Below are 57,671 nucleotides of genomic sequence, written 5' to 3' on the forward strand. Positions count from 1 at the left end.
GAAGGACATGCTCAATGAATTCTGAATTTTGATATCTTTCGATATCGAATTGACTGTGCTGCAATAAATAAATTTATTGCCGTTGGTCACTCAGTTCAATTGAGACTCTAAATTTGTTTGCGTTACTCAGTATAAACTAAGCTTCGCTGTTAGAACTCAATCTGTACGAGTGCCCACACAGATGATTGCTTTATATTTTTAAAGAACTGCGTTCTTAGCTCATGGCTGAAGAACGTTGCGACGTTGTCGCTAGGGATGCGTATAATACATCCTTAAATTTTCGAGTCAACACTTAACTTTAAACTTTCTTTTTAGACCGTTTTAAACCGAAGTTTTACTTAACTCTCTGCCAGTTTGTTTAGCGCTTTTCATTGCTGCCCGCCGTGTCAGTGGATGCGCATTATAGGGATGCGAAGAATTAACGCAAGCACTTTTTGTAGAAAATTACTAAAAACTTACCTTTCGCGCAAAAAACAAGCTAAAGGCAGTAAAAAACACAGTTTACTGTACAAAATACAGTCAACTTTTCTCGAGAGGATCTTAAGTATTATCGAAATTAGGTAATACGCAAGTTTTTAAATAAAAAAGCGCCACGATTTTTAATGACGCTTTTATCAATCAATGATGGATTAGTACAAGATACTATATAGTTTACGACGATACTTAGACGCCAATGCATCGCCATCAGGTAAAGAGGCAATGATTTCTAGATAGCTTGGTTTTGCATCCGCGTAGTTAAGATCTTTTTTAAGCACATTAAATAATACCTCTAAAGCTTCTTCTTTACGACCCGCGTTATTGAGCGCATTGCTTAGCTCTACTTTTATCTCTAAATCATTTGGGTATTTTTCAACTTTAGCTTGCAGTGCTTTTATTTCTGGAGAGTCTGTTGCAGCTAATGCTTGTTCACACTTTGCTTGAATATTTGTGAAATACGCATCACGTTCATTCTCTGCCACTGAATCTAGTAATGCTTGTGCATCTTCTAATTTATGAATTTGAATACAAATATCAGCTAATACTAATTTTACACGCGTATGGCTCGGATCAAGCTCATAAGCCTGCTTCGCATAATTAAACGCATTATTTAAATCTTGATTAATTAACGCTTGCTTAGCTTGCTCCAGTAATAACTCGTGCTGGGCAGGTAAATGTTTTGCAAGCGCATCACGAATTTGCTGTTCTGTTTGAGCGCCCGGTAACATATCGACAGGTGCTGAATCTTTTAACATCACAAGCGTCGGTAATGCTTGCAAACCAATTTGCTGTGCAAGTTGCGCTGCAAGAGCCTGCTCAACATCACAGTCTAAGGTTGCTACTAATAAATGCTCACCGTATTCATGTGCGATTTTTTCTAAAATGACAGCTTGCTGATGACACTCTGGGTTTTGCGCAGAGTAGAAAGTTAGTAAAACTAATTTTTCGGCTGAGGTCTCACCCAGTACTTGCTGTAAATTCTGTGGAGTAACATTTACCATATTATTCATTTGATCAATTGCACTATATAAGTATTTAGGTTTTTATATGGTGACAAACATAACAATTACAAGCCCATTCAGTCGAGGTCATTATGAAATTATCAGTTATATCTGCTGCGTTATTACTTCTCACTCCCATAACACAAGCAACAACCTTAGATTTAAATCTTCAGAAAACCATGCCAGAGATTGAAAAGCTTTACCTAGATTTACATCAATCTCCAGAACTTTCTTATCATGAAAAACAAACAGGTAAAAAATTAGCAAAGCGACTTACTAAACTTGGCTTTGAGGTTACTGATAATGTAGGAGGCTATGGCGTAGTTGGTATTTATAAAAATGGTACTGGACCAACTGTGATGATCCGTACCGATACAGATGGCTTACCCATTGTTGAACAAACTGGTAAACCGTACGCTTCAAAAGTAACGGTTACAAACGACGAAGGCTCAACTGTAGGTGTAATGCATGGCTGTGGTCATGATATTCACATGAGTTCGTTTATTGGCACAGCCCAACAGTTAATGACACACAAAGATCAGTGGCAAGGTACATTAATGATGGTCGCACAACCCGCTGAAGAAGTAGGCGGTGGTGCAAAAGCAATGCTTAAAGAAGGACTTTTTACCAAGTACCCTACGCCTGACCACGTTATTGCTTTACATGTCAGTGCCAGTGTTCCAGCTGGTAAAATCAGCATGAAAAATGAGTACACAATGGCAAGTGTTGACTCAGTTGATATTACTGTAAAAGGAAAAGGCGGTCACGGTGCTTACCCACACACAACCATTGACCCTGTTGTGATTGCTTCACGTATTGTATTAGCACTACAAACGATCACTAGCAGAGAATTGTCACCATTAGAGCCATCAGTGATCACCGTTGGCTCAATTCACGGTGGCTCTAAACACAATGTCATTTCAGATGAAGTTAAACTGCAATTAACGCTTCGTAGTTATAACCCTGAAGTGCGATTACAACAAATCGCAGCAATTAAACGTATCTCTAAAGGGATTGCATTAAGTGCAGGACTTGATGAAAGCTTAGCGCCCGAAGTGTATGTGCATGAAGATGAGTCTATTCCATCTACTTATAATAATCCTGAGCAAACCAATCTAGTCCGTAATGCTATTTCTAACGCAATAGGCAAGAGCAATGTACTGGAAACTGACGCTGTGATGGCCGGCGAAGACTTTGGTTTATACGGACGTACAGATAAGAATATTCCAATTACTTTATTTTGGTTAGGTGGTGTTGAGCCTAGTCAGTATGATGCGGCGATGCAATCTGGTGCAACATTACCTTCTTTACACTCAAGTAAGTTTGCACCTGATTACAAAAAAGCACTTCCTACGGGTATTACAGCGATGAGTAATGCCGCGGTTGCCCTATTCAACAAACAGTAGTTTAGGTTGATTTAGCTCTGGGCTTAGCTTTTCTTTTAAAACGTCGCTTTTGCGGCGTTTTTGGTAATTGAGCAAAGACTTGACTGTCGCACTGTTTGGCTTGATCGACTAAAGCACGTAACTCAGTCAGTAATGGCGTTAAAAACTGCTGATAACTCATATTCTGTTCAGCTATATTCCCTAATGATGCTTCCCACTTAGCTGTTAAGTCAGGGCTAGCAAGCTGCTCTGGTAATGTACTTATGAGAGCTTTACCTGTTGCTGTAGCTAAAATGTTTTTACCTTGACGCTCTAAAAAGCGGCGCTTGAATAAAAGCTCAAGAATGCCTGCCCGTGTAGCCTCAGTCCCTAGACCATCCGTTTCTTTGAGGATCTTTTTAATTTCAGAGTCTTTCACATATCGGCTGATGCCTGTCATAGCACTTAGTAAGGTAGCATCAGTAAAGTGCGCTGGCGGTGTGGTCATTTTGTCTATCACTTCACCTTGATTACAGTGCAACTGCTGGCCTTTTTCAAGAGCAGGTAAGGTCTGCTCATCCTTCAACTCTGTTTTCCCCATTAATGTTTTAAAACCTAAGCTAATATCTTGCTTAGCAGCAGTTTTAAAAAGACCACCCGCAATTTCAACCGTTAATTTGGTTTCGTTAAACACATAGTCTGGATAAAACTGAATTAAATAATGACGACAGATCAACCGATAGATTTTTTGTTCGTCACTATTTAATGATGCTGAGCGTAGCTGCTTTTCGGTAGGAACAATCGCGTGGTGAGCTGCAACCTTGTTGTCATTAAAACATTTACTCTGCTTGCTCATATCAGCTTGCTTACAAGCTTCACTACTTTGCCCTTCATTTTTAGCAATTGCAGCAATAATACTCGTTGCATCTTTATGGTGTTCTTTTGGTAAATAGCGATTATCTGAACGAGGATACGTAATTAACTTATGGCGTTCGTACAAACTTTGACAGGTATCGAGCACCTTTTGTGCTGGCATTGAAAACGCTTTTGCTGCATCAATTTGTAAAGCAGATAAATTATAAGGCAATGGGGCTTGTTGTTTTTTTTGTTTTTGCTCAAGCTCAACCACCTTAGCTGGTTGATTAGTTATTCGTGACACAACATTTTCAGCAAGCCCTCTATGTAAGACTCTACCTTCTTCATCTTGATAGGGCTCGCATGCTTTACTTGGTTGCCACTTAGCAGAGAATGTTTGTTGCTGCTCTGTTTCAAGATGAGCCAAAACTTCATAAAAAGGTTTTGTTACAAAATTAGCGATTTCATTATCACGATTAACGACTAAACCTAAGATAGGCGTTTGTACACGCCCAACAGACAACACATTACCAAACCCTGCTTTTTGTCCAGCAAGCGTATAAGCTCGCGTTAAATTCATGCCAAATAACCAATCAGCACGTGAGCGAGCTAAGGCAGATACGCTCAAGGGAATAAAATCGCGATTCGACTTTAAATTATTCAGCGCTTTTTTAACTGCACTTAAGTTTAAGTCGCTTATTAAGAGCCGCTGGATTTGCTGTTTTTTAGCTTGGCTTAATTTGACCTGTTCAATTACTTCATCTACCAATAACTGGCCTTCACGGTCAGGATCACCGGCATGGACGATTATACTCGCTTGCTTAATCAGCTTTTTTAATACGGTGAGTTGTTTGCGTGTTTTTGCTTTAGGTTTTAACTGCCATTGTTCGGGCACGATAGGTAAGTGCTCAAATCGCCACTTTTTAAAACTTGCGTCGTAATCGTCAGGCTCAGCTTGTTCAAGCAAATGGCCAATACACCAAGAAACACAATCACCATTAGCAAGCTCAATATAGCCATCTTGCTTTTTTTGTGGTTTTGGCAATGCATCAGCAATGGCTCTTGCTAGAGACGGCTTTTCGGCAATGTAAAGTTTCATAATGCAACACTAAATACTGTTTTTATAAACAGTAGTCTAACACAGCATTTTTTACTTAGGAATGGTCTCGGCGAGCCTATTGCGACGGGTGAATAAGTAAATCATAGGCAAATAACATACAACTACGGTGCCTATATTAATAAGAGGGAGTAAGGTTTTATACATATATGTGCTATACGATAAATCCCATAAGTGAATATCAATTACGCGAAATAGTTGTAATATGGGTGCCATTACAACGACTAACTGCCCTAGTACGCTCTGCCAAAGATAAACCTTATCTTTTATACCAAGATAAGCAATGATGGCCATCCATGCTATGTCATTAAATGCCCATACAACGTAACGCCAAACAAAGATGTCATCAAACTCACTAAGGCTTGAATGGATAAGAGTGCCATATAGAAAAAAACTAGCGGTTATTACAGAAAACCTAAAGGCGAGCCAATCATTTCTGATATAAAAAACAAAAATAGCTGGGCTCAGAATGAACACCCAGCTATTACCCAATATAACAATAAAAGAGTTAAACCAATCCGGCACAAGTAGCGACCTTAATCAGTTTTCTGTTTTACCATCGTTACCATCACCGTTACCTGGCAGGTAGCAATATTTATCGAGCTTTTTCATTCTTATACCCATTACATTCTTTAACTAATTGTAACTGTAACTGATTTAGGGTCTTACATCAATAGGATCCGACTCTTGCGCCTTGCCTTGCATAATTGAGATTTCGACGCGACGGTTACGCTTTCTATCTTCATCGGTAACATTGGGAACAAGTGGCCTCGTTTCAGCATGACCCACTACGACCATTCTCGATTTATCGAAACCTGGGGCTTTTTCCATTTCACTTGCAACTGCAACTGCACGCTTTGAAGATAAATCCCAATTATTGGTATATAGCTCATTGGAAACCTGAAAATCATCAGTGTGACCAGATACCGTTATTTCGCCAGGCACGTCTTTTAGTAAGGTTGCAATATCTCGAATAATTGGTTTGAATTTAGGTTGTAAAAACGCACTCCCAGAAGGAAATGAGCCATTTTCCCGAATACGAATAATAATTTGCTGGCCCAAAGACTCTAGTTCAATCGCCCCATCAATAATCTGTTGTTCAAGTTGTTGCGCAATCTTCTTCACAAGCTCGTTGGTTTGTTCTTGATTCGCAGCGGAAATAGATTGATCCATCGCTTGTTCTTGCGCTGTACTTTGAGACTCACCGCCACGCTTATTACCACGCTGCTCTTGACGTCCACCTGCTGAGCTTTCATCACCGGCTTGGAATTCCAACATCTGCTGGGTCATTTCAACCGTTTGTTGTTGAATTGTTTCGATAGGCGTAGGCTCGGGTTTACCTGGCGTAAACTCCATGGCTATTACTGAAGTTCCTTTTGGGATGTCTTTTACTTCAATTTTGTTTTGCACACCAAAAGCAAACTTCATTGAGCCGGCAATTTGCTTAAACTTAAGAACATCCATTTCAGAAAAGGCAAGCAAGAGTACAAAGAAGCACATTAACAGTGACATTAAATCTGCGAAGGTTCCCATCCAAGCTGGTAAACCCGGAGGTGGACATTTGCACTCTTGATCAGACATGCTTACTCCTCAGTATCCACTTTTCGTTTAGACTCTGCTAAGTAGTTTTTCAAGATACCTTCTATTACTTTCGGGTTTTGACCGTCTTGAATACCTAGTACTGCGTCGAGAATTAAGCGTTGATTAAGAGCCTCTTCGTCTTTACGTAGCTCTAGTTTGACCTGAATTGGAATAGCAACCACGTTCGCTAAGAAAGCACCATATAATGTCGTTAACAGTGCAACGGCCATCGCAGGACCGATAGCTTTAGGATCATCCATATTTGATAACATGGCAACAAGGCCAATTAGCGTGCCTATCATACCCATTGCAGGAGCTATGTCGGCTAACGATTTAAATAGTCCCGCGCCATGTTCATGACGAGTTGCAGTAAGTGCGATATCTTTTTGCAAGGTAGCACGAACCACATCGGCGTCATGACCATCGACGAGCATATCAACGCCCTTGCGCATAAATCCATTAGGAATTTCAGCTTCTTCGAGTGCTAAAAAACCACCTTTACGTGCTGAATCAGCTAACTCTACAGCTTTCTCTATTAGCTCTTCTGGAGATTCTATTTTGAACATGAAAGCTTTCGCGGCAACTTTACCTATGCCCAAAAACTGACCCATAGTAAAGTTTGACAACACAATGAAAATAGAGCCGCCAAATACAATGACCACCGAAGGGGTGTTATAAAACATTGCAACTTGGCCATCACTACTTAACACCATCGACATAGCAATTAAGCCTATGGCACCAAGAATACCTATTATGGTTGCTAAATCCACATACCCCTCCAGAGGAACAATTGCACGATACCCTAAGGCATCAAATTTTTATTATTAACTGCTTATCGGCAAGCAATTGAAATACTTAAATCATTAAATGAATTAATTTTATTTTAATGTAAGTTTCTCAAGCTACAAGTTTATCTTGTGTCTAAAAGCGTAAAAATAGCATATTGGCGTTGCTTTATGCGTAAAAAAACACATCATTCTTTGACCTAGTTTAGCATTCCCCCTAAAATTGGCCTCACTTTCTATCAGCTAGTGAGGCCACTATGGCAGCGAAGAAACCAGAAAACTTGAGCTTTGAAGAAGCCTTGGATGAATTATCTAATATTGTTGTACAAATGGAACAGGGTGACTTGTCATTAGAGCAATCTCTTAAGCAGTTTGAACGTGGTATTGCATTAGCTAATGCCTCATCAGGTAAACTACAACAAGCAGAACAAAAAGTTGCCATACTTATGGGTAACGATAGCCAAGCTCCACTGAGCAATTTCGATTCAAATTTGGACTAATTTCAGTGCAATTAATAGACCAACTGCAAGATGCTCGCAATGATGTTGAAGCAACACTTAATCACTATTTTGATCAGCCTTTAGATACCGAACAAACAATAAAAGAAGCCACTCATTATGGCGTGTTAAATGGCGGCAAACGATTACGTCCTTACCTTGTTTATGCAACAGGTAGGATGATGGGGGCACAGAAAAAAGACCTCGATATTCTTGCAGCAGCCATTGAGTGTATCCATAGCTATTCACTAGTTCATGATGACTTACCAGCAATGGATGATGACGATCTGCGACGTGGCCGCCCTACTTGCCATATAGTTTATGGTGAAGCAAACGCTATTCTTGCAGGTGATGCACTACAAACACTTGCCTTTGACTTAATTGCCAATCATCCTTTTTCTGTACCGCCAGCGCAGCAAATAAAAATGATCGCCTCATTAAGCAAAGCCTCAGGTATTGAAGGTATGGTAGGTGGTCAAGCGCTTGACATTAGTGCGACGAATAATGAAATCAGTGTCGAACAATTAGAGCGTATTCACCAACTGAAGACAGGGGCACTGCTTAATTGTGCAATAACCCTAGGTGCATTGTGTGCCAATCAGTGTGACGAACACACATTAAAACAGCTTAATTTGTTTGGACAAGCGATAGGTCTGGCTTTTCAGGTACAAGACGATATCCTAGATGTCGAAGCAGATACAGAAACACTTGGCAAACCGCAAGGGTCAGATATTGCAGCAAATAAAGCAACCTACCCCGCTCTTTTAGGACTGGATGGTGCAAAGCAAAAAGCGCAAGATTTACTCGCGCAAGCACATCAAGCTTTAGAGGCGATTAATTTCGATACGAGTGAACTGGCAAGGCTTGCCAACTATATTGTTGAACGCAAATATTGATGCGTAAAACAACGACAAAATAACTAAAAAATCAGAGTCACAATAAGCTATAATGCACTCTGGTTAGCGAAGGATGTATATAAAATCATGACACTTGATAGTAGCAAGTATCCATTATTAAGTTTGGTTGACGAGCCAGCACAGCTGCGTGATTTAGCGCAAGATAAATTACCTGCGTTTAGTAAAGAGTTACGCGAGTACCTGCTTAACTCAGTCTCGCAAAGTAGTGGTCATTTAGCCTCAGGGTTAGGCACGGTTGAATTAACTGTCGCTCTGCATTATGTCTATAACACGCCCTCTGATCGACTCGTTTGGGATGTAGGCCATCAAGCCTACCCACATAAAATTTTAACGGGTCGCCGTGACCAGATGCATACTATTCGTCAAAAAGACGGCTTACACCCTTTCCCATTTCGCGAAGAAAGCCAGTACGACACGTTTAGTGTGGGTCACTCAAGTACATCAATTTCAGCCGCGCTAGGAATGGCCATTGCCGCTGAAAAAGAAGGTAAAGATCGAAAAACCGTAGCTGTTATTGGTGATGGTGCGATTACCGCAGGTATGGCATTCGAAGCGATGAACCACATGGGTGATGTAAACCCTAACGTATTAATTATCTTAAATGATAATGAAATGTCGATTTCTGAAAACGTGGGTGCACTGAACAATCATTTTGCACGAATCTTATCAGGTAGTTTTTATACCAACATCCGTGAAGGCAGCAAAAAGCTGCTATCAGGCTTGCCTCCAGTAAAAGAGCTTGCAAGTCGCATGGAAGAGCACTTAAAAGGTATGGTCATCCCTGGCACTTTCTTTGAAGAGCTGGGTTTAAATTATATCGGCCCGATTGATGGGCACGATGTAAATATGTTGGTTGATACCTTACGCAATATGCGTAATCTTAAAGGCCCACAATTACTGCACATAAAAACGCAAAAAGGGAAAGGTTATAAACCTGCTGAAGCGGACCCTATTGGCTACCATGGTGTACCAAAATTTGATCCGAGCATGTCAAAACTACCCAAATCAAAACCAGGAGCCGCAACATTCTCTAATGTGTTTGGTGACTGGCTTTGTGATATGGCAGCACAAGACGACAAGCTGATGGCGATTACCCCAGCAATGCGTGAAGGCTCAGGCATGGTACGCTTTTCGAAAGAATACCCCGAGCAATACTTTGACGTTGCTATAGCCGAGCAACATGCAGTAACACTGGCAGCAGGTTTAGCATGTGAAGGCTTAAAACCAGTTGTTGCCATTTACTCAAGCTTTTTACAACGTGCATATGATCAGCTCATTCATGATGTGGCACTACAAAACCTTCCTGTTTTATTTGCCATTGACCGTGCAGGTATTGTTGGCGCAGACGGGGAAACTCACCAAGGTGCCTACGACCTAAGCTTTATGCGCTGCATACCAAACATGATTATCATGGCACCTAGCGACACCAATGAGTGCCGACAAATGCTTTACACTGGTTACCAATGTAATCAGCCAGTGGCTGTTCGCTACCCGCGTGGCAGTGCGGGCAATTGTGACGTTGAAACGCAAATGAGCGCAATTGAAATAGGCCGTGCACGCACTATACGCAAAGGCAGTAAAGTGGCGATTTTATCGTTTGGTACATTACTAGAAAACGCTGAACTGGCGGCAAAAGAACTCAACGCCAGCTTACTTGATATGCGTTTTATTAAGCCGCTTGATACACACGCTATTGATGACTTACTAGCAGAGCACGATGTACTTGTGACATTAGAAGATAACGCCATTGCTGGCGGTGCTGGCTCTGCAGTAAATGAGTATTTAGCAGCCGCTAAAGCGAATGTGAAAATATTGAACTTAGGTATTCCTGATGAATTCATTAAGCATGGCACTCAACAAGAGATGCATGCAGAAATGGGATTAGATACCCAAGGAATAGTAACCAGTATCAACGCATTCATAGCCTGACATTAATTTACAAAAAGGAGCATAGAGCTCCTTTTTTTTATTTATAGAACAATCACATCCAAAAAAATTGAAAAATAATTAATTTTTCTGCATCCAATCATACCCCTTCTTCGTTTATTCAATGAGGTTAACCCGTGAGCAAGTAATATGCTTTTAAGCTGTGCTAAGCAAAACCGATGTCTGTTCACATTTGATGGAATATTAGAGAAGGTATGAACAAATGAAAGCGTTTAAAAACAACCTAGCAGTAGAGCAAATCGACACTCAATCTAAACTTATGAAATTAACAATTTCGGCCTTAGCACTCGCTGTTACGATTGGTATTGCAGGCTGTAGTGGCGATGATGGTAAAGACGGTGCAGCAGGTCAACAAGGTGTTGCAGGACAAGATGGTTCGGATGGAATGGATGGGCAAAATGGTGCGCCAGGCTTTGCGGCAGCCACCTTTATTCTAGCTAACAATGGCGCTGATAACGCAGGCACAGTCAACTTGATTGACCAAAATGCGGCTAAATTAAGTACGTTTAATAGCGGCGCCAACGAAGGTGTTGCATTCGATAGCCTAGGTAATTTAGTGCAAGCAGCGGATTCTGGTAATGGCTCGTTAAGCACCGTATGTCAGGTGCTCAGTCGTAGCGATGACAGCTACAACAGCAGTATTGATCGTATGATAAGCGGTACTAACACAACCCTTGTCAACCCTAAGGGTATTCATGTATCTCATAAGCATGGCTTGGTGCTGATTGCTGATTTTAATGCGATGCAAGTCACTGTATTCGGTAAAGAAGCTGCAGGTGATGTGGCCCCACTTGCAACAACAATCACAGATGCAAAACCATGGGACTTAACCTACGACGATGACAACGATCGTTTATACGTTGCACTAACCAATGGTGATGTAGCAGTTTATGACAATTACGTCAGTGGTGGCTTTGTCGCAACACCAGCCCGAACAATTACACCTAGCGATGACAGTGGTGCTAAAGTTTCAGTCAACATTCATGGCATCGCGCTTGATATGCAAACTAACACCTTAGTACTCTCTGATGTAGGCAGTGCATCAGATGCAACAGATGGTGCAATTTTTGTTATTTCTGATGCATCACAAGCCAGTGGCATGGTCGCGGTAGATCGTCATATTGCAGGGCCTATGTCTATGCTAGGTAACCCAGTTGATATAAGCCTCACAGGAAGTGACTTAAGAGTCGCTGAAAAATCAAATGACGCAGTTCTGGTCTTTAGTAACATATTTGCAGGCCCAAGCGGTGATATTTCACCAGACTTAGTCACTGCGACCACAAAACCAGAATCAATTACAGAAACCATCATGCATAACGATATGCAAGATAGCTCAGATAGTATCATGGTAAATATGCCACTACTTGGTGTTGCAGTCAGCAGTAACCCTGGAACCGCAGGCCCTACTACAGGGCAAATTAGTCGTCTAAATGCTCCTTTAACAGCCGAGCTTGCGACTTATAATGCAAGCCAAACCATTGAAAGTGTTGCATTCGACAAATCAGGAACCAGCTATGCCACATTTGATAATGCAAGCACCTCAATTGGCGGCGTTGCAATTTCAACTAAAGTGGCGACTTCTCGTGATGGCGAAAGTTTTTCAATGGCTCAAGACAGATTAATTACCGGCGCAAATACCGGTATTATTTCACCGAAGGGGCTTGATGTAGCATCTGATGCTGGCATGGTATTTGTTGCAGAATTCAATCCAACTACACCTGGGGTGCTGATATTTTCAAGCTGCGCAACAGGTGATGTAAGCCCACTCATGACACTGACTCCTAGTGCTAGTGCGCGCCCTTGGGATGTTGACTATGACCCTGCAACAGATAAAGCGTTTGTTGCACTGACCAATGGGACGGTTGCAGTATTCGATGAAGTTAAAAGCAAATGGCTAGCGGGCATGACAACTATTTCCGGTGAAGATCGCTTAATTACTCCTGCATCGGGTGGTACTGCATTTGCGGCGCCAACAAACATTCATGGCATAGACTACGACCCAACCAGTAACTCGTTAATTATCTCTGATGTAGGCAGTGCTGCGGATGCAACAGACGGTAAAATTTACGTGATAAATAATGCATCAATGGCAAGTGGTTTAACCAACGTTAGCGTTAACATCGCAGGCCCCGCTAGTCAGCTTGGTAACCCTGTAGATATTATGTACACAGGCAGCCATCTCTATGTTGCTGAGAAATCAAACGGTCTAGTAATGCGTTTCGACAATATTTTAAATAGCCCCGGAGGCGATATAGCTGCAGATGTCAGCTACTCATTTACAGCGCCTGAGTCGGTGGCTATTTTACCAGCTTGGCTTAACCACTAAACCATCAATAGGCGTTTAGGTAACAAGCGCCTTGGTTGGCCTCCAATGCCTTATCTAGCCCTAGATAAGGCATTTTTATTTAGCGCATCCAGATTTTAATATCTGCTAGACCATTAGCCTGAAGAGCGCTGAGTTGCTGATCAACATTTTGAGTTTGTTCAAACTCAAATGCGTCAAGCTGCTCATCAAACGTTATATTAGCCACCCCGTCGCCACCACGCTTTTTAACTTGATGTAGCGCGATATCTGCAAGGTTCACTGATGTTTCCCAACCAATAACTTGCCCACCTAGCAAAGGAAGCGGATAAAAAGACCATCCAAGAGAAGCAGTAATGGTTGTTGACTCTCCATTTGGAAGCCTGAATGCATTACCCGCAATAGCCTCACACAGTTCAGCTGCATAACTATCTATACCAGAACGTTTAAAATCACGCAGTAAAAGTAAGAACTCATCACCACTCCAACGTGCAACATAATCAGAGCCTTGGGTACGACTATTCAACAGTGTAGCCATTTGCTGTAAGCAACTATCACCAGCCAGCGGTCCATAGGCGTCATTGATACGGCTAAAATTATCAAAGTTAATAATCATCAATACTAAGGATTTACCCTGCGCTTGCAGTGATTGCGAGTTACGCTGGAAGTGCTCAATATCCTTAGGAAGTTGATCAAATAAGAAGCGACGACTACGAAGCCCGGTAAGCTCATCTGAGTGACTAACTAATTTAAGCTGTGAGTTCACTTGATTAAGCTTATCGTTCGCTTCACGAAGCTCTACGGTGCGTTCTGTTACTAAGCTTTCAAGGGCTAACTGCTTGCGTTTTTCTTGCGCTCTAAACACCCAAAAGACAAGATAAAATAATAAAATAAAACTGCTTGTAATGAGCAATCTAAAATAAATAGTTTCATCAAATCGTTGCGGGACAACAAACGCATATTCTGTTCTGCGCGCTTTCTGCCAGTCTTCACCGCGGCGTTTAGCTTCTAGATGAAATAAAAAAGAACCCGGTGGTAAGTTAGTGTAGATTGCTTCGCGACGTGTGTTTGCATAGCGCCAGTGACTATCTAACCCACTTAATCGGTAACGGAATTCAATACTTGAAGGAGCATAATAATCGATAGCAGTGTACTTAATGGTGACATCTCGCTCATCAATTTGTAATTCAGGTTTAGCACCGAGCGAGGCCGTACTCATTTGGCGAAGAGGTGTGGTAATGTTTTCAATACGTGGCTTAAGCGCTTTAACACCAAATAGTTCAACACTTTTAGGTATTTCAACGACCCCTTGTAGACTTGGATACCAAATCGAATTACCAGTGTCTGCCACCGCATCATGACCAAGACCTGCACAACATTGGCTAGCTTTACCATCAAGCTGGCGGTCAAATGACGAAATAACCTGCTCAACTTTCAAGCTCTCAATGTCAGTACTAAACTGCTCAACAGGCATACGGTATACGCCTTTCATGGTACTGACCCAAATACGCTTTAGTTGTTTGTCGTAGACAAGACTGAAAATAGAGCCATAGGGTAAACCGTCAGTAGCATCTAGCTGACGCCACTGCCCTTGTGTACTGCGATAAAATAAACCATCATTCAAAGAGCCAATTAAAATACCCACACCGTCGATATTTAAAATACTGGTCACATACGCACTCTCTAAACTGGTCTGATCGCCAATTTTCTCAATACCTCGGTCGGTAAAGTAGTAAGCACCTTTACTTGTGCCTATTAAGCCAAAGTTTTGCTCATCCAGTACATAGGTTATAAATTTACTGCTTAAAAAAGCGTTGTAAGCGAATGGCGTTAACCCCCCATAACTTAAGCGATACATGCCTCGACCCGTGCCAAGCCAAAAACCACCTTTGTTTGAACGGCTAATTGCAAATACGGGGTTATCACGAAGAGCTCGACCAGGTACCGTATATAGACGCTGGTTTTCATAATAAAAAACGCCTCGACCAGTGGCAATATAGAGGCGGTCGCCATCAAATTGTAAGTCATGCACCGCAGCCCGACCAAATTGATTGCTGGGTATTTGATTTACAAAATTTTTATTGTAATCGAAGTAACCAACACCACTACGGTTAGCAACCCATAACTTACCGTCAGGCGCTTGGCTAATCGCCATCACCGCTTCGGTCATATTTGAAATAGCAGAGTGGCGCTCTATTCGCCCTTCGTGAGCAAGCCATAAACCTTCACTAAAGCTTGCCAGCCAAATATTATTTTGATTATCACGAAATATGTCAGCAAACCAAATGCTCTGATCTAACTGACTAGGCTCAACCCACTGCCAGTCACCTGAGTTATCTCTAAATAATAAACGACCATAGGTGGAAATCCACAGCGCACCATCTGAATCGCTCATAAACTTATAAACAGCTGAGTTACTCGCGTTAGGGAGTGGGAATGGACGCAGCTCATCATCTAAATCAAGAAAGTATGCACCCAGCTCCGATGCCAAATATAAGTTCCCCTCAAGCCAAGCCATATCATGGATAATGGTCTGCGCTAGGCGCTCGGGTAATGACACTTTTGCGGTAAGTTCTAAACGTAGTTTTGCAAAGTCAGATGAAGTATTGGTTAAACGTAATAAGTGACGCTCATTGACCAACCATATACCTTCTGGTGATAGCGCCATTTGACTGACTGAACCGACAATTTGTGTAATTGGTGTGGCATTGGATACAGGCACGACCAAGGCTGAATTTTGATTTAATGTAACCTGATTACGTGCTACGAAATAAAGGCCATTGGCTGCAATCCAAATACTGCCTTTTGAGTCTTCAAGAATATCGCGAACAGGCCCTTTTACGTTAAAGGTTTGCGACATCATAGTTTTAGGATCAAGTGTTACCAAACCATTTTTGGTACCAACCCAAAGTAACCCAGTGCTATCTACCAATAGCTTATTAATACCGTTACTAGGTAGAAAATCGCTATTTTGTGTATTGAAGTTAGTAAAGGTGTTTCCATCAAAGCGGCTTAGGCCAAACTGTGTGCCTAGCCACATATAGCCTTGCTCATCTTGAGCAATACTTTTTAAAGATTGTGAGGGCAAGCCATTTTGGATATTCCACTGTTTAACGACGTAGTCGGTAATAGACGCAAATGCAGACGTGCTGCAAAGCATCAACAAACAGAGAATTATAAATCGCATCATATACTTGCCACCAAGTAACACCTAACTCATCGTTTAAAAAGGTAAATAGCCTGCTTTAAACAAGGCTTGAACACAAATTAATGAAAATATACCTGCTAAAATATCATCAGCCATGATGCCCAAGCCACCGTGTAAACGTCTATCTAAAATTCGGATAGGACCTGGTTTAGCAATATCAAAAAAGCGGAACAATAAAAAACCAACCAATAGTGACTGCCAACTTAATACGGCACCCATCATGGTGATATAATAACCAGCAACTTCATCCCAAACAATGGCTGGATGATCATGTACCCCTAAGTCATCGGCTGTTTTACCACAGGCCCAAATACCAAACACGCTGATCACAATTGCAAACACAATCTGTAACCACAGCGGAAAATACATAGTGGTGAAAATAAATGGCAAGGCAGCAAAGGTACCAAAGGTGCCTGGTGCTTTAGGTGCAAGGCCTAAACCAAAACCCAAACCAAAAAACTGGTGTGGGCGTTTTAAGTTGAATAAACGGTTATTACTCAAACCGGCTCCTTCGTAAAGTGCTGAAAGCCCTTACCTTGATAGTTAAATTTTTCACCATCAAGTAATAGCTCAATCTCGCCCTCGCCACTTTTAATTTGCCCAACACAACTCGCTTCAACACCGTACTGGCGTAGTTTCATATCTACCATGCTTTTATTACTTTCAGGCACAGTAAACAACAACTCGTAGTCGTCACCGTAATTTAGAATGTAATCAAATTGCTCTCTACGTGGGATCGACGAATTTAATGCATCTGACACAGGCACTTTATCAACATTAATCACAGCACTAACTTGCGATAGCGCTAAAATATGGCCTAAATCTGCCAGTAAGCCATCAGAAATATCAATGGCCGATGAGGCTGCACCGCGTAGAACTTGCCCTGCAGCCACACGGGGGGTCGGGTAATCGAGGCGATTATTTAAATAACTTAAATGTTCAGGGGCAATATCAAGGCCTTGCTTACGGGCTTCAATGGCTACGCCAGCATCCCCTAATGGACCAGTTACATAAATCCAATCACCCACTTTAGCGCCACTACGACGCAACGCTTTGCCTTCAGGTACAATGCCTTTAGCACAAATGGTAATCGTTAAAGGGCCTTGTGTAGTGTCACCGCCAATGATCTGCACATTGAAGTACTCCGCAATCTCATGCATGCCTTCGGTGAACTGTTCAAGCCACTCTATATTAGCTTCTGGCAATGTTAAACCAACCGAAACCCACGTAGGTTCAGCGCCCATAGCAGCCAAATCACTTAAATTAACGGCTAAAGCACGGTGCCCAAGAGCACGTGGTGATATATCATCAAAAAAGTGTACACCCGCAACTAAGGTGTCTGTTGTTACTGCCAGTTGGCAGTTTTCAGGCACGGTCACTAACGCACAATCGTCACCAATTCCAAGGTTTACATCACGACGAATAATGCCGCGACCTTTAAAGTAACGATTGATTAATTCAAATTCCTTCATACACAAAAAAGCCGGCCCAAGCCGGCTCTCCTTTACGGGGTTGATTACTTGCGCAGCTCTTTCACTGCTTTATCAAGTACACCGTTAACAAATTTATGGCTGTCTTCAGCACCAAACATCTTCGCAAGCTCAATGCCTTCATTGATTGCTACTTTGTAAGGTACGTCTTCACGGAATTTCAGCTCGTAGCCAGACAGACGTAAAATTGCTTTTTCGACCATGTCTAACTCATCAGCTGGGCGTGCTAAATGTGGTGCAACGATTTCATCTAATTGCTTACAGTTAACAACAACACCGCGTGCTAGGTCTTTGAAATATTCGACGTCGATTTTAGTCACATCATTTTCAATTAACATTTGCTGTTCAATATCAGCAATTGGGTTACCGCTTAACTGCCAAGAGTATACGGCTTGAAGTGCTAAGATACGTGCTTTACGTCTTGCTGCTGGTTTCACAGAGATTCCTTAAACTTAAATTTTGTCTAACACATTAACCATTTCAAGCGCACCTAAAGCAGCTTCGCCGCCTTTATTACCCATTTTGGTACCTGCGCGCTCAATTGCTTGCTCAATGCTTTCAGTGGTTAATACGCCAAATGCAACCGGGATATCGTACTCAAGAGATACTTGCGCAAGACCTTTGTTTGATTCGCCAGCGACTAAATCAAAGTGTGGTGTACCACCTCTGATCACTACGCCTAGAGCGATGATTGCATCGTGTTCTTTCTTTGCTGCAACGCGTTTCGCTGCTAAAGGTAATTCAACGGCACCTGGTACGTAAACAACAGTAATGTCGTCGTCAGATACGCCACCTGTGCGTTTAAGCTCATCAACAGCACCTGCTAATAGGCTACTACCAATAAAGTCATTAAAACGAGAAATGACAATGGCAAATTTTTTGCCTGGTGCGTATTTGTTACCTTCAATAATTTTCATTTAATAACCCTAAAAAATAAGTTTAAGCGGTTGCGATTGCGCAAAAATTACGGCGCATAATACCACAAAAATATAAAAGTAGCCTAGTTAATTAAGACTGCGGCTCAACGTAGTCAACCACCTCTAAGTGGAAACCAGATAACGCATGGTACTTTTTCGGACGGCTCATTAAACGCATCTTTTCAATACCTAAATCAGCTAGGATCTGAGAGCCGACCCCCACCGTACGCGATGTACCTTGGAATTTACGATGACTGACATTTTCACCCGCATCTTCAGCGGCAAATGCTTTTACTGTTGCTTCAAGCTCTTCGGTTGACTCTTGTTTACTTAAAATCACTAATACACCATCATGTTTAGCAATATAAGCCATTGCATCAGATAAACCCCAACTACGGTCAGCATTGCGATCTGAGAGCAAAATATCATTAAACGTACTTTGTAAGTGAACACGTACTAACGTTGGCTCATCTTTAGATACGTCACCTTTTTGTAAAACATAATGAAGTTGACCATCAATAGTGTCTTTGTAGGTCACTAAATCAAACTCACCGTGATCGGTTGGCAGTTTACATTTAGCAACGCGCTCAATGGTGGTTTCGTTTAGGTTTCTGTACTCGATTAAATCCGCAATGGTGCCAATCTTTAAGTCATGCTCTTTCGCAAATACTTCAAGATCAGGGCGACGTGCCATGGTGCCATCTGCATTTAAAATTTCAACAATCACTGATGAAGGCTCAAGACCCGCTAAACGCGCTAAATCACAACCTGCTTCAGTATGACCTGCACGTGTTAACACGCCACCTGGCTGCGCCATAATCGGAAAAATATGCCCTGGTTGAACGATATCGCTAGGCACGGCACCTTTAGCAATAGCCGCTTGCACTGTGCGTGCACGGTCGGCCGCCGAAATGCCGGTTGTTACACCTTTCGCCGCTTCAATCGACATAGTGAAATTAGTTGAAAAGGCAGCACCGTTATTTTTGACCATAAGTGGTAATTCTAACTGCTGACAACGCTCTTGTGTCATGGTTAAACAAATTAAACCACGGCCGTGTGTTGCCATAAAGTTGATGGCATCAGCACTAATATGTTCTGCTGCGATGATTAAATCGCCTTCATTTTCTCTGTCTTCATCGTCCATTAAAATAACCATTTTACCGGCTTTAATGTCATCGATAATTTCTTGCGCGCTGTGTAAATTCATAATGTGCCCATGAGAGTATGATTAATTTGACCTATCCGTGCTTATTTAATAAAGCCAGCTTGTGCTAGCAAGCTCATTGATATGTCTGAACGGGAAGGTTGTTCAGCCCCTTTTATTAGGCGCTCTAAGTAGCGAGCAATCTGGTCAACTTCTAAGTTCACCTGAGTACCCACCTGAAATTCTGCAATCGTTGTTTGCTCAGCGGTGTGTGGAACAATCGTCAACTTAAAGCGATTTTGCTCGACTTCGTTAACCGTTAAGCTAATACCATCAATACATACCGAACCTTTGTACGGAATGTATTTCATTAAATCGCTGTTGGTACTTAGCCAATACTCTGTTGCACGAGCATTAGGACTAATATTTTCTACTGTCGCTATACCATCAACATGGCCTGATACCAAGTGCCCACCTAAGCGAGAAAGTGGTTGCATGGCTTTTTCGAGATTAACTGTTTGGCCTTTTTTGTAATGTGCAAATCCAGTTAAGCTGATTGTTTCGTTTGATAAGTCAGCACTAAAACCATCGCTATGTTTAGCGACAACCGTTAAACATACACCGTTGGTGGCAATACTGTCACCGAGCTTGACGTCTTTCATATCCAAATTAGTGCTTTGGATACGAATAGCTAGATCACCTTGCTTTTGTGTTAGTTCAACAATTTTACCTGTTGCTTCAATTATTCCAGTAAACATAGTGCTACTCTTTATTTTCAATATATGTGGCTTGCTTTGCTTTTTTCGCGGTTATACGGATGTCGTCACCAATCATCACTGTATCAGTAAAGGTCAGCTCAGTGATATCACTCATCAAAGTGACTTCTGCAAAGTTTAGTAAGCTTTTGCCCATATCACCTATTAACTTAGGGGCAATATAAACAATGTATTCGTCAATTAAATCCTGCTCTGCGAACACCCCAGCAAGGGTTGCACCCGCTTCGAGCCAAATATGATTAAATTGTAGTTCAGCAAGACGCTTTAAAACCGCCGATAAATCAACTTTATTATTAACTGCTGGCACTACTTCGTGTTTAACAAAGTGAGGCCATTTATGCTGATTATCAAGCGACGTGGTAAAAATAATCACCGGACTTTCAATACTAAATAAAGCGAGTTCTGGGGTTAACCTATTTTGTGAGTCAATAATGACTCGGGTCGGCTGGCGCAAAGGCAGCGAGGTTGGCATGGTAAATGGAAGCTCTTCAATGCGAACATTCAGTTTTGCATTATCGGTCATAACCGTATCTGCGCCAGTGAGTATCGCGCAGCTTTGGGCACGAAACGCTTGCACGTCTTGGCGTGCTTTAGAGCCTGTTATCCATTTACTTTGGCCGTTATTTAGCGCAGTTTTACCATCTAAACTACACGCCATTTTACAAGTCACATATGGCAATCCTGATTCCATACGCTTTAAAAAACCTTTATTTAAATCGCGCGCTTGTTGTTCAAGTAAACCAGATGCAACGCTAATACCGGCGTCGGCTAAAATCTGTAGGCCGCGACCACTCACCGCAGGGTTTGGGTCAACCATAGCGGCAATCACCTTGCTAACACCCGCTGCTTTTAAACCTTCGGCACAAGGTGGAGTGCGTCCATAATGACTACAAGGCTCTAAAGTCACATAGGCAGTGGCGCCTTTCGCGTTGTCGCCAGCTACAGCCAAGGCATTCACTTCAGCATGGCCCTGCCCTGCGAGTTGATGAAACCCTTCACCGACTATTTCGCCATCTTTAACCAAAACACAGCCAACATTCGGGTTTGGCGTCGTAGTAAAACGACCTTGCTTAGCAAGCTCAATGGCACGCGTCATGTAAGCAGTATCAAGCTCTGTAAACGACATGATTAATCACCTAAACGAGCGATTTCTTCACCAAACTCGCGAATATCTTCAAATGAACGATAAACCGATGCAAAGCGCACATAGGCTACTTTGTCGAGTTTCTTTAGTGACTCCATGATGCACTCGCCAATTAAATGGCTAGAGATTTCACGCTCACCCGTAGCACGAAGTTGAGATTTAATGATATTAACGACTTCGTCGACCTGCTCAGTGCTAACAGGGCGTTTCTCTAAAGCGCGATGCAAGCCATTGAGTAACTTGTCTTCATTGAATGGTTCGCGGCTACCATCTTGCTTGATGACTCTTGGCATCACAAGTTCAGCGCCTTCAAAGGTGGTAAAGCGCTCATGGCATTCGTTACATTCACGTCGACGTCTCACTTGGTGACCACCGCCAACAAGTCGAGAATCAATTACTTTGGTATCTTTTGCGGTGCAAAAAGGGCAATGCATAGGGTTCAACTTCCGTTTATAAAAAACAAAAAAAGGCCGCTTAGTAAGCGGCCTTTATAATAGCAAAAAACAACGCTATTGTTATCTTAATTACGGTTTAACCAGTAATTAAGCGTAAACTGGTAATTTTTTACAGATAGCTTTCACTTTCTCTTTTACTTCTGCTTGTACAGACTCATCGTTGATGTTGTCTAGTACGTCACAGATCCAGCCCGCAAGCTCTTTTGACTCAGCTTCTTTGAAGCCACGGCGAGTAATAGCCGGAGAACCAATACGAAGACCAGACGTTACAAACGGTGAACGTGGGTCGTTTGGTACTGAGTTTTTGTTAACTGTGATGTTTGCATTACCTAGTGCAGCGTCAGCATCTTTACCTGTGATATCTTTATCGATTAGGTCAAGAAGGAATAAGTGGTTGTCTGTTTTACCAGAAACAACTTTGTAGCCACGCTCTTGAAGAACTTCAACCATAGCTTGAGCGTTCTTAACAACTTGTGCTTGGTACGTTTTAAACTCTGGTTGTAATGCTTCTTTGAAAGCAACCGCTTTAGCAGCGATGATGTGACATAAAGGACCACCTTGACCACCAGGGAATACAGCGCTGTTTAGCTTTTTGTAAATCTCTTCATCACCACATGCAGAAACGATTAGACCGCCACGAGGACCCGCTAATGTTTTGTGAGTTGTTGTAGTAACAACGTGTGCGTGAGGGATTGGGCTTGGGTATACACCCGCTGCGATAAGACCAGCAACGTGAGCCATATCTACGAATAAGTATGCACCTACTTTGTCAGCGATTTCACGGAACTTAGCCCAATCAACAACGCCAGAGTATGCAGAGAAACCAGCGATGATCATTTTTGGCTTGTGCTCTAATGCAAGTGCTTCAACTTGAGCATAATCAATTTCGCCAGTCTCTTCATTTAGGCCGTATTGAATTGCATTGTACGTTTTACCAGAAAAGTTAACGTGTGAGCCGTGAGTTAAGTGGCCACCATGAGCTAAGCTCATACCTAGTACAGTATCGTGTGGCTGAAGAAGCGCTTGGAAAACAGCTGCGTTTGCTTGTGAACCTGCGTGAGGTTGAACGTTAGCGTAGTCAGTGCCGAATAATTCGTTTGCACGGTCAATAGCTAGTTGCTCAACAACGTCAACGTGCTCACAACCGCCATAGTAACGTTTGCCTGGGTAGCCTTCAGCATATTTGTTCGTTAGCTGAGAACCCTGTGCTTCAAGCACGCGTGGGCTACAGTAGTTTTCAGACGCGATCAGTTCGATGTGCTCTTCTTGACGAGCCGTCTCTTTATTGATGGCTGCAAATAACTCTGGATCGAAATCCGAAATATTCATGCTACGTTCTAACATGGGGTCTCCTAAGGCAACGTGTATGGTGTTTTTTTGAAGGCTATATTGTACGCTTAAAACGCACTTTTGCCTATCGTGTAAAGATGAACATATTTAAACAGGGATTGAATTTATTTCACAGTGTTTTAATAATGATATTTTTTTATTGATACATAAAAAAAATTTATAAATTTAAAATATTACATATATTTTTAAAATGTCACTAAATTAAAAAAGCGGCCGCTGACACTTGTATTTCCGCTTACACCAACTAATCTTATAGTATTAGTTAGTATCAAGGATGATAGCGAGACATGTTAGCCAAACCAATTTACGAAGTTGTCCCTTATGTGTACTTCTTTCTCGGGGTGAGTTGTATTACGTTAGCCAAAGATAGTGTGCCAACTTTAATCGGTATAATACTGTTTTTAATGGGCGCTAATGTGTGGCGTATGCGCTCTGAGGCCAGAAGAACTGATCACTCAAGCCAAAGAATAAAACAAACGAAATCTCACTATTACTATGAATTTAAACCATTTATTTTATTCATTTCAGCGTTCACTTTAATTCAGTGGACACAAAATGAAATAATCTCAATTATCAGTGTGTTACTGTGTATCGCCTCTTTGGTAATTCTCATTATGCGAGTTTTAAACCGTCATAGCCATTCACTACTTCATTAAAATAAGCAATATAAAAAAGAGCGACTTAGCCGCTCTTTTTTATAGATATTACGCGAGTTTACTTAGTAGCTCAGTGCGAAGCAATTGATAATCAAACTTGATATCTTCAGCTAAACATTGCTTTGCTAATGCATCAGCAAGTGGTTTCGGCATTGACAGTTCAATGTCTAAAATTTCTTCAACACTTTCTTTAAATTTAGCAGGGTGTGCTGTCGCTAAAAAGATACCTGCGCTGCCGTCTGCTAGATTTTCTTTCAAGCCTTGATAAGCAATTGCAGTATGAGGCTCTGCAATGTAACCCGTTTGATGAATTTTTTTCATCACCTCTTTTGTTTCTTCTTCACCTACACAGCTTGAGTAAAAATCATCATAGCTAAACCATTTGTTATCCAACATAAACTGAACACGTGGCCAGTTATTCGGTTTACTCACATCCATTGCGTTCGATAACGACTCAAGCGTGTCATTAGGCGACCACTCTTTGTTTTGTAAAAAACGTGGCACAGTATCATTTTGGTTAGTTGTAGCGCTTAATTTAGCAACCGGCATACCAAGCACTGCTCCAATCATAGCAGCGCACACATTACCAAAGTTACCACTTGGTACTGAGATATGTGCTTTACTACGCTGCTCTTTAGGTAATTGAGCAATGGCTTCAAAGTAATAGCATACCTGTGCAACTAAACGACTGATGTTGATTGAGTTAGCAGAGTTTAGACCTAGCTTTTGTTTAACTTCATCGTCTAAAAACGCTTGTTTTACCATGCTTTGACAATCATCAAAGCTACCATCAACAGCATAGCAGTGAATGTTATTACCTAACGTTGTGAATAGCTTTTGCTGCGCCAGTGATATTTTCCCTTTCGGGTATAAGATCACGACATCAATATTTGGCTTGTTGTAAAAGGCATGGGCAACCGCAGCTCCTGTATCGCCTGATGTAGCCGTTAAAATCGTGACTTTTTCGCCTTGGTTAAATTGCGCAAGACATTCAGCCATAAAACGGCCACCAAAGTCTTTAAACGCAAGCGTTGGACCATGAAATAGCTCTAAGCAATAAATGTCTTTTTCTACTTCAACTAATTTCACATCAAAGTTAAAGGCATTTTGCACCATCTGAGCAACGGTATCTGCTGGCAGCTCATCACCAATTAGGTGCGATAAAATCTTGCTGCTACGGCTAACAAAGTCTAAATCAAGTAACGCATCAATGTCTTGAATTGGCGTTAGGCTTTCTGGGAAGAACACCCCTTGGTTACGCCCTAAACCTGTTTTTACCGCTTCAACAAACGACACCTGTTGTGTTTCATCTTTTAAATTATGTAATTGCATGTTTATTCCTTAAATTCTCTAAAGCTGTCGTGTGCCAAGCTGATCTAGTTGACAGATGTGGCAAAAGCCCTGCTCATTGATGTAATTATCATTCAGCCACGCTGCGCACTGCTTAGCAGCTGCAAGGCTCTTACACACGGTAAATAATGTTGGACCCGCCCCCGAAATACTGACAATCTCTGCGCCAAGCTCTGGTAAGGCACTTTTAGCTTCTGCAAAGCCTTGTATGAGTGGAGCACGATGTGGCTCGGCTATTTCATCACTCATAATGGAGAGCGCTGCATCAAAGCGACCAGTTAGCAATAAGCTACTAAACGCAGAAAGTCGCTGTGCAAACTCAACACTATCGTGCATTGATAATTGCTTTGGCAGTACTGATCGCGCTTTTGCGGTATTCAGTGAAAAACCTGGAAAAGCCGCTACGTAATACCATTGATTATCAACAGGTAACGAAATTGACTTGTTCGGAATAAGTTCACCAGTTAATTGCAAACCACCTAAATAACATGGCGTGATGTTATCGTAATGACGGCCGCCACTAACAATGGCTTCAAAATCAGCCATCAACTCGATGAGTTGCTCTTGAGATAAATTTGTTTCAGCAAATTTATCAAGGGCTGCAAACGCAGCCACCACAGAACACGCACTTGAACCTAAACCAGAACCAATTGGTAAGTTCTTTTTAAGCTCAAGTTTTACCGCTGGCATAGTCGGCGCAACGTGTTCTTTAAAATGAATTAAACATTGATAAGCCAAGTTTTCTTCAGCATTAGCAGGCAGTTTATGAGCATAGTCGCCTGAACATACAAAGGTATCTTGCTCAGCGGCACTCACCTCGACAACATCACCTAATAAGGTGCCATCGATAGGTGCCAGCGCAGCACCTAACGCATCAAAACCGACAGCAAAATTCCCGATTGAAGCGGGTGCATATACACGGATCATGACCTGCTCCTAGCGCGTTAACGTTTTTAAGATATCAGCAAATACGCCTGCGGCCGTTACTTCAGCACCTGCGCCATAACCACGAATCACAAACGGGCGTGGTTGATAATATTGACTTAAGATTGCCAGTGCATTTTCACCGTCACGGATATCGTATAAAGCATGGCTACTATCTACGGCTTCAATGCCTACTTTACATTGACCGTTTTCAATAGTGCCCACATAACGAAGTACTTTACCTTCACTTGCTGCACTTTGAATGCGGTCGTTAAACTGCGCATCAAGTGATGGTAGTTTTGCCATAAAGACCGCTACAGAATCACCTTCTGCAAACCCTTTTGGTAAAACAGATTCAACTTCAATATCGCTTAGTTCTAACTCAAGACCTGATTCACGAGCAATGATCAGTAGTTTTCGGGCAACATCGGTACCTGATAAATCATCACGCGGATCTGGCTCTGTAAATCCACTTTCTTTTGCTTTTAACGTTGCTTCGCTAAGTGATAAACCATCTTGTAGCGCACCAAACATATACGATAATGAACCCGATAAGATACCGCTGAACTTAATAAGTTCATCACCCGCACCAAATAGCGATTTCAGGTTATCAAGAACCGGTAAGCCAGCACCTACGTTTGTTTCGTATAAAAATTTACGATTATTCTTTTGTGTCGCAGCAACTAAATCTTGGTAGTAAGCATACGAGCTAGTATTGGCTTTTTTATTCGCCGCAACGACATGGAAGCCTGCATTTAAGAAATCAACATATTGCGCAGCAAGTTTATCGGCTGAGCTACAATCTACGATCACAGGGTTGATTAAGTGATTTTGTTTAACAAATTGCTCCACCAGATTTAAATCAAATGCTTGCTCTGAGCTGGCTAGCTTGTCTTGCCAGCCATCAAAAGCAATGCCTTCGCTATCTAGGTAAAGCTGTCTTGAGTTAGCAACACCGTATAGGTTCAGCTTAATATTACGTTTTTCAAGCCATGCTTGTTGGCGCTCTAACTGCTGAATAAGCTCTTGACCAACTAAGCCACAGCCAAGTAAAAACACATCGATTGAAGGAATATGCGTAAAGAAGTTTTCATGGCACACTTTTACAGCATCGTTGCACAGCTCACCATCGATAACCGCTGAAATGGCGCTTTCAGTTGAATCTTGTGCAATAGCAACAATGTTAACTTGCGCTTGAGCTAGTGAAGCAAAAAACTTAGCAGCTAAACCTTTATGAGCACGCATGTTATCACCCACTAAAGTGACAATAGCAAGATTACGCTGTACTTGTACTGGCTCAATTAAACCAGCTTGTGATTCTAATTCGAAGGCTGTTTGTAATGCTTCAAGAGCAAGTGATAGGTCACTCTCATGCACACAGAAACTGATGCTAAATTCACATGAAGATTGAGTGATTAAAACAATTGAAACATTGTCATGTGCCAATGCATTAAATACTTTTGACGCCATGCCCACTTTACCTTTCATACCTGGGCCTGACACCGTTAACATAGCGAGGTTTTGTAAACTTGATAATGCTTTAACTGGATCGCTCGACACGCTGTCGTTACTGATCACTGAACCTTCTGCACGTGGGTTATGAGTATTTTTTATCTCGCACGGCACACCTGCTTTAGCACAAGGTAAAATCGTTTTCGGGTGCAATACTTTCGCACCAAAGTAAGAAAGCTCCATTGCTTCTTTATATGAAAGCGAATCAACCTTAGAGGCTTTTTTGATATAGCGCGGGTCAGCATTGTACACACCGTCTACATCAGTCCAGATTTGACACACATCAGCTTCTAAACACGCTGCCGCAATAGCAGCTGAGTAATCGGAACCATTACGACCAAGTGTTGTAAGCTCCCCTTGCTCATTAGATGCTGTGAAACCTGGCATGATATAAATAGTACTTGGCGCCGCTTTCAATGCTTCTTGAAAACGTACTTTACTTGCTGCTAAGTCAGCTTCAGCATCAATGTAACCACCTACAGAAGCTATACACGCCGTCGCTTCGAGGTAGCGAGCATTGCTCTCTTTAAGCATACATTCCATCAAGGCAACACTAACGCGCTCACCAAAACTGATTACATAAGCACGTACTTGGTCTGGGCAGCATTTTAAAAGTGCAACACCATCTAGCTTATTCTTAAGCTCATTCAAGTCTGGCCAATTTGCTACCTGACCAAAATCAGCTTCGACAGCAGCTTTTAATTGTTCACAGCGCACAACCAATGCTTGCCATAACTCACTAAAATCTTGCCCATGTTCTGCTGCACTTGCTAACGCTACCAGAGAATCTGTCATACCACCTGGTGCTGATAGCACTAACAACATTTCATCACGTAATTCTTCTTTGACTAACTGAGCTACCTGTTGCAAACACGCGTAGTCAGCCAAGGACGACCCGCCAAATTTTAATACTCGCATTATTTATGTTTCCTCATCCCATAAACGAAAAAAAGCCTGTGTTCTAGTGAACACAGGCCTTTATATTTGTTGCACCGACCTATGCCACTATCCCGTAAGGATGATGGTTGTAATAATAATGGTCGTTGCGTGATTAAATGTTTTCATAGCCTTTAGACTGCCCTATTACTAGCTAGGCTGTCAACCCTTTACTTAAAGATAAATTATGCATTTAGGTTATAAGAAACACTAATGAATACCAAATTTATGCAAGGTCGCTTTTAAGCGGGCAATATCTATCGGCTTGTCGATAAAGTCGATAGCACCTAGCTTTGCAACTCGTTGTTTCATTTCAACTTGAATATCAGCCGAAATAACTAAGACAAAACACTCTATTTTTTCAGCTTTAATGGTTTCGAGTACAGTTACGCCATCGACTTCTGGCATAGTTAAATCCAAGCACAGCAAATCAAAGCTCTGCTCTCGTAAAAAAGTAAGTGCTTCTTTACCATTCTTGGCTTGATGGATATCAGCACTGATGCAATCACCTAGGCACCTAACAACTTGTTTCCTAGCAACATTTGAGTCATCGCAGACAAGTACTGTGAAATTAGAACTATTCATGAGATAAAAATCTTTGCTGTAGCAAATACAACATTAAAAAAGGCTAAAGTTAAAGATGAAGTAAATTTATAACACACTTTTTAAAGTGCAGTAAGGCTAAGTTTTTTCAATATTTAGTAACAATTTATAAATGTTTCTTCAAAAAAGGATATATTTATTTATTTTTAATCATTTATTAGCTAACTTTAGAACTAGCTGAATGTATTACAATTGTCACCAAGGAGCTATGGATATTCCATGCTACAAAAAAGCCTGTCAAAAAAATTATTAACCAGCGTACTCTCGGTCTACTTTTTATTAACGTTTGTAGTTACGTGTGGGCAGGTCATTGCTGAATACGTTAATACTAAAGACTATATACGTGACGAATTAACCACCTTGCAAAAAACATTTAGTCGAAGCTTAACCCGCGCCATTTGGGAGTTAAACACCAAACAAACAATTACCACGGCCGAGGGATTACTCGCCATTCCAATGATTGAAGGTATTATTGTTCGTGATGATAGCGGTGAAATATTATCCCAACTTGGGCGCTCACTAGATATACACGAATTATACAGTCAACAACTAGTGCAAGAAGAAGCCATTATCGAGGACACCCCTTCGGGCTTATTTGGTTATACTTTCCCACTTATTTTTGAGTTTTCAGGCAGAGCAACCCAAGTCGGTGATGTCACCTTATTTTCAAGCCGCGAAGTTGTCTTTAGCCGTATTATGATTTCAATTTATTTCTTGATTGGTAATGCGATGATCAAAACCACGTTTTTGATCATTTTATTTTTAATCGCCTTTAGAAAACAACTTACCGAGCCACTTGCACAACTCACCGAACAAATTGAAGACCTAGAGCTCAATGACTTAGAAGGTCGTCACATCGAAATCGAAACTAGTGAGCATAACGAACTAAAAGTGATGGAAGAGTCATTCAACCGCTTAATAGATAAAGTGGTGTTGTATAGAGAAGAGCTCGAACATACACAAAAAGAACTGCTCATCAGCAACGAAAAACTTGACCAACAAAACCTGCAATTAGAGCAAGAAGTTGCACGCAAAACATCCAACTTAAGCCAAGCTATGATGGACTTGCAACAGCAAAAATATGAGTTAGAAAAACAAAAACTAACCCTCACAGAAGAAATCGATTTACGTAAACAAACCGAACAAGAGTTAATTACCAAGCAAACAGAATTACAACGTTACCTTGATGAGCTAAACATGGCACAAGAGCGCCTTGTCGGCTCAGAGAAAATGGCCGCATTAGGTGGCTTAGTCGCGGGTATTACGCACGATGTAAACACACCGATTGGTATTGGTGTAACTGCAACCTCATTTTTACAAGAGCGGTTGGATCAAATAGAAGCCGCTTACAAAGACAAAACCTTGTCGCCAAAAGCGCTTGAAGAATTTATTAATGATGCCAAACAAAGCACAAGCTTACTCACCAGTAACCTTGACCGCGCTTCAGAGTTGGTTGCAAGTTTTAAACAAATTGCAGTAGACCAAGCTAGCGAAGCGGTGCGAACCATTAACTTTAAAGAATATTTAGGGGAAGTTATTCGCTCACTACATCCTAAATTAAAGAAAACATCGCATCATATTAATCTTGATTGTCCTGAAGATTTAACCCTTAACTTACCGGCTGGCGCTATTAGTCAAATTTTCACCAATCTTATTATGAACTCGCTGATCCACGGCTTCGAGGGCATCGAAAATGGCCTTATTGATATCATTATCAAAGACGAAGAAGATGAAGTGATCATCGACTTTAAAGATAACGGTAATGGCGTTACCAAAGAGCAGTTAGAAAAACTTTTTGACCCATTCTTTACCACCAAACGCGACCAAGGCGGCAGTGGCCTAGGGACACATATCACCTTTAACCTAGTGAAACAAACGCTTAGTGGTGATATTGAAGTCAATAGTGAACCTGGTAAAGGCTTGCACTATCACATAAGCTTTCCAAAAAACATGCCGAAACCGCTTTCAATGTTCAACTCGTAAGCAAAACGCCGTGATGCCGAAATCATTCATTTCGGCATCACTTTTTTATTGTTATGATTGGGCAAATTTATTGAAAGGATTAGCCTAATTATGTGGTTTAGTAACCTTATCTGTTACCGCTTTAAACAAGACGTCTCATATAACCAAGAAGATTTCGACAAAGCCCTAGAGCAAGACCTATTTCGTTCATGTACAGGCCAAGAGCTATCAACGTTTGGTTGGACAAAAGCATTTGGCAAACATGGCCAAACACTTTCTCACTTCTCTCAAGACAGTATTTTAGTGTGCGCTAAGCGTGAAGAAAAAGTACTACCGGCGGCCGTAATCAACGAACTTGTAATTGAAAAAGTAGAACAAATTGAAGCCGAAGAAAATCGTCCTGTTAAGAAAAAAGAAAAAGACGAATTAAAAGAAAATATCCTACATACGCTGCTTCCTCAAGCATTTAAAAAATCGAGCCTACAGTTTGCCTTTATCGATCAAAAAAATGGCTGGGTAATCGTAAACAGCGCAAGCTTTAACAAAGCAGAAGAGCTGCTAGCCCTACTTCGTAAATCACTTGGCACACTGCCTGTTGTTCCTGCATTTGCAAATTACGACCTTGATGTATTTTTAACAGATTGGCTAACTAAGTTCAGTGCACCTGACGGGTTTGCTATCGGCAATGATGCCGAGCTTGAAGAAGCTGATGACAGCGGTGCTCAGGTAAAACTTAAAGGTCATGACCTTTCATGTGATGAAGTTAAGTCGCATCTAGAAAATGGTAAGCGTGTAACTAAGCTGGCGCTAGATTGGCAAGAGCGCGTTAAGTTTATGCTGCAAAATGATGGTTCTATCAAACGCATGAACTACTCAGAAACATTAAAAGAAGAAAACGCTGACATTCCTAAAGAAGATATGGCAGTCAAGCTCGATGCAGACTTTATCCTCGCATCAGAAGAGATCAAGCAAATGTTAGAAGAGCTAACACAAGGGCTTGGTGACGCTGACGATTTATAACTGAGCGTGACACAAAAAAGTGCGATAAATATCGCACTTTTCAATTACTTCATACTGAGTAAATAAAAATTATACCCTATGTGGCTTTAGTCGGTAAAAACAGCCTTAACCTCATTGAGCATATTGTGGTACTCATCAGTATTGAACATATCCAGAGACGCGATGACCCCTTTATCAACATACATTTGCAACGCAGCCGATTTATCTGAAACTTGTAAAATTCCCTCCAGAATCGCACCAATACGGATAAAATCTACGTAACAAATATGCTCAGGGCGGTAATTAGGATTTGCCCAGCTTTCAGCAACTTCAACAAACTCATCAGTGAAGCCCCATGCTCGCATGATAGCACCGCCGACCTTCCCCCCTAGCTTTTGAATAGCGTGGGCAAGAAAACTAGGATTTGCAAATACTTCGGGGTGTTTTTCAGCTTCAGTAAGAATGGGTAGCACGCCAATGTTATAAACCAACGAAGCGAGTGTAATGGTATCTCGATTCAATGAAGTGTGCTTATTCATATGTAAAAAGAAGTCCATTAAGGTAATTGAATGGCAGGCAACTTTAAGCGTCTTTTGCCATGCTTTATCCATATAACCTTTAATTAACTCATTATGTGAAACAAAAAGCTGTTCCATGGCCATTGCCGTAGCAATATTCTTAATTTGCCTTAAACCAATACGTGTTACCGCTTGATGTAAATTTGTGACCTTCACTGAGCGTCCCATAAATGCACTGTTGGCCACTTTAATCATTCTTGCCGATAAAGCAGGATCATGTGCAATGACATCCGCCATCTGCATTAAATTTACATTCGGATCGTCCGCCGCTTGTCTCACTTTGACAGCAACTTCCGGTAAGGTAGGTAACACTAACGTGTCATTATTTATTCTGTCGACCAAAATGGTCAGTAAAGCATTCTCTGTTGACATATACGTGCCATCCTCTTGAATTAGTCACTTGCAAATAACGTAAACTAATGACTGACATTCTTAGATTAATTATAGTTTTAGTATTATCTAAGTTAGCGCTAAAGTTAAGAAAAACACAGAAATTATATTTTTTTATTTTTAAGTCACTACCTGATAAATAAATATTGCTTCTAGCGCAGTAAACTTGCCATATATATGTCAGATTTGCTTTAATGCGAAGACATTCTGTTTTAAACGTAATGATTCTCTCTTTCTAACGGGCAAAAAAATGACATTAAATAAAATTAGCCAAGCACTTATCTTATCAGGTGCTGTTTTTCTTGGCGCATGCTCTAATGAGCAAGCAACCACTTCTCAAACTAAGCCTACAGCACAACAAACAAAGCAAATTACTGAAGAAAATAATCCTCAACTTATCAATGCTGACAAGAGTCGTTTAGATATTTATACAGACTTTACACTTACATCAGACTTAAGCCACTTAAGTGACAATCAAAAACAAATGGTTGGTAAGCTAATTGATGCATCAAAAATCATGGATCAACTATTTTGGCATCAAGCATTTGGTGAGAACAAAGACGCATTTTTAGCAAAAATTAATGATGAAAAAGTTCAGAAATTTGCAGATATCAACTACGGCCCTTGGGATCGTTTAAATGGCGATAAAGTATTTTTATCTGGCTACGAAGAAAAGCCACTAGGCGCAGGTTTTTACCCAAGCGATATCACTAAAGAAGAATTAAATAGCGCAAATGTTGAAGACAAAACAGGCCTTTATTCTGTAATTAAGCGTGATGAAAATGGCAAACTTTATAGCGTTGCATACTCTGTAGAATATGCACAAGAGCTTGAAAAAGCAGCGAACTTACTACGTGAAGCAAGTAAACTTGCTGACGACAAAGAATTTGCAAACTACTTAAGCATGCGTGCCGATGCCCTAGTAAGTGATGATTTCCAACCATCTGACTTTGCGTGGATGGATATGAAAAATAACCCAATTGATGTTGTTATAGGTCCTATCGAAACTTACGAAGATCAGCTATTTGGTTATCGCGCCGCCTATGAATCTTATGTACTTATTAAAGACCTTGCTTGGAGCGAGCGCTTAGCTAAGTTTGCTGCTTTTCTACCTGAGTTACAAAAAGGCTTACCTGTTGCAGACAAGTACAAGCAAGAAGTACCAGGCTCAGATGCAGACCTAAATGCTTATGATGTTGTGTACTATGCTGGCCACTCAAATGCAGGTAGTAAAACAATTGCCATCAACCTGCCAAATGACGAGCAAGTTCAATTAGAAAAAGGCACACGTCGCTTACAGCTGAAAAATGCAATGCGCGCTAAGTTCGATAAAATCTTAGTGCCAATTTCAGAGCAGTTAATCGTTCCAGAGCAACGTAAGCACATCACCTTTGATGCATTTTTTGCTAACACCATGTTCCACGAAGTAGCCCATGGTTTAGGCATTAAAAACACCCTTACAGGTAAAGGGACAGTTCGCCAATCACTACAAGAGCATGCCAGTGCCCTTGAAGAAGGTAAAGCAGATATCCTAGGGCTTTACATGGTTGAACAGCTACTTAAAAAAGGCGAAATCACTGACGGAACATTAGAAGATTATTACATCACCTTCATGGCTGGTATCTTCCGCTCAGTGCGTTTTGGTGCATCAAGTGCCCACGGTAAAGCAAATATGATCCGCTTTAACTTCTTTGCTGAAGAAGGTGCGTTTTCTAAAAATGCGGACGGCTTATACAGCGTTAACATGGAGAAAATGAGTCAAGCAATGGAAAAACTTTCGCGCTTAATCTTAACGATTCAAGGTGACGGTGATTACCAAAAAGTTGATCAGTTAATCGCAACTCATGGTGAGATTAAAGCTGAGCTTGCTAAAGATTTAGAAAAGCTAAGCCAAGCAAATATCCCTGTTGATGTAACCTTCAAGCAAGGTAAAGACGTATTAGGTTTAAACTAAACCAGTTATTTTGAAATAAAAAACGCTGCCAGTGGCAGCGTTTTTTATTATTTAAAGCTTATTAATGAGCAACAAAACTGAGTCCATACTTGTTGTTTAACTTTACGATATCGCCACTTATCAACATGTTATGAAACTCTCGGTTAAACTCATCAATAAAACGACCTAACTCTCGTTGTTTAGAAAAACCAAAATAGCCTTGATTAACAGTTAGCAAGGGCGAAAGCATAATAACGTCTTCAGCAATCCCTAATCTTTCGATTACAGGCTTTGCCGCACGCGGATGAGCCAGAAGCAAATCAACTCTATCGTACATTAACTGTAAAAAGCTTGCTTGCACACTCGCCACCTCAGAGAGTGACAAACTCGATTCATAACGCTTAAACTCTTGACCGTAATCCCAACCTCGAATTACACCTATTACGTCTTTTTTTAAACTAGCGAAGTTGCCAAGCCAAGTAACTGAGTTACTCGGTTTAGTATAAAATACAATAGGATCTTCATAGAAAGGCAGTTCACTGTACAGGATATATTGTTCGCGCAGCAGCGACTTGTAGGGCCCAATAATCGCATCAGCCTTCCCCTGCTCAACCATTTTCAACGCTCGCTTCAATGGCATCACATCGATAATCACGCTATGCCCTAAACGCCGACATATTTCATGAACAATATCAGCACCGAGTCCGGTAGCATCACCTTGGGGGTTAGGCTCCAAAATTGCGGGGAAATGGCTCCCTACAAAGTAATAGCTTTTAGCAAAACATGAAAAGGAGCTAAAAATAAAAAGTACTGAAAGCATTAATCTTTTCACTTTTTGCTCCCTCCTTTTAGTATTCTGAAAAATAAATTTTACTCTAGCACGAATATTAAAAATGCGCTTTAAGTGCTGAGATTTGCTTATCGCTATAAGGTATAGCAGGTAACTTTCCCCATACAGGTGCGGGCCATGCGGCATCGCTTTTAAAACGCGCAATATGATGAATATGTAATTGCGGTACCATATTACCCAGTGCAGCAACATTCAGCTTATCAGGGCTAAATACCTGTTGAAGCAGCTTACTTAACTTAGCAGATTCTTGAAGTAACATAATTTGTTGCTGTTCAGACAGGTCAATGATCTCTTTAACACCCGCCTCTCTTGGCACTAAAATAAACCACGGATATTGGCTGTCATTCATCAGCAATACTTTACACAGTGGCCAATCAGCAAGTTCGATACAGTCGCGCTGTAATTCTTTGGCCAGAGAAAACGGCGTGTGGGTATTTTCCATCAAAAAATCCTTAAATCTAAGTTGTACCCCTGCTACTTTATAGCATTTAGTTGCAGTTGCCTAAGCTTACCATTAACATCGTGGCAGTTTTTATTCGAGCAAAGGTACCCTTGTGCTAAAAAAAATTAAATATCTCTCACTTGCCCTGCCAATGGTTGCAACGGTATTTAGTGTAAACGCAGAACAACTCACCCTAGAACGTATTTTTGATGATCCAAGCCTAGCTGGTAAAGCGCCTGTACAATTAAAGTTTTCACCTGATGGAAGTCGAGTTACTTACCTACAAGGTAAAACAGATGACTATAACCGCTACGATTTATGGGAATACAATCTAAAAGATAACAAAAATCGTCTACTGGTTGACTCCGCAGCATTATTTTCAGGCCCAGAAAATTTATCTGATGAAGAAAAAGCACGTCGTGAACGTCAGCGTATTTTTGGTAAAGGCATTTTAGAATACAAATGGTCAAAAGATGGAAAGGCACTCCTTTTTCCACTTAATGGTGATCTTTACTACTACGAACTTGCCTCAGCTAAAAGCCGCAAGTTAACGGACACTGACGCATTTGAAACCGATGCACGTTTCTCACCAAAAGGCCATTATGTATCCTTTATCCGTGAGCAAAATCTTTACGCGCTTAATTTAAAAACGGGTAAAGAAATCCAATTAAGTAACGATGGCGGTGGCGTAATTAAAAACGGCATGGCTGAATTTGTTGCGCAAGAAGAAATGGGCCGTATGACGGGCTACTGGTGGTCAGGTGATGAAGCAAAAATTGCCTATACCCGTGTTGATGAAAGCCCTGTAAAAGAAGCTATTCGTAACGAAATTTACGCAGATGAAGTAAAGCTTTTTAATCAACGCTATCCGTTCACTGGCACTGATAATGTTGAAATAAAACTTGGCGTAGTAAATATCAACAATCAAAAAACTGATTGGATTGACTTAGGTGAAGATAAAGACATCTACATCGCTCGAGCTAAGTGGTTAAAAGATAACAAAACCTTGTCATATCAGTGGCAAGACCGTTCACAACACAATTTAGAGCTGCGTTTTTATAATAGCGATAGTAAAAAACAAAAAGTCGCATTAACAGAAACCAGCAAAACTTGGATAAACCTACACTTTGATCTTGAGTTCTTAAATGATAAAAAGCATTTTGTTTGGGCATCTGAACGCGATGGTTTTAAACACCTATATTTATACCGCACAAATGGTGAAATGATCCGCCAAATCACCCAAGGTGAATGGGTTGTTGACAGCTTAAAAGGGATTGATGAGAAAAAAGGCATCGTTTATTTTGCAGGTCGTAAAGACACAGCACTTGAGAGCCACCTTTACAGCGTACCGCTATTCAAAAAAGGCGAAATTAAGCGCGTAACTGAGCTAGGTGCTTACCATAATGTGGTGATTGCTAAAGATAACAAAACTTTTATCGATAACAGCTCATCAGTGAATAAGCCAGGCTCTGCAGCATTACGTAAAATCAATGGTGATTTCATCACTTGGCTTGAAGAAAACAAGTTAGATAAGTCACACCCATTAACGCCTTACCTAGCTGATTTAATCACCCCAGAATACGGCACGTTAACGGCTGAAGACGGGCAAATCATGCATTACCGTTTATTCAAGCCAACTAATTACCAAGACGGTAAAAAGCACCCGGTTATAGTTAACGTGTATGGCGGCCCTCATGCTCAGCGCGTAACGAACAGCTGGCGCAGCAAAAACTTATACTTCCAGTACATGGCGCAACAAGGCTATGTTATTTTCCAACTTGATAACCGTGGCTCATACAACCGTGGTAAAAAGTTTGAAGATGTGATTTATAAGCACTTAGGTGTGGCTGAAGTTGCTGATCAAATTAAAGGTGTCGAGTTCTTACGTACCCTTGATTACGTTGACCCTGAGCGTATTGGTATTTATGGCCACAGCTACGGCGGTTACATGGCACTTATGACCATGTTTAAAGCGGGCGACTACTTTAAAGCCGGTGTTTCTGGTGCGCCAGTAACTGATTGGGCACTTTACGATACGCACTACACTGAACGTTATGTCGGTCACCCTGCAACTAACGCGAAAGGTTACGAAGCAAGTGCCGTATTCCCCTATGCTGAAGGCTTAAAAGGCCCGTTGATGATTTATCACGGTATGGCTGATGATAACGTATTATTCACTCACGCCACTAAGTTGTTCAAACAACTGCAAGATCAAGAAAAGCAGTTCGAAATGATGACTTACCCTGGCTCAAAACACAGTTTACGTGGCAAGAGCGTGCAAACGCACTTACACCAAACCATCACAAGTTTCTTCAACCGACACTTTAACGTTGAGTAATTTGGTTTAATTTCGATAACTTAGACTAAAGGCTGATTGTAAAATCAGCCTTTTTTTTGTCTCAATATATTCTACTAGTTAACTAGATTTTCGACCTATTTTAGCTACGCTTAATACATTGCTCCTATGAGCATGACGAAGGAACATACATGAATTATTTACGCCGCTTTACTATTTTACAACGTCTTGCCATGCTGGTGAGCGTAGTAGTGATTGGTCTTATCTTTTTAAGCATATCAAGCTTAACGCAACAATATGAATCTTTAGAACAAGAACAATACATCAAAACCCAAAACCTAGTTGAATCAGCTCATAGTATTATTGAACATAACTATGCACTTTTTACAGAAGGCAAGCTCAGCGAAGAACAAGCAAAACAAGCTGCTTTGCAAACTATTTCTGCACTACGTTACGACAACAACAATTATTTTTGGATCAATGACTACCAACCAGTTATGGTGATGCATCCATTTAAACCAGAACTAAATGGTAAATCGCTTGCAGGCAGTAAAGATCCTGATGGCGTACTGTTATTTGTCGATATGGTCAATATTGTCAAAAAGCAAGGTGAAGGATTTATCCCTTACAAGTGGCCAAAGCCTGGGAAAGATCAACCCGTCGATAAAATTGCCTATGTTAAAGGGTTTGCTAAGTGGCAATGGATTGTTGGCTCGGGTGTCTATATCGATACCATTGAAGAAGCATTCGCTTCACTACGAAACCACGTCATTATCACTGCCGTGATCATTATCGCCTTGTTAACGGCGCTCAGTTACCTCATTGCAAATAGCATTTTACGGCCAACGCAGCTCGCTGCAGACATGATGAAAGACATCTCTCAAGGAGAAGGTGACTTAACTCAGCAACTTGATGAAAATGGTAATGATGAAGTATCACGGTTATCGCGCTACTTTAATCTTTACACAGCTAAAATGCGTGAATCGCTCAAGCATGTTGCACATAATGCCCAGCAAGTGAACCAATACGCTCACAATGTCGATGATGCCAGTAAGACCAACCTGTCATTTATAGAGCTTCAAAATGACAGTTCAACTCAAGTGGCTACAGCAATGGAGCAAATGACGCATCAAATCCACGATGTCAGTCAAAATGCCGAACAAGCCGAGCATGCAGCCAATGAAGCATCCCACAACGCTGAAAATGGCAAGCAAGTACTGAATAAAACCATCACGGCGATAGAGACATTGTCACATAATATTGAGCAAGTCAGTCAAGCGACCGCAGACCTTGCTGCCGAAAGTAACAATATAGGCTCTGTACTTGATGTGATTCGCAGTATCGCCGAGCAAACCAACCTACTGGCGTTGAACGCAGCTATAGAAGCAGCTCGTGCTGGTGAACAAGGCCGCGGCTTTGCTGTTGTCGCTGATGAAGTGCGTACCCTTGCCAGCCGCACAGGCAAGAGCACTGATGAGATTCAAGCCATGATCAGTAAATTACAAACCGGTGCCCAAGCCGCTGTTGATGCAGTTTCAGCAAGTCAGCAGCTTTCGAGCGATACCGTGCTACAAGCTGGTGAAGCGAACACATCGCTAACAGAAATTGAGCGTTTAGTGAGTGTAATTAAAGACATGAACAGCCAAATAGCACGCGCCACAGAGCAACAAACAAGCGCAGCAGATGAGGTAAATTTACGAATAAATGAACTTTCACAGTCAACAGAGCAATCCCTATCAAATACTCAAGGGTTATCAAATGACAGTGAAAACTTAAAGCAAAGCTCCCAAGCATTAAGCGATGTTGTAAACCGCTTTAAGCTCGACTAACGACAAAAAACCCGCATGACGCGGGTTTTTTCTTAATCTAATAACTTACAAACAATAACGTGCAAATAAGCTGCTAACTGTTGCAGCTGTTGGCTTACCATGCTGCCAATCGCCACCTTCTACGCCGCTACCTGCGATATCCATATGCACATAAGGTAATGGTTGCGCTGATTCAGTGCCATGTTTATCTAAGCCACCAACAATCGCTAAGAATGCCATTGGGAACTGATGACCACGAGCAGTTACAGCTGACGCAGCGTTATTACTTGAAAGTACATCGTCAGCTAACGTGCGAGGGCGAATGAAGTCATAATCTTCACGGCGGCTGCGAGATACTTCTGCACCATCGGCCCATAAGTCACCTAAATCAGCAAGCTTACGTGAAATATTAGCTTGGCGTGCAGGGCCATTTTCAACATAAGCACTGTAAGGCCCCATTGCTCGTGCTGCATGGCCTGTTAAAGTCGCCACGGTGAATAACTCTGGGTTTACTTCGTTTAACGCACGGTCTTTCATTTCGCTTAGTAAGTCACCCATTGCTAAACGACCTTCAGCATCTGTGTTACCGATTCGAACACGAACACCTTCACGACTCGTAATAATTTCGTCTGGAACAAAACAATCAGAACCGATCGAATTACGAACCACAGCGAGGTAAGCAATCACTTTTACGCCTTTTGGAGCAAAGTCAGCGACTGATTTCATAAAGCCAGCAACCGAAGCTGCACCGCCCTTATCGCGGCTCATACCTGCCATAAAGCCACCCACTTTAAGGTCTGCACCACCGGTATCGTAAACTAAACCCTTACCAACAAACATCAAGGTACGCTCAACGTCGCCTTCAGGTGCATATTCTAGTTTCACAACGCGTGGGTGATGGCGCTCAACAGCGTAAGAAGCACGTGCTACCGTGCTCATCATTGGGTAATCTTTGTCGATAGTGTTGATATCTGAAATCACCTCAACAGACACCTTGCTGCCTGCAAATAACTCAACGCAGTAATCTGCAAAACGTGGTGGTGCCATGCGCTCAGGCTCAGTACCACATAAATCACGCGCAGCATATTGACCCGCAGCAATCGCATTCACAGCTTTCGTTGTTTGCTCATTTGCGCCAATAAGGCTAATTTGACTGATAGGCTCAATGGATTGCCCATGAAATTCTCGCGCTTCAAGCGGTTGCCACAATGCCTGACATGCACCTAAAAAAGCCACCTCAAGTGCATGTTGATAACGCCCATCTTGGCTTGCTTGTGGTAAATACAAAGCTGGTTTAGTGCTACCTGATGCTTTGGCTTCTAATATACCTTGCTTTGCAGCATCAAAATAACGACGTACATCGTCATAGTCGCGATTAAGTGGACCTGTTGGTGCTAAAATTACACGTTTAGAATCAATCACAAGTAACGTTACTTGCTTACCAATACGTGCATCAACAGCTTGATGTGTAGTAATTGCTTGGCTTAAGTTTTGATCAGCTAAAGAAGAAAAGTCATCACTGATAATAATTAATGCATCGTGATCTGCATCAGCAATCTGAGGTGCTGACATTGCATGAGGGTATGCCATAAAAAAGGTCCTGCTGTTAGAAACATAGGACCGTATTATCATTGATTTGGTCAGCTATTGCCAGCCAAGCAAATTAAGCTGCTTTATGGCTGGCAAGCTAAGTTTACTGCTCTGTAACTTGCTTATTATCGTTACGATGCTTAACGATCACAGACCACGCTTCTAACATCACCAAAACGCTAATTACTAGCACTAAAACATCAAGGGTAACTAACAGCCAGTTACCTTGCTGATAGTATTCACCCAGTTTTATTACGCCAGCGAAAAACGCCATCACTAGCACAAAGCTCATCGGGATCAGTGTATATTTTGCAGGGCGGTTCGCTTTAATTAACATCACAGAAATAACCAGTAACGTTAAGCTTGCAAGGATCTGGTTAGTAGAACCAAATAAAGGCCAAATAATCATACCGCCACTGCCATCAGCGCCACCAGCACCAAAAGCGAGCAGTAAGCAACACAGTACGGCAATTAAGGTTGCAATCACACCATTGCGAATAATACTGATGTTATAAATATCACCCCACTCTTGGATAATATAACGCTGTAGACGCACACCCGAATCCATCGTTGTACCAGCGAATAACACAACCATCACGGCAAGTAATGTTGAAGCTATCTCATTTGATAAGCCCCAGCCACTTTCAATTAAGTTAGCACCGCCATTAATAAATGCACTGACACTACCAGCCCCTAAATGACTGTAAATTTCATGCCACTCTTCAGGCGAAACAGCAAGCGCAACACCACTTACCGCAACTAAGGTAATCAACGCTAGCATGCCTTCGCCCACGGCACCTAAATAACCAACGAAACGGCCATCGGTTTCTTTATTTAGCTGTTTAGAGCTCGTGCCTGATGACACGATACCGTGGAAACCAGACACCGCACCACAGGCAATAGTAACAAATAGCAGCGGAATAATACTTGGCGTATCCACCGCAGTTTGGGTATTAAATGCAGGCGCTGTGATATCTGGCATAGAAATAAATACCGCACCATATAGCAGGACTAAACCAACCAGTAGTTGCATACCATTAATAAAGTCGCGTGGTTGCAGCAGCATCCATACAGGTAGAAGTGAAGCGATAGCAGCATAAATGAATAAAATAATAATCCAGTTCGCATTTGCGCTTAAACCAAACATTTCGTCAGGTAAAGCAATTGGCATTCCGCTTCCTAGATAAATGGTGTAATAAAGTATCCCCACACCAACAAAGCAAAGTGGGATTAAAGACACTTTACGTCTTAATAACTGACCAATAACTAAAGCAACAACAATGGCAGCCCAAGCAGGAAAAACAGCATTTGGTTGTGACACAAATGACTTGGCAATAACCACGCCAAATACAGCGTTGACCATTAGCAGTACTAAAAATACCACAATCATAAATAACGCACGGGTACGTTTACCTATCACCGTCTCAGACAGTGCCCCCATTGACTTGCCTTTATTGCGGGCACTGGCCCACAAAGCGCCCATGTCATGCACACCAGCGAAGAAAATAGTACCAAATACAACCCAAAGTACAGCAGGTACCCAGCCCCAGTATACAGCAATCGCTGGGCCGACTATCGGCGCAGCACCTGCCACTGAAGTAAAATGATGGCCCCACAACACAACCTTGTTTGTAGGCACATAGTCAACACCATCTTCAAGTTCATGAGCGGGTGTGACAAAATTATCATCCATTTTGAAAATCTTCTCGGCGATGAATTTCGAATAGAAAAACCATCCGAACAACATACCGATTATTCCGAGCAGCACGATCACGACCGATTGCATAGTCATCTCTCTTATTTAGTTATAATGTTGTCTTAAGGAGGTGTATAGAAAGATTTAGCACCCCATTAGACACTATCAAACTTTCAACCACCAAGGTGTTAACCTTTAGTCTAATATACTGAGCTGAAAATGCTCATGAGCTTGACTCTTTATTCCAACACCTATTCCCAATAAACGCACTGGTTGGTCTTTGCCACGTTCATACGCTTTACTTAATAACTCTGAAAATATACTTTCATCTAATTGATGATGACTTTGATCGGCACTGGTTACTACAAAGTTCGCAAACTTCACTTTTACCGATAGTTTATTTATTCGGTTATGTAATTGCTGTTTATCAAGGCGGCGTGTTAATTCATCCATTAAAGAAGGTAACTGGCCTAAACACTCGTCTAAATTATTTTTGTTGTATTCATAGGTATGCTCAACACTCAGTGATTTACGTACCCGCTCTGTGGATACCTTACCAATGTATTCACCCGCACACTTTTGATATAAAGAAACGCCAAAATTTCCAACATGCTGCTGCATCCAATTAACCCCTTTTGCGCGAACATCAGCTCCTGTATAGAGTCCTTTAAGTTGCAGCTTTTCCAATGTCACCTTACCTACACCAGGAATTTTACCCAGCGGCAATTTTGCTAAAAAGTCATCGACTTGCTCAGGTAACACGACAAACTGCCCATTAGGTTTGTTTTCATCGCTGGCAATTTTGGCAATAAACTTAACGGGCGCAACACCAGCAGATGCAGTCAGGCCTGTCGTATCATAGATTTCTTGACGGATTTGCTGAGCCATAAGCGTAGCACTGCCTTTACAGGCGGTGCTGTTAGTTACATCAAGATAAGCCTCATCAAGTGATAAGGGCTCTATTAGGTCGGTATATTTAGCGAAAATAGCGCGTATTTGCGTGGAGATGTCTTTGTAGACCTGCATTCGCCCAGGCACAATGACCAGATCCGGACACAATTGTTTAGCGTGGTAGTTAGACATTGCCGAACGCACACCGTATTGGCGGGCAATATAGTTAGCTGTAGAAAGCACCCCACGACGACTATTACCGCCAATTGCTAACGGCACACTTGCCAATGCAGGGTTATCACGCATCTCAACGGCAGCATAAAAGCAATCCATATCAATGTGAATGAATTTTTTCATTAGGCACATAACAACTGTTTATTTATACAGTTATTATTATTTAATCTGCCTAATTGTGCAAGCTATGAGGTTTGACTTGAGTGCTCAGACGGTTTTTTACGGTTAAATAATCGATAGCCAAATAACCAAAATGCGCCTTCAAGTAAAAAACCAATCACAATTAAAGCGATAAAACCTGACATTGTGCCCATACTATAGCAGAGTAAAGCAAGTGCTAGTACGATGAACAAGGCTATCCACTTTATTATCCTCACTGTTATTTGCTGCATAATAAAATCCTTTATTGTGTATTCTATATGAGCCACACTTTACGTAAGCGTGAACCATTAAAGTTAGCACAATTTGCCGGAATTTCTAATTTCCTTGAGCTAAAAGCAGCATATTGCTAACCTAAGTTTTCTCACAATTAATGAAGATTTACTATGCAATCGTTTATAGAACAACATCCTATCAGAACAAAAATTAATGTCGCTTGGGGTGAAATGGATGCCCTGCAACATGTCAATAATGTGGTCTATTTTCGTTATTTCGAAACAGCTCGAATCGATTTTTTTACCCAACTAGGTTTTCTTAAAGATTTACAAGTAACAGGTATAGGCCCTGTGATCAGCGAAAACAATGCCCGCTATAAACGCCCTGTGACATTCCCTGATACAGTTCATGTTGGCGTAAAGATTAGTGACATTGAACAAGATCGTTTTATGATGCATTACACTGTATTTAGTGAAAGCCAAGACGCTGTCACCACCATTGGCTCATCACAAGTCGTTATGTTTAATTTTAAAACGGGTAAAAAAGCCCAGTTAAGCGATGAGCTATTAACTGCACTCAAAGCCCATTCTCACGATTAACAAGGAACTAATATGCTTTATAGTCCACTTGGCCGAAGTGGTATTGATGTTTCTCGTGTCTGCCTAGGTAGCATGACATGGGGCATGCAAAATAACCAAGCTGATGCCGATGAACAAATTGCTTACGCGTTAGATAAAGGCGTTAACTTTATCGATACTGCCGAAATGTATGCCGTTCCTCCTTCACCTGACACATACGGAAAAACAGAAGAAATTATTGGAAATTGGTTAGCTCGTAACAAAAGCAAGCGCGATAACCTTGTCATCGCAACGAAAATTGCAGGCAATGGGTTATCTTGGGTACGTGATGGCGGCGACATTAGTCGTCAAGCTGTGATTGACGCTGTTGATGCGTCACTGAAACGCTTACAAACTGATGTTATCGATTTATACCAACTTCACTGGCCAAATCGTACTTCGCCACATTTTGGCAAGCAGTGGCCTGGTATAGTCCGCTTTTCAGATGCCGACACCGAGCAAAATATAGCAGGTATGCTCGATATTCTTGAAGGTCTGAATGACTGTGTAAAGGCTGGTAAAATTAAACACTGTGGTTTATCAGACGATACGCCTTGGGGCATTAGCCAATACCTGCGTTTAAGTGAGCAGCATAACCTTCCGCGCATGGTTTCTATTCAAAATGAGTTTAGCCTACTGCATGCCAAAGATTGGCCTTATTTAATAGAGCAATGTATTCACGAAGGTGTCGCTTATCTGCCTTGGTCAGCTCTTGGTGGCGGCATGCTGAGCGGTAAATATTTAAATGGTAATCGCCCAGAAGGGAGTCGCTGGACTTTGGTACAGCGTAATGGACTATTTAGAGACACAGCGCAATCACAGCAAGCGATTGCAAATTATGTCGATATTGCAAAAACTTACAATATAACGCCAGCACAACTTGCTCTTGCGTGGTGTAACCAAGTTGATGGTGTTAGTTCGACCATTATTGGGGCAACCTCTATGGCCCAATTGCAAGACAACATAGCAGCTTTTTCAATTGAGCTATCAGAACAAGCTCTTACCGATATTAACGATGTATTCAAACAATACCCGCAACCTTTCTGAGCTTTAAAACTTCTGACTGAATAAGTATTAACACCCAAAAGCAATACTTATTCAGTAATTTATTTAACAACCCATTATATTTTCAATACTTTAGTGTATAGTTAACATAAGTAATTATGAGTGGGTTCTCAATGAGTAAGCATATGAAGTTAAAATTTTATACTGTTTTAAGCTTGTTTTTAGCGCCGTTAGCTCATGCCTCAGAAACATTATCAATTACTTGGCTCGAAAATGACAGCAAGCCGTTTTATCTAGAGAAAAACGACAAAAACCAACAGGGTGGTTTGTGTAATGAAATTACAGATATGCTTATTGAAGCGCTGCCTAACATTAGTCACAGTAAAGTATTACTACCGCAAAAAAGAGCAGGAAAGTACCTCGATGAAGGTCATATGGCGTGTTACTCCTGCATGATTCATCGGGAGCAGAAAACTAAGCGTGCGACTTATTCAATCCCAACCACGGTTTACCCTCCTTTCACAGTACTTAGTACCCATGAGCAAGCAAAAAAAATAACCCAAGCTCATGGTAACCCTGTTTCTTTGATTTCATTACTGACTGACTCTGGATTTATATTTGGTCAAAACGACGCGCGTAAATTCGGGAGCAAATTTGAAAAAATAGCTAAAAATACCAAGTTATACGAAAGCGCAGCGCTTAGTAGCACTGGTAGTCATCCGAGTTACGCGATTCTTACGCAACTTCAGCATGGTTATATTGATTACACAATTGATTACCCGTTTGTTGCTGATTATTACAATCAAAAAAATCAGCAACACATAGAAAAGCTAAGCATTGGTAACCCAAAGCAAAGTATGATGCTTGGCGCGATTGGCTGTTCAACAAGTGCTCCAAATAATTACGCCGAAAAAGTACTCGCTGAAATCAATCACGCATTAAAAACAAAAGTATTACCCAGTGAGCGCTACCAACAGAGTCAACGAGTATGGTTAGAGCAAAACTTTGCAGATTTTTCGTCACAGTATGAGCGCTTGATACTAAACCCAATCAAACAGCCTGCCACTGGTGAGACAACACCTCAGTCTGTTCATCCATAAGCAGCACTTGAAAAGTTGAACCTGATTCAACCTCCCCTACTCCTTCAGGTGTACCAGTCATAATGATATCGCCGTCTTCGAGATCCATAAATTCACTGATTTCAGATAAGATTTTCTCGGCATTATGAAGCATTAATTGTGTGTCACCATGCTGAGCAGGCTTACCATCTATCAGTAAACTAAACTGATAATGCTTGGTATCATTACATGGTACGAAGTCACTAAAAAGAGCGGCACCATTAAATGCCTTAGCGCGCTCCCAAGGTAACCCCTTATCTTTTAAATTTGATTGTAAACAGCGCTTTGTTAGGTCAAGCCCAAGCCCTACACCCGCAAGCTGTTTATCTTTAACTAAAAAGCACAACTCAGTCTCGTAGTGTAACTGTTCAGCACCGTGAGTAGCACAAAGCATATCTGACAAAGCACTATTGGGTTTTATAAATAACACCATACTGGTTGGCGTTTCATTATTAAGTTCTGCGATATGAGCTGCATAATTTCGACCAACACAAACCACTTTACTTGGTGTGACTAACTCATTTACAAATTTAACTGCTCGCATGATGGTCTCCTAGATTGTGCTTTTCGGTGAGCAACCTTTTCAATTATTGCTAAAAATAGATACATTTCATACTACAACAATAAAATTATAGCTAAAATAATATCTATAATAACATGAACATACATATTAATTGCGTTCATAAAAGTTATTTTTATTGACGATTGTTTTACTTTCTAATAACTTATTGTAAGCGGTTACATTTATAAAAATCGGGTTCGGCGATTTTTTTTGCAATAAAATGTAAGCGCTTACATTAGACAACAAACACAAAAATAAAACCAAATCTGGAGATTTGCATGAACCACACACAATTCAAGAGAAAGCAGCTTGCCATTAGCCTGTCTGTGGCAATGGGTTTAAGCGCGCTAGTTCCTCACTCAGCTGTCGCCGAAGAACAATCCGACAAAGCAAGTGATATTGAAGTTATACAAGTATCGGGGATCCGCGGTAGCCTTGTAAAATCAATGGACATTAAACGTCAATCTGCAGGTGTTGTTGATGCAATCACTTCAGAAGACATTGGTAAGTTCCCCGACACGAACCTAGCCGAGTCACTGCAACGTATCACCGGTGTCTCTATCGACCGAAGTAACGGTGAAGGAAGCAAAATTACCGTGCGTGGTTTTGGTCCTGAATTTAACCTAGTGACCCTAAACAATCGTCAAATGCCAACAACGGGCGGACGTTCATTCGATTTTGGTGACATCGCAACAGAAAGTGTAAGCGGTGTTGAAGTATATAAAACGGCGCGTGCCGACATCCCTAGCGGCGGCATTGGCGCAACAGTTAATATCACGACTGCAAAGCCACTTTCAAATCCTGGTTTACATGCTTCTATCGGTGCAAAAGCCGTTCACGATACATCGAATGAAACTGGTGATGATGTAACACCAGAATTATCAGGTATCTACAGTAATACGTTTAATGATGACAAATTCGGTATTTTAATCTCAGGTTCAGTGCAAGAACGCGATAACCGCGAGCAATCAATGGCGGTTGATAACTGGATCCCAAATGTCGATCTCTCTACCTCGCCAAACTTAAATGTAACAGACAACAATCAACGTGCAGACGGTACAACTTGGTACCCACAAAATGCGGGCTACGCTTTCTCTGATAACTCGCGTAAACGTACCAATGGCCAACTTGTACTGCAATACGCGCCGAGTGATCGCGTAACGACAACCCTTGATTACACTTATTCAAAACTAGAATTTGAAAAAGACGGCCGTAGTTTTGGTGTATGGTTTAACAACGGTGGTAATGTTAGTTCTGCAACGATTAACGAAAATGGGACGTATACTAAGGTTAGCGAGTTCGGCGGAGATTACTCAACAAACCTAAACCGTGGTGCAACAACCAACGAAAATAAATCTCTTGGTTTAAATATTGATTGGCAAGTAACCGACACTTTAAATATTGAGTTTGATGCCCATAACTCATCGGCAGAAACAGCGGGGGTTGGTTTAGGTCATGATGCCTTTATGATCATTGGTAATACCTCATGCTCGTGGTGTGAAAACCCAACTGTTAATATCGATGAAAAAATGGCTGATTTTAGCCAAGGCGAAATTCCACTAATTGATATGACATTAACCAATGGCCAAGCAGAGCTTCTACCTAGTGATATGGGAACGCTATTTGCTGGGGTTAATAAAGATACGAACACAAATGATCTTGATCAGTACCAGTTAAAAGGGACTTGGTTAAACGAAAATAATAGCGCCCTTACAAGTATCAATTTTGGTGTTTCACATACCAAAATTGACTTTAGAACCACACAAGCTTATTCAGAGCAACTTGCTGCTGGTTGGTGGTTAAACTCAGCTGATTGGTACAATGATGACATGTTTACTCGTGTTGATAGTTCAGGTTTATTAGACGGCTTCTCAGGCGGCGGTAACGATAAGCTATTAAACTACTACTACGATGCTGATTTTGATGAAATCGTTGCCATTGCCCAAAGCATTGACTGTGACCATCCAGATGGAGGCATTGGCGCATGTAGCTGGCCTGCTGAATTAAATGGAATGGTACAAGCAGGGCCGATTGATAATGATCATCGAGTAAGCGAAAAAACCTTATCATTCTACACTCAAGCAAACTTTGAAACTGAGTTTAACAATATGTATGTCACCATGGCGGTCGGTTTACGCTATGAAAAAACAGATGTTAGCTCGCAAAGCCTAGAAAAACCTGCAACAGGTATTACCTGGGTTAATGGTAATGAGTGGTCATATAACTTTGGTGAGCAGGCTTTCGCAAGTGGTGAAGGCAGCACCAGTGAATTTTTACCAAACTTAGATATTAATGTTGAAGTGACAGAAGATGTAATGGCGCGCTTTTCGTATAGCCGAACACTCGCCCGCCCTCCGGTTGATTCACTGCGTTCAACAACCTCATTTTTAGGTAACCCAAAAGTAGGTCAACGTAAAGTGGCTGTGGGTAACCCTGACTTGAAACCATTCGTAGCTGACAACATAGATTTATCACTTGAATATTATTATGGCGAAGGCAGCTACCTATCTGCAGGTTACTATCGTAAACAAGTTGAGAATTTCATTGTTAACATTACAACCCAAGAGACCATGGGAGATATTCGTGACCCATTCCTTGGCGAGCGTGCTGATCAAGCCCGTGAAGACTTAGCTGCAGAAGGAGTAACACCTTCTGACCAAGCTATTCACGATAAAATCAATGAAAATCAAGGAACTGAGCAAGGAACAGGTATTACAGGCATTGGCACTGATCCACTCACAATCTTTGATGTTTCTCGCGACACCAATGTGGAAACAGGTAACCTTTGGGGTTGGGAGCTGGCAGCACAACATATGTTTGGTGATTCGGGCTTTGGTATTGCCGCCAACGCAACTTTCGTATTCGGTGATGTTGAAGCAGACCGAGATGCTATTGGCTATCAATTTGCTCTGCCTGGCTTAAGTGATTCAGCTAACTTCTCTGCTATTTATGATTTAGACGGTTTATCAGCTCGTATTTCTTATAACTGGCGTGATGAATTCTTAACCGGCTTTGACCAACATGCTTCACCAATCTTCACTGAGTCTTATGGTCAGTGGGATATCAACGTGAACTATGCAGTAAACGAGAATCTAACGGTGTTTGTTGAAGGTCTAAACCTAACAGATGAAACGCAGCGTACCTACGTTCGTTACTCTGAGCAGCTGTTACGTGCAAACCAATACGGTGCGCGCTACAACATCGGCTTCCGCTACTCGTTCTAGCATTTTGTTGTCAAAAAAGCCGCTCAACAGCGGCTTTTTTTTTCACAATTATGCTAGTTTGTCTATATAGCACTTGAGGTAGCCTTGAACATGCAACACAAAGAAGTAAAAAGAGTCGTCATTTTAGGTGGTGGTACTGCAGGCTGGTTATCTGCAGGGTTAATTGCAGCCCAGCCCCATTTAACTCACAACGCACAGATCACCCTGATTGAGTCGCCCGATATTGCCACCATTGGTGTTGGTGAAGGTACTTGGCCAACCATGCGACAAACCTTAAAAACCATCGGCATTAGCGAAAGTGAATTTATTCAACGTTGTGATGCGTCTTTTAAACAAGGTTCACGCTTTGATGGCTGGTGCGACGATAAAGGCGACGCACATTATTACCACCCGTTCAGCTTACCTGTGGCGTATCAGCAATTAAATATTGCACCTTACTGGTTTGCTAATAGAGATGCGGTGAGTTTCAGCCACGCGGTGGCAAGCCAAACCTACTTATGCGATCACCATAAAGCACCAAAAAACCACTTACATAGCGCCTATCAAGGTGAAGCAAACTATGGCTATCACTTAGATGCCGGTAAGTTTGCCACGCTGCTACAACAGCACTGCACCACAAAACTAAACGTTGAGCACATCATCAGCCATGTTGAACGCATCAATAGCGATGAAGATGGCTATATTAGTTCATTGCAAACCCGCGATCATGGCACTATTGCAGGTGATTTATTTATTGATTGCTCAGGCACCCACGCAAAGCTGCTACACCAACATTACGGTATCGAGCTAATCGAGCAACAAGATGTACTATTTAACGATCGAGCTGTGGCCGTACAGGTGCCTTATTTAAATCCGCAGCAAGAGATCCTGTCTTATACCAAAGCCACTGCGCAAGATGCTGGTTGGATTTGGGATATCGGCTTACAAAGCCGCCGTGGTCTAGGTATGGTGTACTCAAGTCGTTTTGCCAGCAGCGAAGATGCGAAACAAGCGCTTAGTCAGTACATTGCAAAAACCCAACCCGATACAAACCAAAATGAACTAACCTTTCGTGAGATCAGTTTTACCCCAGGCTTTAGACGCCGTTTTTGGTATAAAAACTGTTTAGCTATTGGTATGTCTGCTGGCTTTATTGAGCCACTTGAAGCCTCAGCGTTAGTCATGGTGGAGCTTGGCTTGAATAACTTACTTGCTAATTTCCCAACACATCGTGCTGCAATGCCGACACTGGCAAAGCGTTTTGATGAGCAGGGCCATTATCGCTGGCAACGTATCATTGAATTTTTAAAGCTGCATTATGTGTTGTCAAAGCGCACTAGCCCCTATTGGCAAGCCCATAAAGAGGCAAACTCAATTCCTCAGCAGCTACAAGAAAATTTAGCACTGTGGCAATATCAAAGTCCCTGGCTAAACGACTTTGACCGCGCTCAAGAGGTTTTCTCTGCGGCTAGTTACCAGTATGTACTTTATGGCATGAAACAACTACCGCAATTTCCAGCTCTAACAATGCCTTCAGCGATTGTTGAACACTTTAGTGCTAACCAACAACAAGCCAAGCGCGGATTACAACAACTACCAACGAACCGCGAGCTGTTAAATCATATTCAGCAATTTGGCATACAACCTATTTAATCTCAGCATTAGGAGGCCCAATGGCCAATCATGTCTTACTTGATAACATCAGCCATAAAGACCTAAAAGTGATCACCACACGCGGTGCTAACTGGGGCGATAATATTAGCTGCGCTACCGTATTCCCAAGCGAGTTTGCTAAAGTTCAAGCAAATCAACCCATCGTATTTCGTAAGCACCCTCAAACAGGCCAATTTGAAGCCTTGGCTTTATTTGGTTTTGAAAATGGCGAAAACTTGTTGCTAAACGAACAAGGCGAATTACAACTGAGTTACTTACCACTGAGTATGCAGCGCCAGCCATTTTTAATTGGTCAACAAACCCAGTATAACAATGGCATTCCTGAGCAATCACTAGTGGTACATATTGATTTAGACAGCCCACGTATAAGCACACGCGATGGTGAAGCCATTTTCCTTGAACATGGTGGAAATAGCGAATACTTAAATCATATAGCTCAGGTACTTAACGCGTTACATCAAGAACACCAAACAATTAATCAGTTTTTTGAACGTTTGCTAAGCGTTGAATTACTCGAAACGTTTAGCATTGAATATGCTCAAAAAAATGGTGAAAAAGTCACTGTAACTGGCTTCTATACCATTAACCAGCAGGCACTAAATAACTTAACCGCTGAACAACTCAAGCAGTTACAACAGCAAGGAGACTTGCAGGCTATTTATATGGTGCTGGCATCAATGGAGCAAATTCCTCATTTGCTTAATAAAAAATGGGCTAGGCAGTAATGTTTGCGGCTGCGCCAATAAAAGAATGCCAGGCTGCAAGCATTGCTGATCTAAAAGCGTTTTTAGCTGAGCTAACTGAGCCACTGGTAATAAGAGATCTCTGCGCTGATTGGCCACAAGTCATTGCAGCTAAGCAAAGCTCTAAAAGCGCCTTAGACTATCTTTTAGGCCTTGCCAATAACGCCCCAGTACGCAGCTTTAGTAGCGACGCAATTCATCAAGGTCGCTATTTTTATAACGCCGATTTTTCGGGGCTTAATTTTTCACAGCACGCCGATAACCTACTTTCTGTACTAAAAAAATTAGCACTATCACTCACACAAACCGACAGTGATTCATTGTATATGGGCTCTACAGCTGTGGAGTATTGCGCTCCTAGCTTTAGCCTTAAAAACCCATTGACAGTGACCGATTATAACTGCCTAACAAGCCTCTGGGTGGGAAATCATAGCCAGATTGCGGCTCACTATGACAATGCCGATAACCTAGCTTGTGTTGCTGCGGGTAAGCGTACGTTTACTCTATTGCCAACGGAACAGGTCAATAACCTCTACATTGGTCCACTCGAATTTACACCCGCTGGGCAAGCGGTTAGCTTGGTTGATTTTAATAACCCCGATTTCAGCCGCTTTCCACGTTTTAAAGAGGCTGTAGCAAAGGCACAATCGGCCACCCTTGGACCTGGCGATGCTATTTATATTCCAGCGCTTTGGTGGCATCAGGTTAGCGCAACCAGTCCGTTTAATGTGTTGGTGAACTATTGGTGGCGACAAGCCCCAGAGTATTTAGCAAACCCATTTGATGCCATGCTGCACAGTATGCTGGCAATTAAAGACTTACCAAACGAGCAAAAACAGAAATGGCAGCAACTTTTTAATCATTATGTGTTTGCTGATGATGTGGATTTAGCAAGCCATGTTGCTGAGCCTGCGCAAGGGATATTAGCGGATATCGACGAACTTACGGCCAGAAGAATAAGACAGCTATTACTACAAAAGCTCAACCGATAGAATGAACCAAAAGCCAGCGGATGCAACGAGTTCGGCGAAGCATCTGCAGGCTCTTGGTTCATAATTTATTTACCTTTTATTTGTACTGCTGATGGTTGTGTTGTTGCGCAGCCAATGCCTGTTTCACTATTTTTACTACATTGAAAAACACGCACGTAATCCACCAGCATTTGCTTAGGGTAACCCGTAAAATCAACGCCTTTGTCATTCACATTTGCTGGCCAGTTTCCGCCTACAGCAAAGTTAAGAAGTAAATGAAAACGCTGATCAAATGGAGCAAAGCCAGTATTTTCTATAAACGAGCCGTCTTGTTGTTGTGATGTTGAATACCACTGGTCGTGGCGAAATGTCGCATAGTGAACATCATCAACATACCAACGAATTTCATCTTGCTGCCATTCTAGGGCATACACATGAAAGTTATCAGCTGGGTTATTAGCTTCGCTGAAACGGTACGGCGTACCGCTGTAAACATTTTTAGGTGCAGGACCACCATAATGCAAGGTGCCGTGTACGCGCGTTTCAAGGCTGCCAGCTGGCGCTGTTTTGTCATCAGTGAGAGTCTTTAGATTAACTGCTTCCATGATGTCTATTTCGCCTGATGATGCCCAGCGACCATAACGCCAATCAGTCGGTAACATCCAAATTGCTGGCCACGCACCTTGCCCTGCTGGCAATTTAGCGCGAATTTCAAACCGGCCGTATCGCCAATCAGCTAAGTTTTTAGTGCGTAAACGTGCTGAAGTGAACGGCTGAGTCGCTTGTTTTTCTCGCTCAGCATCGCTGCTCACTTCATCGCTATTATGCAATGGCCCAGTGTATTGCTCTTGGCGAGCAACAATATGCAATAGGCCATCTTTAACAAAACTGTTTTCGCTACGCGCGGTATAGCATTGCTGCTCATCATTACCGCCACCTCGACAATTTACTTCGTGTTGCCACTTAGTTAGGTCGAGATCATTTTGCGAAAATTCGTCTTGCCAAACTAACTGCCAACCTTCTCCTAGGCTGGCTTTGACAGGCGCTGGGGTTTGCTGACAGGCACTAAGCGCACCTGTTAGCAAAATAACAGCATACGATTTTACTGACATGAGAGCGTTGCATCCTCGGTGTGCGCGCTCGTTACTGATAGCTTAGCAATTGATACTTGCCATGCACCTTCAGTGGCTAATTGCCAAGGCGAGAATACTTGCCCAAGCTGCACACCTTGCTCTGCAAAGCAGCTCAAGTCTACGGTTAGCGTTTGCCAATCATTTGCTGCTTTAAGGTGTTTGCTAATATCAAATTGGCCGTCACAGTTTTCACCACATTGCATTCCCAGCATCAGCGGCGCATCAGCAGCTTGGTCTATCTTAATTTGCATTTGCAGTTGACCCGCTTTTTCAACGTATGAGCGTAAATCCGATGGGAACGCCGCCATTAAACGAACTGCAGCCGCTTCTTTACCATTAAAGCTGATTGCGCGCGCATCTTCTTGTACGTCTTTATCAAAGGTTTTTACGCTAACCGCATTAAGTGCTGCACGGCTACTGGTCATGGCTTGTCGCTCAGAACCACTTTGTAGTTGCAGTGACCACGGTGCTTTTACGGCACGCTCAAATAGTACTAAGTCTTCTAATTTAGCGGCAACTTGTGATTTTTCGCTTAAGTCATCTGCTAATGTATTTTTATCTTGGTAAGTTAAACCAAAACCATAAGGCAGCAGTGGCGAGTAACCTTTATCACCACGGTTTTCGTTACCTACAGGGTTATTTGGCCATGAGAACGATAACTTACCTTTAAAGTCATGATTGATAGAGCCATCTTGCTTTTTAAAGATAACATCGCTAATTGCCTCTCCTTCACTCCCTGGTAACCAAGTTGCGACAAACGCATCACTGGCATTCAGCTCAGCATTCACCCACATTGGGCGGCCACTAATAAATAGCGACACCACTGGAATACCAGCATCTTTTAGCTTTTTAAGCAGGGCTAAATCAGTTTTATTACCGCGTTGGTATTCAAGGTTATCTAAATCACCATTACCTTCTGCATATGGTTGCTCACCAAACACCACAATCGCGACATCTGGCTTAGATTCAAATTCGCCATTCACATTGTATTGAACCTGACCACCGGCTTGCTCAACTGTATTTTTGATGCCATCAAAAATTGAAGAGCCATCCGGGAAGTCACTATTTTCGTTACCTGTGCCTTGCCATGTGATTGTCCAACCACCTGACTGCATACCGATGTTATCAGCGCCCTGACCGGCAACTAATACGTTTGAATTTGCTGATAGCGGTAACAACTGTTGCTTATTTTTAAGTAGTACCAGTGATTCACGAACTGCTTGTTTTGCAACTGCGCGATGTTCTGTACTACCAATGATTTCTGTTTTACCTGAAAGCGGACGCTTAGCGGGG

At 41.7% G+C, this 57,671-nt stretch carries 47 protein-coding genes (1 of these 47 running past the window's edge); 18 read left to right on the forward strand and 29 right to left on the reverse strand.

Annotation, left to right across the window (positions count from 1 at the left end):
• Positions 1–629 precede the first annotated feature (629 nt).
• Positions 630–1,487, reverse strand: a complete 858-nt coding sequence (locus L3V38_RS16810) for a tetratricopeptide repeat protein (RefSeq protein ID WP_062570212.1) — start codon at positions 1,485–1,487, stop codon at positions 630–632.
• An 83-nt stretch (positions 1,488–1,570) separates the two neighbouring features.
• Between L3V38_RS16810 and L3V38_RS16815 the strand changes: the two genes are divergently transcribed.
• The gene (locus tag L3V38_RS16815; protein ID WP_237120085.1) at positions 1,571–2,884 is read left to right on the forward strand and encodes an amidohydrolase; all 1,314 of its coding nucleotides are present in this window, start codon (positions 1,571–1,573) and stop codon (positions 2,882–2,884) included.
• A 1-nt stretch (position 2,885) separates the two neighbouring features.
• On the opposite strand, the gene L3V38_RS16820 is transcribed toward L3V38_RS16815, so the two are convergent.
• From L3V38_RS16820 to pomA, 4 genes are all read right to left on the reverse strand, one after another.
• Positions 2,886–4,796 carry a DNA topoisomerase III gene (locus L3V38_RS16820; protein ID WP_237120086.1) on the reverse strand — a complete coding sequence of 637 codons (1,911 nt, stop codon included), beginning with the start codon at positions 4,794–4,796 and terminating at the stop codon, positions 2,886–2,888.
• Between the two features lie 51 nt (positions 4,797–4,847).
• A complete protein-coding gene (locus L3V38_RS16825) occupies positions 4,848–5,339 on the reverse strand; it encodes a hypothetical protein (RefSeq protein WP_130150837.1) in 492 nt (163 codons plus the stop codon).
• A 132-nt stretch (positions 5,340–5,471) separates the two neighbouring features.
• On the reverse strand, positions 5,472–6,395 hold the full coding sequence (locus L3V38_RS16830) for a flagellar motor protein MotB (protein ID WP_130150836.1): 924 nt from the start codon (positions 6,393–6,395) through the stop codon (positions 5,472–5,474).
• A gap of 2 nt (positions 6,396–6,397) precedes the next feature.
• A complete protein-coding gene (gene pomA / locus L3V38_RS16835) occupies positions 6,398–7,165 on the reverse strand; it encodes a flagellar motor protein PomA (protein ID WP_062570207.1) in 768 nt (255 codons plus the stop codon).
• A 272-nt stretch (positions 7,166–7,437) separates the two neighbouring features.
• Here pomA and xseB point away from each other — a divergent pair, with 272 nt between their 5' ends.
• From xseB to L3V38_RS16855, 4 genes are all read left to right on the forward strand, one after another.
• Complete coding sequence (xseB, locus tag L3V38_RS16840; protein ID WP_062570206.1) at positions 7,438–7,680, forward strand: exodeoxyribonuclease VII small subunit; 243 nt, start codon at positions 7,438–7,440, stop codon at positions 7,678–7,680.
• A gap of 5 nt (positions 7,681–7,685) precedes the next feature.
• Positions 7,686–8,573 (forward strand): (2E,6E)-farnesyl diphosphate synthase, encoded by an 888-nt coding sequence (ispA, locus tag L3V38_RS16845; protein WP_130150835.1) that lies wholly within the window; start codon positions 7,686–7,688, stop codon positions 8,571–8,573.
• 87 nt (positions 8,574–8,660) lie between these two features.
• A complete protein-coding gene (dxs, locus tag L3V38_RS16850; RefSeq protein WP_237120087.1) occupies positions 8,661–10,523 on the forward strand; it encodes a 1-deoxy-D-xylulose-5-phosphate synthase in 1,863 nt (620 codons plus the stop codon).
• Positions 10,524–10,743: 220 nt separating this feature from the next.
• A complete protein-coding gene (locus L3V38_RS16855; RefSeq protein ID WP_237120088.1) occupies positions 10,744–12,867 on the forward strand; it encodes a hypothetical protein in 2,124 nt (707 codons plus the stop codon).
• A gap of 79 nt (positions 12,868–12,946) precedes the next feature.
• Here the strand turns inward: L3V38_RS16855 and L3V38_RS16860 are convergent, their stop codons facing one another.
• The 10 genes from L3V38_RS16860 to glyA all read right to left on the reverse strand — a co-directional run bounded on the left by L3V38_RS16860 (position 12,947) and on the right by glyA (position 23,321).
• On the reverse strand, positions 12,947–16,033 hold the full coding sequence (locus L3V38_RS16860; RefSeq protein WP_130150833.1) for a ligand-binding sensor domain-containing diguanylate cyclase: 3,087 nt from the start codon (positions 16,031–16,033) through the stop codon (positions 12,947–12,949).
• A gap of 33 nt (positions 16,034–16,066) precedes the next feature.
• A complete protein-coding gene (locus L3V38_RS16865; RefSeq protein WP_237120089.1) occupies positions 16,067–16,552 on the reverse strand; it encodes a phosphatidylglycerophosphatase A in 486 nt (161 codons plus the stop codon).
• Complete coding sequence (gene thiL, locus L3V38_RS16870) at positions 16,549–17,523, reverse strand: thiamine-phosphate kinase (protein ID WP_130150831.1); 975 nt, start codon at positions 17,521–17,523, stop codon at positions 16,549–16,551. Before thiL ends, L3V38_RS16865 begins: the two co-directional genes overlap by 4 nt.
• A 44-nt stretch (positions 17,524–17,567) precedes the next feature.
• Positions 17,568–17,978, reverse strand: a complete 411-nt coding sequence (gene nusB, locus L3V38_RS16875) for a transcription antitermination factor NusB (protein ID WP_054552571.1) — start codon at positions 17,976–17,978, stop codon at positions 17,568–17,570.
• Between the two features lie 15 nt (positions 17,979–17,993).
• Positions 17,994–18,458 (reverse strand): 6,7-dimethyl-8-ribityllumazine synthase, encoded by a 465-nt coding sequence (gene ribE / locus L3V38_RS16880; RefSeq protein WP_036966328.1) that lies wholly within the window; start codon positions 18,456–18,458, stop codon positions 17,994–17,996.
• 91 nt (positions 18,459–18,549) lie between these two features.
• A complete protein-coding gene (gene ribBA, locus L3V38_RS16885; RefSeq protein WP_237120090.1) occupies positions 18,550–19,665 on the reverse strand; it encodes a bifunctional 3,4-dihydroxy-2-butanone-4-phosphate synthase/GTP cyclohydrolase II in 1,116 nt (371 codons plus the stop codon).
• Between the two features lie 41 nt (positions 19,666–19,706).
• On the reverse strand, positions 19,707–20,360 hold the full coding sequence (locus L3V38_RS16890; RefSeq protein WP_237120091.1) for a riboflavin synthase: 654 nt from the start codon (positions 20,358–20,360) through the stop codon (positions 19,707–19,709).
• Positions 20,361–20,364: 4 nt separating this feature from the next.
• On the reverse strand, positions 20,365–21,504 hold the full coding sequence (gene ribD / locus L3V38_RS16895) for a bifunctional diaminohydroxyphosphoribosylaminopyrimidine deaminase/5-amino-6-(5-phosphoribosylamino)uracil reductase RibD (protein WP_237120092.1): 1,140 nt from the start codon (positions 21,502–21,504) through the stop codon (positions 20,365–20,367).
• A 2-nt stretch (positions 21,505–21,506) separates the two neighbouring features.
• Entirely contained in the window at positions 21,507–21,956 is a 450-nt protein-coding gene (gene nrdR, locus L3V38_RS16900) for a transcriptional regulator NrdR (RefSeq protein WP_054552576.1), read from the reverse strand.
• Between the two features lie 108 nt (positions 21,957–22,064).
• Positions 22,065–23,321 carry a serine hydroxymethyltransferase gene (gene glyA, locus L3V38_RS16905; protein WP_062570197.1) on the reverse strand — a complete coding sequence of 419 codons (1,257 nt, stop codon included), beginning with the start codon at positions 23,319–23,321 and terminating at the stop codon, positions 22,065–22,067.
• Between the two features lie 293 nt (positions 23,322–23,614).
• On the opposite strand from glyA, the gene L3V38_RS16910 reads away from it, so the two are divergent.
• Complete coding sequence (locus L3V38_RS16910) at positions 23,615–23,983, forward strand: hypothetical protein (protein WP_062570196.1); 369 nt, start codon at positions 23,615–23,617, stop codon at positions 23,981–23,983.
• A gap of 48 nt (positions 23,984–24,031) precedes the next feature.
• Here L3V38_RS16910 and thrC read toward each other — a convergent pair whose 3' ends face one another.
• The 4 genes from thrC to L3V38_RS16930 all read right to left on the reverse strand — a co-directional run bounded on the left by thrC (position 24,032) and on the right by L3V38_RS16930 (position 29,290).
• Positions 24,032–25,315: a threonine synthase gene (gene thrC / locus L3V38_RS16915; protein WP_237120093.1), complete on the reverse strand. Its 1,284-nt coding sequence runs from the start codon at positions 25,313–25,315 to the stop codon at positions 24,032–24,034.
• A gap of 18 nt (positions 25,316–25,333) precedes the next feature.
• Positions 25,334–26,260: a homoserine kinase gene (gene thrB, locus L3V38_RS16920; RefSeq protein WP_237120094.1), complete on the reverse strand. Its 927-nt coding sequence runs from the start codon at positions 26,258–26,260 to the stop codon at positions 25,334–25,336.
• Positions 26,261–26,269: 9 nt separating this feature from the next.
• On the reverse strand, positions 26,270–28,687 hold the full coding sequence (gene thrA, locus L3V38_RS16925) for a bifunctional aspartate kinase/homoserine dehydrogenase I (RefSeq protein ID WP_237120095.1): 2,418 nt from the start codon (positions 28,685–28,687) through the stop codon (positions 26,270–26,272).
• Positions 28,688–28,915: 228 nt separating this feature from the next.
• Complete coding sequence (locus tag L3V38_RS16930; protein WP_062570192.1) at positions 28,916–29,290, reverse strand: response regulator; 375 nt, start codon at positions 29,288–29,290, stop codon at positions 28,916–28,918.
• Positions 29,291–29,527: 237 nt separating this feature from the next.
• On the opposite strand from L3V38_RS16930, the gene L3V38_RS16935 reads away from it, so the two are divergent.
• Both L3V38_RS16935 and rdgC read left to right on the forward strand, forming a co-directional pair.
• Positions 29,528–31,291 carry a HAMP domain-containing sensor histidine kinase gene (locus tag L3V38_RS16935; protein WP_062570191.1) on the forward strand — a complete coding sequence of 588 codons (1,764 nt, stop codon included), beginning with the start codon at positions 29,528–29,530 and terminating at the stop codon, positions 31,289–31,291.
• Positions 31,292–31,381: 90 nt separating this feature from the next.
• Positions 31,382–32,290 carry a recombination-associated protein RdgC gene (gene rdgC, locus L3V38_RS16940; RefSeq protein ID WP_062570190.1) on the forward strand — a complete coding sequence of 303 codons (909 nt, stop codon included), beginning with the start codon at positions 31,382–31,384 and terminating at the stop codon, positions 32,288–32,290.
• Between the two features lie 86 nt (positions 32,291–32,376).
• On the opposite strand, the gene L3V38_RS16945 is transcribed toward rdgC, so the two are convergent.
• Positions 32,377–33,219, reverse strand: a complete 843-nt coding sequence (locus L3V38_RS16945; RefSeq protein ID WP_237120096.1) for an HDOD domain-containing protein — start codon at positions 33,217–33,219, stop codon at positions 32,377–32,379.
• Positions 33,220–33,487: 268 nt separating this feature from the next.
• Here L3V38_RS16945 and L3V38_RS16950 point away from each other — a divergent pair, with 268 nt between their 5' ends.
• Entirely contained in the window at positions 33,488–35,191 is a 1,704-nt protein-coding gene (locus L3V38_RS16950; protein WP_193988384.1) for a Zn-dependent hydrolase, read from the forward strand.
• Between the two features lie 61 nt (positions 35,192–35,252).
• Here L3V38_RS16950 and L3V38_RS16955 read toward each other — a convergent pair whose 3' ends face one another.
• On the reverse strand, positions 35,253–36,002 hold the full coding sequence (locus L3V38_RS16955) for a transporter substrate-binding domain-containing protein (RefSeq protein ID WP_237120097.1): 750 nt from the start codon (positions 36,000–36,002) through the stop codon (positions 35,253–35,255).
• Positions 36,003–36,057: 55 nt separating this feature from the next.
• Positions 36,058–36,462, reverse strand: coding sequence for an HIT domain-containing protein (locus tag L3V38_RS16960; RefSeq protein ID WP_237120098.1), 405 nt, complete (start codon positions 36,460–36,462; stop codon positions 36,058–36,060).
• A gap of 112 nt (positions 36,463–36,574) precedes the next feature.
• Between L3V38_RS16960 and L3V38_RS16965 the strand changes: the two genes are divergently transcribed.
• Both L3V38_RS16965 and L3V38_RS16970 read left to right on the forward strand, forming a co-directional pair.
• A complete protein-coding gene (locus tag L3V38_RS16965; protein ID WP_237120099.1) occupies positions 36,575–38,800 on the forward strand; it encodes a S9 family peptidase in 2,226 nt (741 codons plus the stop codon).
• A gap of 149 nt (positions 38,801–38,949) precedes the next feature.
• A complete protein-coding gene (locus L3V38_RS16970; RefSeq protein WP_130150819.1) occupies positions 38,950–40,587 on the forward strand; it encodes a methyl-accepting chemotaxis protein in 1,638 nt (545 codons plus the stop codon).
• A gap of 45 nt (positions 40,588–40,632) precedes the next feature.
• Here L3V38_RS16970 and L3V38_RS16975 read toward each other — a convergent pair whose 3' ends face one another.
• The 4 genes from L3V38_RS16975 to L3V38_RS16990 all read right to left on the reverse strand — a co-directional run bounded on the left by L3V38_RS16975 (position 40,633) and on the right by L3V38_RS16990 (position 45,369).
• Positions 40,633–42,156: a leucyl aminopeptidase family protein gene (locus L3V38_RS16975; protein WP_237120100.1), complete on the reverse strand. Its 1,524-nt coding sequence runs from the start codon at positions 42,154–42,156 to the stop codon at positions 40,633–40,635.
• Between the two features lie 103 nt (positions 42,157–42,259).
• Positions 42,260–43,942 carry a carbon starvation protein A gene (locus L3V38_RS16980; RefSeq protein WP_062570182.1) on the reverse strand — a complete coding sequence of 561 codons (1,683 nt, stop codon included), beginning with the start codon at positions 43,940–43,942 and terminating at the stop codon, positions 42,260–42,262.
• 105 nt (positions 43,943–44,047) lie between these two features.
• A complete protein-coding gene (dinB, locus tag L3V38_RS16985; protein ID WP_237120101.1) occupies positions 44,048–45,100 on the reverse strand; it encodes a DNA polymerase IV in 1,053 nt (350 codons plus the stop codon).
• Positions 45,101–45,162: 62 nt separating this feature from the next.
• The gene (locus L3V38_RS16990) at positions 45,163–45,369 is read right to left on the reverse strand and encodes a hypothetical protein (RefSeq protein WP_237120102.1); all 207 of its coding nucleotides are present in this window, start codon (positions 45,367–45,369) and stop codon (positions 45,163–45,165) included.
• Between the two features lie 153 nt (positions 45,370–45,522).
• On the opposite strand from L3V38_RS16990, the gene L3V38_RS16995 reads away from it, so the two are divergent.
• From L3V38_RS16995 to L3V38_RS17005, 3 genes are all read left to right on the forward strand, one after another.
• Positions 45,523–45,951, forward strand: a complete 429-nt coding sequence (locus tag L3V38_RS16995) for a thioesterase family protein (RefSeq protein ID WP_237120103.1) — start codon at positions 45,523–45,525, stop codon at positions 45,949–45,951.
• 12 nt (positions 45,952–45,963) lie between these two features.
• Entirely contained in the window at positions 45,964–47,016 is a 1,053-nt protein-coding gene (locus tag L3V38_RS17000) for an aldo/keto reductase (protein WP_237120104.1), read from the forward strand.
• A 143-nt stretch (positions 47,017–47,159) separates the two neighbouring features.
• Positions 47,160–48,074, forward strand: a complete 915-nt coding sequence (locus tag L3V38_RS17005) for an ABC transporter substrate-binding protein (protein ID WP_237120105.1) — start codon at positions 47,160–47,162, stop codon at positions 48,072–48,074.
• Here the strand turns inward: L3V38_RS17005 and L3V38_RS17010 are convergent.
• On the reverse strand, positions 48,025–48,636 hold the full coding sequence (locus L3V38_RS17010; protein ID WP_237120106.1) for a fumarylacetoacetate hydrolase family protein: 612 nt from the start codon (positions 48,634–48,636) through the stop codon (positions 48,025–48,027). The two genes, L3V38_RS17005 and L3V38_RS17010, sit on opposite strands and share 50 nt — an antisense overlap.
• A gap of 296 nt (positions 48,637–48,932) precedes the next feature.
• Here L3V38_RS17010 and L3V38_RS17015 point away from each other — a divergent pair, with 296 nt between their 5' ends.
• The 4 genes from L3V38_RS17015 (at position 48,933) to L3V38_RS17030 (ending at position 55,266) form a co-directional block, all read left to right on the forward strand.
• The gene (locus tag L3V38_RS17015) at positions 48,933–51,878 is read left to right on the forward strand and encodes a TonB-dependent receptor (protein WP_237120107.1); all 2,946 of its coding nucleotides are present in this window, start codon (positions 48,933–48,935) and stop codon (positions 51,876–51,878) included.
• Positions 51,879–51,968: 90 nt separating this feature from the next.
• Positions 51,969–53,510 (forward strand): tryptophan halogenase family protein, encoded by a 1,542-nt coding sequence (locus L3V38_RS17020; RefSeq protein ID WP_237120108.1) that lies wholly within the window; start codon positions 51,969–51,971, stop codon positions 53,508–53,510.
• Positions 53,511–53,530: 20 nt separating this feature from the next.
• Positions 53,531–54,256, forward strand: coding sequence for a SapC family protein (locus tag L3V38_RS17025; RefSeq protein WP_237120109.1), 726 nt, complete (start codon positions 53,531–53,533; stop codon positions 54,254–54,256).
• Positions 54,256–55,266 carry a cupin-like domain-containing protein gene (locus tag L3V38_RS17030; protein ID WP_237120110.1) on the forward strand — a complete coding sequence of 337 codons (1,011 nt, stop codon included), beginning with the start codon at positions 54,256–54,258 and terminating at the stop codon, positions 55,264–55,266. The genes L3V38_RS17025 and L3V38_RS17030 overlap by 1 nt, the downstream gene beginning before the upstream one ends.
• Before the next feature lie 65 nt (positions 55,267–55,331).
• Here L3V38_RS17030 and L3V38_RS17035 read toward each other — a convergent pair whose 3' ends face one another.
• Together L3V38_RS17035 and L3V38_RS17040 are read right to left on the reverse strand one after the other, a co-directional pair.
• Positions 55,332–56,357, reverse strand: a complete 1,026-nt coding sequence (locus L3V38_RS17035; RefSeq protein ID WP_237120111.1) for a glycoside hydrolase family 16 protein — start codon at positions 56,355–56,357, stop codon at positions 55,332–55,334.
• On the reverse strand, positions 56,348–57,671 hold the 3' portion of the coding sequence (locus L3V38_RS17040; RefSeq protein WP_237120112.1) for a glycoside hydrolase family 3 N-terminal domain-containing protein. Its footprint extends 1,193 nt past the window's final position; the window shows 1,324 of its 2,517 coding nt (coding positions 1,194–2,517); its start codon lies beyond the right edge, outside the window; the stop codon is at positions 56,348–56,350. The genes L3V38_RS17035 and L3V38_RS17040 overlap by 10 nt, the downstream gene beginning before the upstream one ends.

It is taken from the genome of Pseudoalteromonas sp. L1 (assembly GCF_021728095.1).
In the GTDB taxonomy this organism is placed as follows: domain Bacteria; phylum Pseudomonadota; class Gammaproteobacteria; order Enterobacterales; family Alteromonadaceae; genus Pseudoalteromonas.

Coding starts and splice junctions, on each gene's coding strand:
- thiL (WP_130150831.1), bottom strand. CDS start 17,523: ATGAAGGAATTTGAATTAATCAATCGTTACTTTAAAGGTCGCGGCATT.
- L3V38_RS16945 (WP_237120096.1), bottom strand. CDS start 33,219: ATGTCAACAGAGAATGCTTTACTGACCATTTTGGTCGACAGAATAAAT.
- L3V38_RS16860 (WP_130150833.1), bottom strand. CDS start 16,033: ATGATGCGATTTATAATTCTCTGTTTGTTGATGCTTTGCAGCACGTCT.
- L3V38_RS17015 (WP_237120107.1), top strand. CDS start 48,933: ATGAACCACACACAATTCAAGAGAAAGCAGCTTGCCATTAGCCTGTCT.
- L3V38_RS16820 (WP_237120086.1), bottom strand. CDS start 4,796: ATGAAACTTTACATTGCCGAAAAGCCGTCTCTAGCAAGAGCCATTGCT.
- glyA (WP_062570197.1), bottom strand. CDS start 23,321: ATGTTAGAACGTAGCATGAATATTTCGGATTTCGATCCAGAGTTATTT.
- xseB (WP_062570206.1), top strand. CDS start 7,438: ATGGCAGCGAAGAAACCAGAAAACTTGAGCTTTGAAGAAGCCTTGGAT.
- dxs (WP_237120087.1), top strand. CDS start 8,661: ATGACACTTGATAGTAGCAAGTATCCATTATTAAGTTTGGTTGACGAG.
- L3V38_RS17025 (WP_237120109.1), top strand. CDS start 53,531: ATGGCCAATCATGTCTTACTTGATAACATCAGCCATAAAGACCTAAAA.
- L3V38_RS17035 (WP_237120111.1), bottom strand. CDS start 56,357: ATGTCAGTAAAATCGTATGCTGTTATTTTGCTAACAGGTGCGCTTAGT.
- ribE (WP_036966328.1), bottom strand. CDS start 18,458: ATGAAAATTATTGAAGGTAACAAATACGCACCAGGCAAAAAATTTGCC.
- L3V38_RS17020 (WP_237120108.1), top strand. CDS start 51,969: ATGCAACACAAAGAAGTAAAAAGAGTCGTCATTTTAGGTGGTGGTACT.
- L3V38_RS16975 (WP_237120100.1), bottom strand. CDS start 42,156: ATGGCATACCCTCATGCAATGTCAGCACCTCAGATTGCTGATGCAGAT.
- L3V38_RS17030 (WP_237120110.1), top strand. CDS start 54,256: ATGTTTGCGGCTGCGCCAATAAAAGAATGCCAGGCTGCAAGCATTGCT.
- ribBA (WP_237120090.1), bottom strand. CDS start 19,665: ATGAATTTACACAGCGCGCAAGAAATTATCGATGACATTAAAGCCGGT.
- L3V38_RS16990 (WP_237120102.1), bottom strand. CDS start 45,369: ATGCAGCAAATAACAGTGAGGATAATAAAGTGGATAGCCTTGTTCATC.
- thrA (WP_237120095.1), bottom strand. CDS start 28,687: ATGCGAGTATTAAAATTTGGCGGGTCGTCCTTGGCTGACTACGCGTGT.
- L3V38_RS16855 (WP_237120088.1), top strand. CDS start 10,744: ATGAAAGCGTTTAAAAACAACCTAGCAGTAGAGCAAATCGACACTCAA.
- L3V38_RS16810 (WP_062570212.1), bottom strand. CDS start 1,487: ATGAATAATATGGTAAATGTTACTCCACAGAATTTACAGCAAGTACTG.
- nrdR (WP_054552576.1), bottom strand. CDS start 21,956: ATGCATTGCCCTTTTTGCACCGCAAAAGATACCAAAGTAATTGATTCT.
- dinB (WP_237120101.1), bottom strand. CDS start 45,100: ATGAAAAAATTCATTCACATTGATATGGATTGCTTTTATGCTGCCGTT.
- ribD (WP_237120092.1), bottom strand. CDS start 21,504: ATGTCGTTTACAGAGCTTGATACTGCTTACATGACGCGTGCCATTGAG.
- L3V38_RS17005 (WP_237120105.1), top strand. CDS start 47,160: ATGAAGTTAAAATTTTATACTGTTTTAAGCTTGTTTTTAGCGCCGTTA.
- L3V38_RS16930 (WP_062570192.1), bottom strand. CDS start 29,290: ATGAATAGTTCTAATTTCACAGTACTTGTCTGCGATGACTCAAATGTT.
- L3V38_RS16980 (WP_062570182.1), bottom strand. CDS start 43,942: ATGCAATCGGTCGTGATCGTGCTGCTCGGAATAATCGGTATGTTGTTC.
- L3V38_RS16960 (WP_237120098.1), bottom strand. CDS start 36,462: ATGGAAAATACCCACACGCCGTTTTCTCTGGCCAAAGAATTACAGCGC.
- L3V38_RS16995 (WP_237120103.1), top strand. CDS start 45,523: ATGCAATCGTTTATAGAACAACATCCTATCAGAACAAAAATTAATGTC.
- L3V38_RS16935 (WP_062570191.1), top strand. CDS start 29,528: ATGCTACAAAAAAGCCTGTCAAAAAAATTATTAACCAGCGTACTCTCG.
- L3V38_RS16970 (WP_130150819.1), top strand. CDS start 38,950: ATGAATTATTTACGCCGCTTTACTATTTTACAACGTCTTGCCATGCTG.
- L3V38_RS16830 (WP_130150836.1), bottom strand. CDS start 6,395: ATGTCTGATCAAGAGTGCAAATGTCCACCTCCGGGTTTACCAGCTTGG.
- thrB (WP_237120094.1), bottom strand. CDS start 26,260: ATGATCCGTGTATATGCACCCGCTTCAATCGGGAATTTTGCTGTCGGT.
- thrC (WP_237120093.1), bottom strand. CDS start 25,315: ATGCAATTACATAATTTAAAAGATGAAACACAACAGGTGTCGTTTGTT.
- L3V38_RS17010 (WP_237120106.1), bottom strand. CDS start 48,636: ATGCGAGCAGTTAAATTTGTAAATGAGTTAGTCACACCAAGTAAAGTG.
- L3V38_RS16950 (WP_193988384.1), top strand. CDS start 33,488: ATGACATTAAATAAAATTAGCCAAGCACTTATCTTATCAGGTGCTGTT.
- L3V38_RS16890 (WP_237120091.1), bottom strand. CDS start 20,360: ATGTTTACTGGAATAATTGAAGCAACAGGTAAAATTGTTGAACTAACA.
- L3V38_RS16910 (WP_062570196.1), top strand. CDS start 23,615: ATGTTAGCCAAACCAATTTACGAAGTTGTCCCTTATGTGTACTTCTTT.
- L3V38_RS16815 (WP_237120085.1), top strand. CDS start 1,571: ATGAAATTATCAGTTATATCTGCTGCGTTATTACTTCTCACTCCCATA.
- rdgC (WP_062570190.1), top strand. CDS start 31,382: ATGTGGTTTAGTAACCTTATCTGTTACCGCTTTAAACAAGACGTCTCA.
- L3V38_RS17000 (WP_237120104.1), top strand. CDS start 45,964: ATGCTTTATAGTCCACTTGGCCGAAGTGGTATTGATGTTTCTCGTGTC.